The following is a 54,939-nucleotide window of genomic DNA, read 5'->3' on the forward strand; positions in this document are numbered from 1 at the left end:
GACACCCTCTTCCGCACCCCCCGCCGCCCCTGGACCCCGGACGGCTTCTGACCGCCGGGCCCCGCGGGGGCGGCCTACTGCGCCATCAGGATCGCGATCCCGGTGAGCGCGATGCAGGTGTAGGTGGTGCCCCGGTCCTTGCGGTCAAGGGCGATCAGTCCGAAGACGACAGCCCAGGCGGCGCCGTACCTCCACTGGACGAACTGCTCGAAAGCGAATCCGAGAACGGGCATGGCAGGTCCCTCCTTCGTGGCGCTGAGCGGTGGCAGAAGGCGGGTGGTGGCGGTATGTCCCGTACGCCGTTGGACGGTTGATGACGCTGACCCCCGTTGCGTCAACTTCGACAACTCATCTGCAAGTCGGAAGTCGACTGAGCTACTACTTCGTGTTTTCCCCAGTTGACTGAGATCCACAAACTCGAGTCAGTCAACTCCCATAAGTTGATGGAGAGTTGTAGCCTGGAATGCATGAGTCCGACAAGCTCGGGGCATGATGGCGCGGTGCCGCCCTTTCGGCGCATCGCGAATGAACTACGTGCCGAGATGGACAGCGGGGTGCTGGCCGCCGGCGATCAGATCCCGACCCAGGACGCCCTGAGCAGGCGGTTCAAGGTGTCCCGGGCCACCGTTCAACGGGCCCTGGACGAGCTCCGCAAGGGCGACTACATCGACTCCCAGCGCGGCCGGGGGTCGTACGTCCTGCGCGGTGGGACCTCGTCCCGGCCGGACCACGAGGGGCGGTCGCATTCGGGGCCCGGTCCGGCGGGGGTCGAGCTGGCCGAGCATCTCGAAGCCGCGTTCCGCGAGCCCCGGGTCACCCTGGACTCCTTCTCGCTCACCGCGGAGACGCTGAACTCGGCGTTGCAGGGCCCGATCCGGAGCATCCAGGCAGCTGAGATCGACCCTCCGCAGTCCGTGGCGGTGCGGCTGCTGCTGCCGGAGCCGGGCGCCCAGCTGGCCGTTCCGCGGCTCGTCGGCGACCCGGGGGACGGGCGCCCGCTGGAGCGGCTGCGGCGGCTGGCGCAGAGCCACGCAACCGGCCTGCAGAGCTCCGTCGGCCGGCTGAAGGACCTGGGCCTGGTGACCGAGGTGTCCGTCGAGATCAGATCCGTGAAGGTCAGCCCGGTGAACAAGCTCTACCTGCTCAACGGGACGGAAGCGCTCTTCGGCTACTACAAGGTTGTCGAGCGCACCGTGTCCTACCGCGGGGAGGACATGGAGATCTATGACTTCCTGGGGCTCGGGGCCACCCTCTTCCACTACTCCGCGGCCGGGGCGGGACCCGACCCGTACAGCGCCGAATACGTGAGGCGGTCGCAGGATTGGTTCGATTCCATCTGGTCAACCATTGCCGAGCCGTTGAGACTCTTCGAGTGACCTTCCGCCCGTCCTCCGCCGTTGGCCGGCGGGCCCGTCGAGAACTCATAGCCGCCGCTGGATGTGTGCTGTTCGATTTCGACGGTCCGCTGGCCAGCCTCTTCGGCAACCACAAGGCGCACGAGGTGGCCCGCGTCCTGCGGCGCAGTATCGACAGCTGGGGGCTGGCACCACCGTTGAGCGACCCGGACAACCCGCTCCAGGTGCTGCGGGACACGGCGCGGGCCTACGAGGGCACTCCTTCGGCCCATCGGGTCGCCGAACTGGACCGGCTCCTCACCACGGAGGAGATCCGGGCCGCCGGCTCCGCCGTGCCGACCGAACACGCGCACGAACTGGTCGTGTGGCTTGTCGGACACGGCAAGAAGGTCGCGGTGACGACCAACAACTCCGCCGCCGCGGCTAATCTGTATCTGAGGCGCATGGGGCTGGCCGAGTTCTTCGGCGCTCATGTGCACGGGCGGCTCGGAGACACCCTCCTGATGAAGCCCGATCCGTCCTGCCTTAAAGAGGCGATGCGGACTACGGGTGCACGGGCTCGCGACTGCCTGATGATCGGCGACTCCGCCGACGACTGCAGCGCGGCTCAAGGAGCCGGTGTCACCTTCCTTGGCTATGCGAACGACGCCAGGAAGCAGCGGGAGCTGGAGGACGCCGGAGCCAGGCACATCACCGACGCGCTCGTGCACCTCTTCGAAGAGCGTCGGCAAGAAGAGCGCCGGCAACCGTAACCGTGGTTCGTTAAGTGCGTACGGGGTCCGTTAAGGGTGACGTGGGACGGTGCTCGGCCACTACTGTCGACGCCACACACGCCGCGTGGGGCGGACGGTTCTCATCAGTATTTCTCATGAGCAGTTCTCCGACACCGTCAGACACAGCCTAGGAATCCGGTGACCACGACGACAGTGGCGAGGCTCCGTCCCCCAGCGGGAACGGACCGGGTGGAGGGCCCCTTTCCGGGCTACCACAATGTGACCTACGCGGTCAGCCCGGACGCCGTGTCCCGGCCCGGCCTGCAGTTCCACCGGCTGAAGCTGCGTGAACCGAGGCCCGGGGTCTTCTGGTTCGACCTGCGGCTGTTCCCCTCGGAGGACCAGCTGATCTCCGCGCTCCAGGGCTGCATCCCGCATATCCCGCCGGTCGCCGTCATCGACGACCACATGTCCACCACGGTCTTCATCGAGGGCCGGACACTGGGCAGTCTGCGGAGCGCGAGCGGCGGCAGAACGGTGGCTGCGGGATTCCTCGACCAGATCGAGGAGCTGTTCCAGCACCTCGTGGCGTGCGACACCGCCCGGCTTCCGAAGGAACGGCTCCGCCTCTGCACCTGTGACGACCTGCCCCGTGCGGAGAGCTCCACCGGATTCCTGCGCCGGGTCGTGCACTTCACCCTCGAACACGTCTACGCGCCCCACCGCGAGAGGTTCTCCGGCCTGCTGGCCGACCTCGACGTGCGCGAGGACGCGCTGAGCGCCTTCGAGGGCCGTCTGCCGGAACTGACCCCGCGCTCGTTCCGTCTGCTCCACGGCGACCTGCACTGCGAGAATTTCATCGTGGACAGCGCCGACGCGCTGTGGACCATCGACTGGGAACTCGCCCTGATCGGCGATCCGCTGTACGACCTCGCCACGCATCTGCACCTCATGCGCTATCCGAGTGCGCAGCGGCGCGAGATGATCGCGCGCTGGCTGCGGGCGGTGGGGGAGGAGGCCGGGCGGGGGGCCGGTGAGGATCTGCCGCACTACCTGGCCTACAAGCGCGTCCAATCCGTCATCACGGACGTCATCCGTGGGGCGACAGGTCTGGACGCCGCACTCGACTACGCGCAGCTGGGGCAGGTGGCCGCCGTCGTCGTGCGCGCGCTGCGGGACGCGCAGGAGCCACTGGGCCTGGACAAGGTCCCCTCCCGGGTGGCCGTGGAGGCCGCCTTCGAGGCGTGGCACAGCCGGCACGCCTCGCCCGTCACTGCAGGCCGAGGGCCATCCACTTGGCCGGGTCGGTGAGCGGTTCGAAGCCGATCTTCGCGTAGACGCCGTGGGCGTCGGCGGTGGCGAGGAGGATGCGGCGCAGGCCGGAGGGGGCGAGGTGGTCGCGGACGGCGGTCACCAGGGCGACGCCGAGGCCTTTGCCGCGGGTGGCCGGGTCGACGTAGACGTCGCAGAGCCAGGCGAAGGTGGTGTGGTCGGTGACGACACGGGCGTAGGCGAGCTGGGCGCCGGAGACGGTGTCGTAGAGGCCGAAGTTGAGTGAGTTCGCGATGGCGCTGTCCTGCTTCTCGCGGCTCCGGCCCAGCGCCCAGTAGGCGTCGGTGGAGAGCCAGTGGTGGATGCGGGCGGCATCCAGCCGGGCGGGGTCCGTCGAGATCTCATAGGTGTCGTCGTCCATGGCGGCGAGGCTGCCAGGCGGGGGCGGTGGCGTCGACCCGATATCCGCGTCATCCGGGTCGGTGCCGCACATCGGTGCAGCGTTGCTTACCTATGCAGCGGAGAACTATTAACTGGACCTTTACTGTCGTTGTGCGTCACGCTCGACGGATGGACCTAGACCGGCCGCTCGGCGGCATCCACGTGCCCTTGATCACGCCCTTCGACGCCGACGGGACGGTGGCCGCCGCCGCGCTGGAAGGTCTCGCGCACAGCGCCCTCGACGGGGGCGCGGCCGGACTCGTCGCGCTCGGCACCACGGCCGAGGCCGCGACGCTCGACGCGGAGGAGCGCGGCACGGTCACCGCGATCGTCGGCAGGGTGTGCCGGGAGCGAGGGGCCTGGCTGACGGTTGGCGCCGGATCGAACGACACCCGGCGCTCCGGCGCGGAGCTGCGCGCGCTCGCGGGCACCGAGGCGGCGGCCGCGCTCGTTCCTGTGCCGTACTTCACCCGGCCCTCCGAGGCCGGGGTGGTCGCGCACGTCGAGGCGTTGGCGGCGGACAGCCCGGTGCCGTTGATCATCTACAACATTCCGTACCGCACCGGGCAGACGCTCGGCATCGAGGCGCTGCTGCGGCTGGCCGCGATCCCCGGCGTCGTCGGGGTGAAGCACGCGGTCGGCGGGATCGACCAGGACACGGTGGCGCTGCTCGGCGCCGAGCTGCCCGGCTTCGCCGTCCTCGCGGGCGACGACGTCTTCGCCCCCGCGCTGCTCGCCCTCGGCGCGGCCGGTGCCGTGCTCGCCTCCGCGCATCTGCTGACCGAGCGCTGGGTGGAGCTGGCCAGGACCGGCGACCGGGCGCTGGGGCACCGGCTGGCGGCCCTCGCGGCGGCGGTGTTCGCCGAGCCGAATCCCACCGTCATCAAGGCCGTGCTGCACGCCCACGGCCGCATCCCGGGACCCGGCGTACGGCTGCCGCTGCTGCCGGCCGGCGGCCCATCGCTTGAGACGGCTCTCCGGGCATGGGACGCGGCGGGGGATACTCGGGTCCGTACGCACGCATTGATCGGAGAGGCGTCATGAGGATCGGAATCGTCGGAGCGACCGGCCAGGTGGGCGGAGTCATGCGCAAGGTGCTCGCCGAGCGCGCCTTCCCGGTGAAGGAGCTGAGGCTGTTCGCCTCGGCCCGTTCGGCCGGGAGCACACTGCCATGGCAGGACGGCGAGATCGTCATCGAGGACGCCGCCACGGCCGACTACTCCGGGCTGGACATCGTCCTGTTCTCGGCGGGCGGCGCCGCTTCGCGGGCGCTGGCGCCGAAGGTCGCCGCGGCCGGTGCGGTCGTCATCGACAACTCCTCCGCCTGGCGGCTGGACCCCGAGGTGCCGCTGGTCGTGTCCGAGGTCAACCCGCACGCGATCGCGGACCGCCCCAAGGGCATCATCGCCAACCCGAACTGCACGACGATGGCCGTCATGCCGGTCCTGCGCCCGCTGCACGACGAGGCCGGCCTGACCGCGCTGATCGCCACCACCTACCAGGCCGTCTCCGGCTCCGGGGTGGCCGGCGTCGCCGAGCTCGACGGCCAGATCTGCAAGATCGCCGACCAGGCCGCCGCGCTCGCCTTCGGCGGCGAGAACGTCGAGCTGCCGGAGCCGGGCGTCTACGCCCGCCCGATCGCGTTCAACGTGCTGCCGCTGGCCGGCTCGATCGTCGACGACGGCAGTTTCGAGACCGACGAGGAGCAGAAGCTCCGCAACGAGAGCCGCAAGATCCTGGAGATCCCGGAGCTGAAGGTCTCGGGCACCTGTGTGCGCGTGCCGGTCTTCACCGGGCACTCGCTGCAGGTCAACGTGCGCTTCGAGCGGCCGATCAGCGTCGAGCGCGCCTACGAGCTGCTGGCCGCCGCCCCCGGCGTCGAGCGCTCCGAGATCCCCACCCCGCTGCAGGCGGCCGGCCAGGACCCGACCTTCGTCGGCCGGATCCGCCGGGACGAGACCGTGGAGAACGGCCTCGCCCTCTTCTGCTCCAGCGACAACCTCCGCAAGGGCGCGGCCCTCAACGCCGTCCAGGTCGCGGAGCTGGTCGCGGCGGAACTGACCGCCGCGCGCTGAGCCCGGCGCGGAAGGGTCCCTGAGCCCGGCACGGAAGGGTCCCCGAGCCCCACCGCGCACCCGAAGCGTCACCGCGCCGACGCCCGTACGTGCTGACCGCCGTCAGAACGCCTTGCCGGTCTCCTCGGCGATCAGCACGTACGACGTCTTCCCGTCCAGCGACTCGCGGATGATGTCCGCGTGTCCGGCGTGCCGGGCCGCCTCCTCGATGAGGTGCAGCAGCACCCAGCGGGCGTTGACCCGCATCCCGGCCGGGAACCACGGCGCCTCCGGCAGCGGGACGCTGCCCTCCAGGTCCGGCAGGCTGAGGATGGTCTCCTCGGTCTGCCGCGCCACGGCCTCGTACTCCTCCAGCACCCCGGCCACGGTCTCCTCGCCGACCAGTTGGAAGTCCTCGTGCCAGTTCGACTCGTCGCGCTTGCGGGCGGGCGGCCGCCCCATCAGCGTGGTCTGGACCCAGTTGTCCTCGCAGCCCAGCGCGTGCTTGATCAACCCGCTCAGCGACAGCTCGCTCGCGCTCGGCCGGGACGCGGCCTGCTCGTCGGTCAGGCCGAGGACGGCCCGGCGCAGGGCGCCGCGCTGTGCCTCCAGGAAGGCCAGCAGGGCGTCCCGCTCGCTCTGCTCGCCGGTCTTTCCCGTGTGCACCAGTGTCGGCATGACGGCCACCTCTCGCTCGGTCTCGATACCTCGACTCTAGAGATCCATGCGGTCAGATTCTGTCCGCATCCGCACATGGGCAGCGGGAAGGTGTCAGGCGCCGAGCAGCCGGCGCGGCCCCGGCCCCTGCTCGCCGAGCGCGTCGTGCGGATTGGCCAGATGGCACTTGTCGATCGACAGACAGCCGCAGCCGATGCAGTCGGTGAGATGGTCCCGCAGTTGCTCCAGCTGGGCGATGCGGCTGTTGAGGTCGTCGCGCCAGCACTCCGAGACGTTCGCCCAGTCCGCGCGGTTCGGCGTCCGTCCCTCCGGCAGCAGACCGAGGACCTCGCGGATCCGCGCCAGCGGGATGCCGACCCGCTGCGAGACCCGGATGAACGCGACCCGGCGCAGCGTGTCGCGGCTGTAGCGGCGCTGGTTCCCCGAGGTGCGCCGGCTGCGGATGAGCCCCTCGCGCTCGTAGAAGCGCAGCGCGGACGGGGGGACGCCGCTGCGGTCGGACAGTTCACCGACAGTGGCTTCCTTGGCGTTCCAGGGGAGTTGGGTCATGGCCGCCACAGTAGCGCCGGATATGAACCAACGTTGAGGTATTGGCCCGCGGACCCCTGTCGGGAGGAGTCCGCGGACCCCTCCCGACAGCACCCGGAAAAAACTTTCGCGGACGTGTCGATCCGGACGTCTCCCGTTCGACGCATCAGTAGGAGCAGGGTTCGCACGACGGAAAACGTACGAGAAGGAGCCACCGCGATGCGCTACATGATGATGCTGAGGATCGAAGAGAACACCGACATGGTCCCCAGCGAGCAGCTGATGGAGGACATGGGCAAGCTCATCGAGGAGATGACGAAGGCCGGGGTGCTCCTCGACACCGGCGGTCTGCGGCCGACCGCGGAGGGCACCCGCATCAAGCTCTCCGGCGGCAAGCTGACCGTGATCGACGGGCCCTTCACCGAGGCGAAGGAAGTCATCGGCGGTTACGCGATGATCGAGACGAAGAGCAAGGAGGAGGCGCTGGAATGGGCCTCGCGCTTCCTGCGGATCCACGGTGACGGCTGGGAGATCGTGTCGGAGATCCGGCAGATCGAGGGGCCGAACGACTGACCGCCTCCGGCGGCCCGCCGCACTCCTCCCGCGGAAGGTTGCCGTCGCGCTGACGAGGGTGCTCTGATGGGTCGCCATGACGGAACCCAGCGCCCACCCCGACGCCCACCGCGCGATCGAGGCGGTGTGGAGGATCGAGTCGGCGCGGCTCATCGCCGGTCTCGTACGGCTGGTGCGCGACATCGGCCTCGCCGAGGAGCTGGCGCAGGACGCCCTCGTCGCGGCGCTGGAGCAGTGGCCCGGGTCGGGCGTCCCGGACAACCCGGGCGCCTGGCTCATGGCCACCGCGAAGCACCGCGCGATCGACCTCCTGCGCCGCAAGGAACGGCTCGCCCGCAGGATCGACGTGCTCGGGCACGAGCTGGAGACCGCGGGGCACGGCGCGCCGGCCGACGTCGAGGCCGTTCTCGACGGTGACATCGAGGACGATCTGCTGCGGCTGGTCTTCACCGCCTGCCATCCGGTGCTCTCCACCGAGGCGCGCGTCGCCCTCACGCTGCGGCTGCTGGGCGGGCTGAGGACCGAGGAGATCGCGCGCGCGTTCCTCGTCCCGGAGTCGACGGTCGCCCAGCGGATCGTACGGGCCAAGAAGACGCTCGCCGAGGCCCGCGTCCCCTACGAGGTGCCGGCCGGGCCGGAGCTGGCCGACCGGCTGTCGTCCGTCCTCGAGGTCATCTACCTGGTGTTCAACGAGGGGTACGCGGCGACCGCCGGCGACGACCTGATGCGTCCCGCGCTCTGCGCGGAGGCGCTGCGGCTGGGCCGCGTGCTGGCCGGGCTCATGCCGAAGGAGCCCGAGGTGCACGGCCTCGTCGCGCTGATGGAGATCCAGACCTCACGGTCGGCGGCCAGGACGGGACCGGAGGGCGAGCCGGTCCTGCTGCTCGACCAGGACCGTTCGCGCTGGGACCTGCTGCTCATCCGCCGCGGGTTCGCCGCGCTGGAGCGGGCCGCAGTGCTCGGGGGCCCGCCCGGCCCGTACGCGCTGCAGGCGGCGATCGCCGCCAGCCACGCCCGCGCCCGCACCCCGGAGGAGACCGACTGGCGGGCGATCGCCGGGCTCTACGAACAGCTCGCCGCGCGCGCCCCGTCGCCCGTCGTGGAGCTGAACCGCGCGGTCGCCCTCGCCATGGCGTACGGGCCCGCCACCGGGCTGGAGCTCGTCGACACGCTGACCTCCGAGCCGTCCCTGGCCGGCTACCACCTGCTGCCGACCGTCCGCGGCGATCTCCTCGCCCGGCTCGGCCGCTACGAGGAGGCGGGGCAGGAGTTCACCCGTGCCGCCGCCCTCACCCGCAACGCCCGCGAGCGCACCCTGCTGGAACAGCGGGTGGCGGACTGCGCACGCCGCAGGGCCGGAACCGCCCCGACGGGGTGAGGCGTTAGGCCGTGACGGCTCTCACACGGCGCAATCGAGCCTTTTGCAAGCGATGTGCTTGCAATAGTTAGCAACGATGGTGCAGCATCGGGACATGGCTTCACTGAACGTCGGCAACGTCGGCGAGTACCTGCGGGAGCAGCGGCGCAGCGCGCAGCTGTCGCTGCGGCAGCTCGCGGACGCCGCCGGGGTCTCGAACCCCTACCTCAGCCAGATCGAGCGCGGGCTGCGCAAGCCCAGCGCCGAGATCCTGCAGCAGCTCGCCAAGGCGCTGCGGATCTCCGCGGAGACCCTGTACGTCCAGGCCGGAATGCTCGAGGAGCGCGACCGGGACGAGCTGGAGGTCCACGCGGCGATCCTGGCCGATCCGACGATCAACGAACGGCAGAAGCAGGTACTGATCCAGATCTACGAGTCGTTCCGCAAGGAGAACGCCGTGGTGGAGGAGCCGGTGCCCGCGGACCCGCTGCCGGCGGACCCGTTCCCGGCGGACCCGGTGCAGCCGAAGACCGCTTGACCGGCGCGCATGGCAGCGCGCCCAGCAGACCGTACGCATGACCACGCGCCGACAACCCCCGTCCGGGAGGACCCTCATGGCGATCACCGATGACATTGTGAAGACGCTCAAGGACCCGACTCCGCTCTACGCGGTGGCCGGTACCGCCGACCTCGCCGCCGAGAAGCTGCAGCGGGTGCCCGCGCTGATCGAGAAGATCCGCGCCGAGGCCCCCGAGCGGTTCGAGAAGATCCGCAACACCGACACGAAGGTGTTCCAGGACCGCGTCACCGCGCAGGCCAAGGAAGCCCAGACGAAGGTGACCGAGGCCTTCGGCTCCGTCGAGCTGGACCTGAAGAAGATCGGCGAGTCCGTCCAGGACTTCGCGCTCCAGGGCGTCGGCCGGGCCGCCGAGGCCGCCGTGAAGGTCCAGGAGACCTACGGCACGCTGGCCGAGCGCGGCAAGGGCGCCGTGGCGACCTGGCGCGGCGAGGTGGCCGACGAGATCGAGGAGATCGCCGTAGCGGTCGAGCCCGACCCGCGGCCGGCCGCCCAGCCCGTCGCGGCCGAGGCTTCGGTGCCCGCGCCGGCGAAGAAGCCCGTCGCGAAGAAGGCCCCCGCCAAGAAGCCGGCGGCCAAGCCGGCCGAGTAGTGGACGCTTCTCAGCAGGACGCCTCTCAGCGGGACGGGCCGGGCACGCAGCGCGTGCCCGGCCCGTTGTCCCTGCAGGACCGGTACGGTGGCGGCGACGGTTTCCCGGGCGTACGGACGAGCTCGGCCATACGGACAAGGCGGTGGACGGCGTGCTGATCACGGGGTTCTTCGGGGTTCTGGCCCTGTTGTCATGGGGGCTGTTCCTCTTCGCGCTGTTCGCGTTCATCGATTCCGCGATCCGCCGCGAGGACACCTACCGCGCGGCGGACAAGAAGACCAAGCCGTTCTGGCTGATCGTTCTCGGGCTCGCCGCCGTGGTGATGAAGTTCTTCTCGATCTTCTCGTTCCTGCCGGTCATCGGCCTGATCGCGGTGATCGTCTACATGGTCGACGTCCGCCCGGCCCTGAAGCAGGTCTCCGGCGGCGGCCGCGGCGGCCGGCGCGGTGGCGGCAGCAGCAGTGACGGCCCCTACGGACCGTTCAGCCGCTGAAACCCGCGGGGACCGCGTTCAGCCGCTGGACCGCTGGATCTGGGCCGGCAGGCCGAGGATCCGGGCCGGGGCGACGCGGTCGAGCAGCACGACGGCCACATCGTCCGTCAGCTCCCCGCCGTTCAGCTCACGTGCCTCGGTGACGGCCGCGTCCAGCAGGTCCTCGCCGCGCAGTCCGCCGGCCAGCTGACGGGTGATCATCCCGACCATCCCGTCCTGGCCGAGCCGCTGTGTGCCCTGGCCGATCCGGCCCTCGATCAGCCCGTCGGTGTAGAGCATCAGGCTCCAGGACGCGCCCAGTTCGACCTCGATCCGGCTCCACGCGGCCTGCGGCAGCAGCCCGAGCGCCGGGCCGCCCGCCTCGTACGGCAGCAGTCGCGGCACCCCGTCGGCGCCGGTCAGCAGCGGGGCCGGGTGCCCGGCCAGATACAGATCGGCGCGCCCGCCGTCCGGTGCGATGTCCAGCGTGCAGAGCGTCGCGAAGATCTCGTCGTCGGCGCGCTCGTTCTCCAGCACCTTCTGCAGGGTGCTCAGCAGCAGGTCGCCACTGAGCCCGGCGAACGTCAACGCCCGCCAGGCGATCCGCAGTTCGACACCGAGCGCGGCCGCGTCCGGGCCGTGCCCGCAGACATCGCCGATCATCGCGTGCACGGTGCCGTCCGATGTGCGCACCGTGTCGTAGAAGTCGCCGCCGAGCAGCGCGCGGCTGCGGCCCGGCCGGTACCTGGCCGCGAAGCGCAGATCCGCGCCCTCCAGCAGGGGGGTGGGGAGCAGTCCGCGTTCCAGCCGGGAGTTCTCCTGGGCGAGCAGCCGGGTCTCGGTGAGCTGGCGCTGCGCGAGGTCGGCGCGCTTGCGCTCGACGGCGTAGCGGATCGCCCGGGTCAGATGGGAGCCGTCGAGCTCGTCGCGGGAGAGATGGTCCTGCGCGCCGATCCGTACCGCCTCACCGGGCTCGCCCACTTCACCCGCATCCTCCCCGGTCAGCACGAGGACGGCCGTGGTGGGCGCGAGGCGCAGCAGCCGGCGCAGGCTCTCCAGCCCGTCGCCGTCGAGGACCAGCAGGACGCAGTGCACGTCGTCGGTGAGCAGCCGCTCGGCCTCGGTGAGATTGCGGGCCCGGCGGATGCGTACCCGGGTCCCGCCGCCGTCGAACAGCTCGGGCGCGGTGAAGGTGCCCGCCGGATCGTCACCGATGACCAGCAGCGTCAGCGCCGGCACGGAGGCGTCCTGGCGCTGCCGGGGTACGGGCAGCACGGCGAAGCCGTCCGCCTCACCGGCGCGCGGTACCTCTGTTGCGGTCATCGGACTGATCCTTCCCTCCCCCCGAGGGTCATTGACAGGCGACCATAGCGGCAGCGCGCGGTGTGGCGGGAGGCCACGAGGTAAACCGCCTGTGTCATATGCAGCGGTCAGGAGGGGATTTCAGCTCCGATACGACGATCCGGGCATGACAAACGTCACCCGGCCTCCGTACTTCATTCACAACATGTGCAACATCGGTCACCCGGGACGGACCACACCCAGGATCCGCATGGAGCCCGCCCCCGCCATGGTGACGTTCCTGCCGGGCCGCGGGGCGTGCACGATCGCGCCGTCCCCGACGTAGATCCCCACATGGCTGGCGTCGTCGAAGTAGATGATCAGGTCCCCGGGACGCATCAGGTCGACCGGCACGTGCGGCAGCAGCCGCCACTGCTCCTGCGACGTCCGCGGAATGTTCCGGCCCGCCGCCGCCCACGCCTGCTGCGTCAGCCCGGAGCAGTCGTACGAGGACGGCCCGTCCGCGCCCCACTCGTACGGCCTGCCGATCTGCGCCGCCGCGAACGCCACCGCACGCCTGCCCTGCGCGCTCGCGTCGCCCGCCGCCTTGGGCAGTTGTGCCAGCTTCTTCGCCGCGTCGCTCCGCGTCCACGCCAACTGCGCCTGGTACGCGGTCTCGTCCTCCAGCCGCCGCAGCCGCAGGCGCTCCTGCTCCTTCAACGAGGCCAGCAGCGCCTTCGCCTGCGCGAGCCGTGACTCGACCTGGGCCTTGGCGGCCGCGGACTTCTTCCGGGTCTCGACCAGGGCCTCCCATTCGGCGGTGGCCGCGTGCGCGTAGCCGTCCAGCGCCGCTTTGGTGGACTTGAGGTCGCTGATGGTGGTGTTCGCGGCCCGCGCGCCGCGTTCCGCCAGGCCCGCGTCGTCCAGGAACGTGTCGGGGTCGGAGGACAGCGCGAGCTGTATCCCGTCCGGCATCCCACCGCTGCGGTACTGCGCCCGCGCCATCGCGCCCACCTGGTCGTTCAGCGTGCCGAGCCGCGTCTGGGCGTTGTCCAGCGAGATGGCGAGCGCGACCAGGTTCTTCTGCTGGACGAGCACCTTCTCCTCGGCCGCGTTGAACGACTCCGTGGCCGCTTCCGCCTGACGGTAGAGGGTGTTCACCTCGGCCTGCACCTGGGCGAGCGTCCTGGGCCGGTCGGCGTGCGCCGCCCCGGGCACCGCCAGCGTCGCTGCCGCGCAGAGCAGGGCCGTACACACGACGGTCGCGCCGCGCGATGGTTTCGCCACCATCGTCACCACCTCGTATCTGACGGGTCGTCAGGATCGTCACATGGGTGGGGATGGTGCCACGAGGTGCCGCAATGCGACAGGGGCAGAAGGGAATTGGCGGCGGGTCGCGCTCGTCAGACCTGCGCTCCGCGCGGCGCCAGCGCCTCCCAGCGCACCGTGACCTCGCCCTGCCGCCAGCGGTCCGCGCGATCCGTGACGGGCCAGCCGCTCTCCGCCAGGAGGCGCACACTGCGGATCCAGCGCTGCCGCGCGCCGAGTGACGCGAACGGCGCCGCCGTCGCCCACGCCCGGTCGAACTCCGTCAGGAACGCGTGCACCGGCTCGCCCGGGACGTTCCGGTGGATCAGCGCCTTCGGCAGCCGCTCCGCCAGATCGGACGGCCGGTCCAGCGATCCCAGTCGGGTCGCGAACGTCACCGTGCGCGGCCCCTCAGGCCCGATCGCCACCCACACATGCCGGCGGCCGATCTCGTCGCAGGTGCCCTCGACGAGCAGCCCGCCGGGCGCCAGCCGGGCGCGCAGCCGGTCCCAGACGGCCGGCACCCCGGCCTCGTCGTACTGCCGCAGCACGTTCGCCGCCCGGATCAGGGCCGGCCGTCGCCGGTCCGGAAGAGGCACTTCGAACCCGCCGTGCGCGAACGTCAGCCCGTCCCGCCGGTACGGCTCCGCCGCGGCGACCCGGGCGGGGTCGATCTCCAGCCCGACCACTTCGGCATCGGGCCGGACGGTACGCAGCCGCCCCAGCAGCTCGACCGCCGTCCACGGCGCCGCCCCGTACCCGAGGTCCACCGCCACCGGATCGGCCGCCCGCCGCAGCTCGGCCCCGAGCGCGCACGCGATCCACCGGTCCATCCGGCGCAGCCGGTTCGGATTCGTGGTGCCACGGGTGATGGTGCCGACGGGTCTCGCCATGGTTCGACTGTAGGTGCTGGCACCACGGGCGCAGGCGCGGGTGCATCGGCCCCGGCCCCCGCACCCCACGGAAAAAGTTCGGCAAAGCGGAAATGGGAACGGTCGGTTCCGGCGTTCCACGGTTGAACGGACCCGTCCGGCCGAATGGAGAGCGGCGTGACCCAGCACATGGCACGGCTCGGTGCCCTGCGCGGCTACGCGCAATCGCGCGGTCACGCGCAGTCGCGCCGACTGCGCTGGCCCGCCCACGGCCGCAACGCTCCACGCCGCGTGGCGATGCTCAGCGTGCACACCTCGCCCCTCGACCAGCCCGGCACCGGCGACGCCGGCGGGATGAACGTCTACATCGTGGAGCTCGCGAAGCGCCTCGCCGAGATCAACATCGAGGTCGAGATCTTCACCCGCGCCACTACCGGCGCCCTCCCGCCCACCGTGGAGCTCGCTCCCGGCGTCCTCGTCCGGCACATCGACGCCGGCCCCTACGAGGGACTGGCCAAGGAGGAGCTGCCCGCCCAGCTCTGCGCCTTCACTCACGGGGTGATGCAGGCCGAGGCCGGCCACCGCCCCGGACACTACGACCTCGTGCACTCGCACTACTGGCTGTCCGGCCATGTCGGCTGGCTCGCGGCCGAGCGCTGGGGCGTCCCCCTCGTACACGCCATGCACACCATGGCGAAGGTCAAGAACGCCGCGCTCGCCGAGGGCGACACCCCCGAGCCGGCCGCCCGCGTCATCGGCGAGACCCAGATCGTGGAGGCCGCCGACCGGCTGATCGCGAACACCGACGAAGAGGCGGACGAACTGGTCCGGCACTACGGCGCGCAGCCCGCCAAGGTGGCCGTCGTCCATCCGGGGGTGAACCTGGACCGGTTCCGCCCGGCCGACGGCCGCGCCGCCGCCCGGGGCCGCCTCGGTCTGCCGCAGGACGCCGTGATCCCGCTGTTCGCGGGCCGCATCCAGCCGCTCAAGGCCCCTGACGTGCTGCTCCGCGCCGTCGCGGTCCTCCTGGACGAGGACCCGTCGCTGCGCGAGCGGCTGGTCGTCCCGGTGGTCGGCGGTCCCAGCGGCAGCGGCCTCAGCAAGCCGGAGCGGCTGCACAAGCTGGCCGCGCGGCTCGGCGTGAGCGACGTCGTACGGTTCCAGCCGCCGGTCGACCAGCAGCGGCTCGCGGACTGGTACCGGGCCGCGACCGTGCTGGTGATGCCCTCGTACAGCGAGTCCTTCGGGCTGGTCGCCATAGAGGCGCAGGCCTGCGGCACACCGGTGATCGCCGCGGCCGTCGGCGGGCTGTCGGTGGCGGTCAGGGACGGCGAGACCGGTTTCCTGGTCCCCGGCCACGACCCGGCCGACTACGCGCGGGCGCTGCGCCGCTTCATCGACCAGCCGCACCTCGGCGAGCAGCTGGGGGAGGCCGCCGCCCGGCACGCCCGGGCGTTCGGCTGGGGGAGGGCGGCGGCGTCGACCGCCGACGTCTACACCGACGCGATGCAGGAACACCGCCGTCACCTACGATCGGCTCATGGCTGAGCAGGGGCAGACAGCACGAGCGGGACAGGCCGAGCAGGCCGCCCGCGACACCGTCGAGCAGGCGCTCAAGGAGGCCGGGCTGGAGTGGGAGAGCCCGCAGCCCGGCACCTTCGTCGCCAAGATCCCCGGCACGCGCAAGCTGTCCACCACCTGCTCGCTGATCGTCGGCAAGCACACGCTCTCCCTCAACGCGTTCGTCGTCCGGCACCCCGACGAGAACCAGGAAGCGGTCTACCGCTGGCTGCTGGAGCGCAACCTCCGGCTGTACGGGGTGAGTTACGCGATCGACCGGCTCGGCGACGTCTATCTCACCGGCCGGATCCCGCTCGCCGCCGTGACCGCCGACGAGGTCGACCGGCTGCTCGGCGCGGTCCTGGAGAACGCGGACGGCTCGTTCAACACGCTTCTCGAACTCGGATTCGCGGCCTCGATCCGCAAGGAGTACGCCTGGCGCGTGTCGCGCGGTGAGTCGACGCGCAACCTGGACGCGTTCACGCATCTGACCGGCGCGGACAAGCCGGCGGCGACCGACGACTGACCGCACAGCGGCGAACAAGCTGCAGCTCCACCACCTAATACGGTCCGACCCCTTCCCGCCGCCAGCCGGGACATGGCACCCTCATGCCGTCGCACATCTGAATGGCGTTCAGATACGTGAAAGGCGGGGTCATGGCGATCAGTCGCAGGAGACTGCTCACGGGAGCAATTCAGGTCAGCACGGCGGCGGTGGCCGCCGGCGCGCTCGGCAGCCGCACCGCCTTCGCGGCCGCACCGGCCGCACCGCCGTCGAACAGCGTGCCGTCCCCCCTCTGGGCGGAGTTCAAGGCCGCGCCTTACACCCACCCGCAGATCCCGAACGTCGCCCGCGCGGGCTACAACGGCGGCGAGCGGAACTTCCCCCGCCGCCCCGTCCGCGCCAACGTCCTGCACTACGGCGCCAAGCCGGACGGCTCCGCCGACGCCGCGCCCGCCATCAACCGGGCCATCGCCGAGGTCGGCAATCGCGGCGGCGGCACGGTCCTGCTGCCGCGCGGCACCTACCGGATCGACGACGTCATCCAACTCGGCTGGAGCAACGTCACCCTGCGCGGTGAAGGCAGCGGCACCACCAAGCTCTTCGCGACGCGCTCGCTCACCGAGATCATCGGCGCCTACGGCAGCCGCTACGGCGGCAACAAGTCGTCCTGGTCCTGGGCCGGCGGCCTGGTCTGGGTCTGCCCGCGCGAGCGTTACCGCACCCTCACCGACGCGATCAAGGCCAAGGCCTGGCCGTTCGAGGGCTGGACCGGCAACAAGCGCGACGAATGGCAGACCTTGGCCGCCATCACGGCCGTCGCGAAGCAGGGCGACTTCACCGTCACCGTCGACGACCCGTCCCGCCTCCGGCGCGGCGACCGCGTCCTGCTCCAGCTCGCGGACGACGCCGGACACACCCTGCTCGACCACATGGCGGGCGACGTGGACGGCGCCGCCACCTACGACTGGTCCGACAAGACCAAGGTGCTCTCGTACGTCCCCTACGAGTGGCCGGCCCGCGTCACCGGCATCCGCGGCCACCGCGTCACCCTCGACCGGCCGCTGCCGCTCGACACGCGCCTCGGCTGGGCGCCGAAGCTGACGACGCTCATCGACCCCGTGGTCAACTCCGGTGTCGAGGGCCTCACCATCGAGATGGTGGAGACCCCGCAGGCCCAGCATCTGCTCGACACGGGCTACAACGGCCTGGTCCTGCAGTGCGCGTGGGACTGCTGGGCGGACGACGTGCACGCCGTCAACGTCGACAACGGCTTTCTGCTCGTCGCCGCGAAGGGCTCCACACTCCGCCGCACCCGCGTCTCCGGGCGCGGCAGCCACCACCCGTACTGCTGCCGCGAGGGGTCCCACGACAACCTGATCGAGGACTTCGCCATCGACCAGCGCACCGTCATCCCCGCCCCGGCGGGCACCCAACTGCACGGCATCAACGTCGAGGGCCTGTCCAGCTACAACGTCTGGTCGCGCGGGCGGATGGACATGGGGACGTTCGACACCCACCGCGGACTGCCGTTCGCCAACGTCCGCACCGAGATCACCGTTTTCAACGACGGCTCGCACGGCGGCGACGCCAGCGCCGGGCCGCTCTACGGCGCCCGCTTCACCCACTGGAACATCACCGTCGCCAACGGCCGCGCGGGCTGCGTCAGGATCGACGACATCGCCCCGTACAGCGCCACGGTGGGCATCTCCGAGGTCACCCCGTTCGGCCAGATCGACGTCCCGGACTTCACCGGCCCGCTCCACTCCCGCCTGGAGTCCTACGGCACCCCGGCGGTCACCCCGCCGAACCTCTACGAGGCCCAGCGCCACCTCAACGGCTGCTCCTGACGGCAGCAGCGGATGCCGGTGCCGGCCCGGAGGCCGGCACCGGCCCCTCCATCTCCACCGCTTCCACCAGTACTTCCGCGCTCTGCACCGTTCCCCGCGTCCGCAGCAGCGTCCAGTACCCGGCGGCGGCGACCGTGCCGACGACCGCGCAGGCTCCCCACGCCGCGCTGCCGCCCCAGTGGTCGAGGGCGAAGCCGCCGGCCAGCGGGCCGACGAAGGAGGCGGCGGACCAGGAGAGCGAGAACATGCCCTGGTAGCGGCCGCGGGCCCGTGCCGGCGCGAGGTCGGCGACGACCGACATCGAGGCGGGGGCGTGCACGATCTCGCCGAGCGTCCACACCGTGACGGTGAGGGCGTAGAAACCGACGGAGCCGGCGAACGCGGTCAGGCCGAAGCCCCAGCCCATCAGCAGGGTGCCGGCCGCGAGCAGCGCGGCCGGGCTGCGGCCGGTCATCATGCGGGTGACCGGGATCTGGAGCAGTACGACCAGCAGTCCGTTGAGGCCGATGACCAGCCCGTACTGGCTCGCGGTGAACCCGGAACGGCCCATGTCGACCGACAGGGTGGTGGCCCCCTGCTGGCCCACGGTCCCGAGCAGGAAGGTCAGCCCGACCAGAGCCATGAACCGCCGGTCGCGCAGTACCTGGCCGAGCCCGGCGGGCTCCTCGTCCACGGTCGCCGAGGCCTCGACGGCCGGCAGCGTCTCCTTGACCTTCCAGAAGACGACGACCGCGCACAGCAGGGTCATCAGCGCGTCGCCCAGGAAGAGCCAGACATAGCCCTGGGCGGCGATGAGCCCGGCGACGCCCGCCGAGACCCCGAAGCCGATGTTGATCGCCCAGTAGTTGAGGGCGAAGGCCCGCACCCGGTCCTTGGGCGGCACGAGGTCGGCCAGCATCGCCTGGAGGGCCGGCCGGGAGGCGTTGCTGGTGACGCCCACGAGCCCGGCGACCGCCGCGATCGCCACGGGGTGGGTGACGAAGCCGAGCAGGGCGGTGACCGCGGCCGTGCCGAGCTGGGCGACGAGCATGGTGGCGCGCCGCCCGACGCGGTCCGCGAGAACGCCGCCGACGACGGACGCGACCGATCCGCCGAGCCCGTAGAGGGAGGCGACGAGACCGGCGTAGGAGGCGGAGAAGCCCCGGTCGACGGTCAGGTAGAGCGCGAGGAAGGTGACGACGAATCCGCCGAGCCGGCTGACCAGTGTGCTGGTCCACAGCCACCAGAACTGGCGCGGAAGCCCCGACATGGTCTCGCGCACAGCCCGTCTGACGTCCGGCACTCAGGCCCCCCTGTGTAATGGTCACTTGCGACCGGAGGAGGTTACCGTGGACAGGTGGGGAGGCGCCAGAGGATTTCCATTAGGCTCGGGCCATGGCTGCTGCGTACAAGCTGATCCTCCTCCGCCACGGCGAGAGCGAATGGAACGCTAAGAACCTGTTCACCGGCTGGGTGGACGTCAATCTGAACGAGAAGGGCGAGAAGGAGGCGGTCCGGGGCGGCGAGCTGCTCAAGGACGCCGGCCTGCTCCCCGACGTCGTCCACACCTCGCTGCAGAAGCGTGCGATCCGCACCGCGCAGCTCTCCCTCGAAGCCGCGGACCGGCACTGGATCCCGGTGCACCGCTCCTGGCGGCTCAACGAGCGGCACTACGGTGCGCTCCAGGGCAAGGACAAGGCGCAGACCCTCGCGGAGTTCGGCGAGGAGCAGTTCATGCTCTGGCGCCGGTCCTACGACACCCCGCCGCCGCCCCTCGAGGACGGCACGGAGTTCTCGCAGAGCGACGACCCGCGCTACGCGTCGATCCCGAGCGAGATCCGTCCGCGCACCGAGTGCCTCAAGGACGTCGTTGAGCGCATGCTGCCGTACTGGTACGACGGCATCGTCCCGGACCTGCTGGCCGGCCGCACCGTCCTGGTCGCCGCGCACGGCAACAGCCTGCGCGGTCTGGTAAAGCACCTCGACGGCATCTCCGACGCCGACATCTCCGGTCTGAACATCCCGACCGGCATCCCGCTCTCCTACGAGCTCGACGCCGACTTCCGCCCGCTGAACCCGGGCGGCACCTACCTCGACCCGGACGCCGCGAAGGCCGCCATCGAGGCCGTCAAGAACCAGGGCAAAAAGAAGTAGCGAAGGACGCAGGACGCGCGAAGGGCCCCACCCGGATCCGGGTGGGGCCCTTCGTCCCGCAAGGGGTGGTCGTCAGGGTCTCAGGAGGTGCAGCCGCCGCATTGGCAGGCGCCGCCGGACTGGCATCCGCACCCGCAGCTCGCACCGCAGCCGCACGCTCCGAGCACGGGCAGCTGTACCCGCACGAGCTGCGGGGGACGGTCGAGTGACGGCTGGTCCCGGATGGTCGACGGGGTGGGGGAATCCTGCATAAGTACCCTCCTCGGCTGGGCTACCGCACGCAGTCGAAGCCGCCACGTGCGGGCGCATCAGCACCCATTGAACGCGCCCGGAGGCAGGCGCATCAACGGCGCGCGGAGGCACGACAGGGCGCGGGCCGGGACCGTTCGGGCCCCCCGCCCGACAGATCCCGAACCCTGACCCCGTTGGCTGCCGGACTCCGTCAGACCCCGTCCACCTGCGTCGCGGGCGGCGTCAGCTCGTCGGCGTGCTCGCCGGTGACCAGGTAGACGACGCGCTTGGCGACCGATACGGCGTGGTCGGCGAACCGCTCGTAGTACCGGCCGCACAGCGTCACGTCGACCGCCGTCTCGATGCCGTGCTTCCAGCGGTCGTCCAGCAGGTGCTGGAAGAGCGTGCGGTGCAGCTCGTCCATGCGGTCGTCGTCCGCCTCCAGCTGCAGCGCGTCGTCGACGTCCTTGGTGACGATGACCTCGGCGGCCTTCGCCATGAGGCGCTGGGCGAGCTGGCCCATCTCCAGGATGGTGCTGTGCAGGTCGTTCGGTACGGCCGACTCGGGGAAGCGCAGCCGGGCCACCTTCGCGATGTGCCGGGCGAGGTCGCCCGACCGCTCGATGTCCGCGCTCATCCGCAGGCTGGTGACGACGATGCGCAGGTCGGTGGCGACCGGCTGCTGCCGGGCCAGCAGGGTGATCGCCCGTGCTTCCAGGTCGCGCTGCAGGGCGTCGACCTTCTCATCGGCCGCGATCACGCTCTCGGCGATGTTCAGGTCCGCGTCCAGCAACGCGGTGGTGGCCCGGCCGATGGCGGATCCGACGAGCCGGGCCATCTCGACCAGCCCTTCACCGATCGAGTCGAGCTCCTCGTGATATGCGTCCCGCATCGCTGTCCTTCCGTCCAAACAGAGGCGTCTCCTCCACGCTCCCACGCTGATGGGCGTACGCGTACCGCTCGAGCATCCCGAGTGAATCAGCGCCTACGTCAAGGTGAACTCTTGGCAACGGGCGTTCGAGAGGTAGCTCTCAAGGCTGTGGAGCACCCCTTATGGCCGCCTAACCTGGGGGTATGGACGTGAACGCGGCTCTTGCCGCAGCCAGTGCGATAGCCGGTCTGTGTACCGGTGTGATCGCTGTGCTCGCGTTCCGCTGGAGTGAGCGGGAACAAGCCCGCCCCACCCGCACGGCCCTGCGACCCGATGGCGCCGGCGTACTGCCGCCCGGAGTGGACACCGTCCTCTCCGTACTGCGTTCCTCGGCCGTCGTCCTCGATGAGGGCGACACGGTGGTCAAGGCCAGCTCGGCGGCGTATGCCCTCGGACTGGTCCGCGGCGGCCGCCTGGCCGTCGACCAGATGCTGCAGATGGCCCGTGAGACCCGGCGGGACGGCGAGATACGCCAGGTCGAACTGGATCTGCCACGAAGAGGAGCCGGCCGCGGCGAGGGCCTGGCGGTCTCCGCCAGAGTCGCACCGCTCGGCTCCCGGCTGGTCCTCCTCCTCGTGGAAGACCTGACCGAGGCCCGCAAGATCGAGGCCGTACGCCGTGACTTCGTCGCGAACGTCAGCCATGAGCTCAAGACCCCGGTCGGCGCGCTGTCACTGCTCTCCGAAGCCGTGATGGACGCTTCCGACGACCCTGAGGCCGTCATCCGCTTCGCAGGGCGGATGCAGATCGAGGCGACCCGCCTCACCAGCCTCGTCCAGGAGATCATCGATCTCTCCCGGGTCCAGAACGACGACCCGCTGGACGACGCGGAACCGGTCGACGTCGACGATCTCGTCGCCGAGGCCATAGACCGCTGCCGCCACCAGGCGAACGCCAAACAGATCACCATGGCCACCGGATCAGCCCCTGACCTGCACATCTGGGGCAACCGCGGCCAGCTCGCGGCAGCTCTCGGCAACCTCGTCGAGAACGCCGTCAACTACAGCCCGGCCCGCACCCGCGTAGGGATAGCCGGCCGCCGGATCCCCTCCCCGGGCGGCGACCTCATCGAGATCTCGGTCACCGACGCCGGCATCGGCATCTCGGAGAAGGACCGGGACCGGATCTTCGAGCGGTTCTACCGCGTCGACCCGGCGCGCTCCCGCGCCACCGGCGGCACGGGTCTGGGCCTGTCCATCGTCAAGCACGTGGCCGCCTCGCACGGCGGGGAAGTCACCGTGTGGAGCGCAGAAGGACAGGGCTCCACCTTCACCCTGCGGCTGCCCGAGGCCGGCATGGCACGCGATCACGCCCTGCTCGGCACCGAACCGGAGGACGACGAGTCCCCCGGTGGCGGGGGCGGCCCCGCCGGAGACCAGCAGTTCTACGAGAACTATTCCGATCACATCCCTGCCCCGGAGGTCCTTCCGTGACCCGTGTACTCGTCGTAGAGGACGAAGAGTCCTTCAGCGACGCGCTGTCGTACATGCTCCGCAAGGAGGGCTTCGAGGTCGCCATAGCAGCGACCGGGCCCGACGCGCTGGACGAGTTCGAACGCAACGGCGCCGACCTGGTACTGCTCGACCTCATGCTGCCGGGCCTGCCCGGCACCGAGGTCTGCCGCCAGCTCAGGCTCAAGTCCAATGTCCCGGTCATCATGGTGACGGCCAAGGACAGCGAGATCGACAAGGTCGTCGGCCTGGAAATAGGCGCAGACGACTACGTGACCAAGCCCTTCTCCTCCCGCGAGCTGGTGGCCCGTATCCGGGCCGTCCTGCGCCGCCGCGGGGAGCCCGAGGAGCTGTCCCCGGCCGCCCTGGAGGCCGGCCCGGTACGGATGGACGTCGACCGCCACGTGGTCACCGTCTCCGGCGGAAAGGTCGACCTCCCGCTCAAGGAGTTCGACCTGCTGGAGATGCTGCTGCGCAACGCGGGCCGCGTGCTGACCCGTATGCAGCTCATCGACCGGGTGTGGGGCGCCGACTACGTGGGCGACACCAAGACGCTCGACGTCCACGTCAAGCGGCTGCGCGCCAAGATCGAGCCGGACCCGGGCGCGCCGCGCTACCTGGTCACGGTGCGCGGCCTGGGCTACAAGTTCGAGCCGTAACCCCGCCGGCGGGCCGTTCCGCGGACCCGCCCGCTTCCCCGCACAGCACGACGGGCCCGGCAGCACACGCTGCCGGGCCCGTCGTCGTGCGCGGATCGCGCGGTCAGCTCTTCTTGGTCGGCGTGGCCGTACCGGTCGGCGTGCCCGTCCCGCTGGGGGTGGCCGTGTCGGTCGGGGTGGCCTTCCCGCCGTTCTCCGGGGTCCCGGTGGCCGTCGGAGTGGTCTTGGCGGGCGGCTCGGCGGCCGGCGACGGGGCGCTGCTGGGGCCGTACTTCTCGTAGTAGCCCGCGGCGGGCAGCACGTTCGCCTCGAGGGCGACCTCACCGGTCGCGCTGAACGTCAGCGCGATGCGCTGGAAGTCGCCGTCCTTGAACGCCTCGTTGCTGTTCGGGATCGTCGCGGCGGCGTTGCCCTCCCCGCCGAGCAGCACCGAACCGTGCGCCGGGACGGTGACGGTCTTGCTGCCGGCGGTGCCGGACAGGGTCGCCGTCAGGGCGTCGCCGACCTTCAGCGACTGGAGCGTCTGGTCACCGTTTCCGTTGTTGTAGATGCGGGCCGAGACCGACGCGGGGCCGGAACCGGCCTTCTCCGTCAGGATCACGGCGTTCTGCACCTGGATGTCGCCGACGGTGGTCGCGGCATTGTCGGGGCGGACCTCGTGCGTCTGCGCGTTGTTGCCGGCGCCGCAGGCGGCGAGCGGGGCAATCGAGAGCGCGAGGGCGGCGGCGAGGGCACCGCGTCGAAGGCTGCTGCTCACGGCGGCGGCATCTCCTAGACAGGTAGGGAAGATCTTCCAGCGGGCTTACATTACTCAGCCTTCGTCCCGCCTCCGCACCGGGCCGCCCCTCGGCGGGGCGGTCTCACCCGACCGGGGTGGCCGGGATTGCATTCCGGCATTCCGCCACGGGATTCCGGCGGACCGGGCAAGATCCATTTATCGTGCACCGATCGCCTCCGTTCCGCGACTTCGGAAAATTGGATCATCGCGTCAACGAGGTCCGAACGGAGTAGCGAAGATCCACTCTTCGGAGATCGACAAATGGGGACGTAACACCCCTTCCGCTGGCGCGCCGTTGGGTGTAACGGGCGCGTTTCACCTCTGTCGTATACCGGCTCCGACCTGCGAATACCCCTGCTCGGTACGCCCCTCCAGCACGTTCCGGTAGGGGTTGTCAAGCCCTGAGATATGCCCTGACCTGCGAAAACACCATTCAGAAGAGGCCGTTCACGTGTTACCCTGGATAGCCACGGAAGGGGTACCTGTCACATGACGTTCAAGGTTGGCGACACCGTGGTCTATCCCCATCACGGGGCCGCGCTGATCGAGGCTATCGAAATTCGCCAGATCAAAGGCGTGGACAAGACCTACTTGGTGCTCAAGGTCGCCCAGGGCGACTTGACGGTACGCGTACCCGCGGACAATGCGGAGTTCGTCGGCGTGCGCGACGTGGTTGGTCAGGAGGGGCTGGACCGGGTCTTCGAGGTGCTTCGCGCGCCGTACACCGAAGAGCCGACCAACTGGTCCCGCCGCTACAAGGCAAATCTGGAAAAGCTCGCCTCCGGCGATGTCATCAAGGTCGCAGAGGTGGTCCGCGACCTGTGGCGTCGTGAGCGTGAGCGCGGGCTGTCCGCCGGCGAGAAGCGCATGCTCGCCAAGGCGCGGCAGATCCTGGTCAGCGAGCTCGCGCTCGCTGAGAACACCAACGAGGACAAGGCCGAGGCTCTGCTCGACGAGGTCCTCGCGTCCTGACGCGAGTTCTGCCGCGGTACCCGGTTCCGGCCGGGTGCTGCGGCATGCTTGTGTCCTGACGCAGATCGTTGATCGTTCTGTTCTGCTGTTACCGCTGTTTACCGTCTTCTGCTTTTGTTCTGCTCCGACGTCTCGGCGTGCACAACCCTGCGGACTTCTCACGGAAGGGGTCCGCAGCGTCACACGTTGAGCCGATACCCACCTCGGCCAAGGACACAAACCTCTGAGTACCGCAGCTGTCATCCCCGCCGCCGGACGAGGCGTCCGGCTCGGCCCCGGCACCCCCAAGGCGCTGCGCTCCCTCGGCGGCATCCCGATGCTGGTGCACGCCGTGCGCGCCATGACCCGCTCCCGGGCCGTCTCCCTCGTCGTCGTGGTCGCGCCGTCCGACGGTGTGGCCGAGGTCCAGGCCATGCTCGACAGCCACGGGCTGCCCGAGGGCAAGGACATCAGGGTCGTCGCCGGCGGCGGGACCCGCCAGGAGTCGGTCCGGCTCGGTCTGGCCGCGCTCCCCGAGGACGTCGACATCGTCCTCGTCCATGACGCCGCCCGCCCGCTGGTGCCCGTCGAGATCGTCGACGCGGTCGTCGCGGCCGTACGGGACGGGGCCCCGGCCGTCGTCCCCGGCCTGCCGCTGGCCGACACCGTCAAGCAGATCGACCCCGGCACGAACATCGTCACCGGCACGCCCGAGCGCGCCCTGCTGCGCGCCGTGCAGACCCCGCAGGGCTTCCGGCGGGACGTGCTGGCCACGGCGCACGCGACGGTGCCGGGCGACGGCGAGGGCGCCACCGACGACGCGGGCATGGTCGAGCGGACCGGCGTCCAGGTCGTGGTGGTACCCGGCCACGAAGAGGCCTTCAAGGTGACCAGGCCGCTGGACCTGGTGCTCGCCGAGGCCGTACTCGCCCGCAGGAGGGCCACCGATGGCTTCTGACGCTTCTCCGTCCTCGTCCATGCGTCTGCCGCTCGTCGGCATCGGCACGGACGTGCACGCCTTCGAGGCCGGCCGCGAGCTGTGGTGCGCGGGCCTGCACTGGCCGGACGCCGGTGACGGCCTGGCCGGCGACTCGGACGCCGACGTCGCCGCGCACGCGGCCTGCGACGCGCTTTTCTCCGCGGCCGGGGTCGGCGACCTCGGCGCGCACTTCGGCACCGGACGGCCCGAGTGGGCCGGAGCGTCCGGCGTCACGCTGCTCGCCGAGGCGGCCCGCATCGTCCGCGAGGCCGGCTTCGAGATCGGCAACGTGGCGATCCAGGTGATCGGCGTCCGCCCGAAGATCGGCAAGCGCCGCGACGAGGCCCAGAAGGTTCTCTCCGAGGCCATCGGCGCCCGCGTCTCGGTCTCCGGCACGACGACCGACGGGCTCGGCCTCACCGGCCGCGGCGAGGGACTGGCGGCCATCGCCACCGCGCTCGTGCTGCCGGCGGCTCCGGCCCCGGCTGCCTGAACCCGCCCTCCACCAGCCTTCCCCGGGGCCGATTCCGGACCGGATCCATGGCTGATTCGGTGCCGATCCGGAGCCGATTCGGGCCCGATCCGGAGCCGATTCGGGCCCGATTCGGAGCCGGATTCCGAGTCCGACCGGGGCTTGAGGGGGTTACCCCCGCAGGCAGGAGCCACGCCCGGAAGATCGTCCGGCCCGCTCCCCCCTGCAACCCGAGCGGAGCGCACTTGGCACGGCGTTTCGCCCACTACCCTTGTTGGCGTGACTATTCGCCTGTACGACACCAGCGCTCGGCAGATCCGTGATTTCACCCCGCTCACGCCGGGCTGTGTCTCGATCTACCTCTGCGGTGCCACCGTGCAGGCGGCCCCGCACATCGGGCACATCCGGTCGGGCCTGAACTTCGACATCATGCAGCGGTGGTTCGCCTACCGCGGCTACGACGTCACCTTCATCCGGAACGTCACCGACATCGACGACAAGATCATCACGAAGTCGGCCGAGCAAGGCCGCCCGTGGTGGGCGATCGGCTACGAGAACGAGCGGGCCTTCAACAACGGCTACGACGTGCTCGGCTGCCTGCCGCCCACCTACGAGCCGCGGGCGACCGGCCACATCCCCGAGATGGTCGAGATGATGCGCGAGCTCATCGACCGGGGCCACGCCTACGTCGCCGACGGCAACGTCTACTTCGACGTGCGCTCGTTCCCCGGCTACCTGGAGCTGTCCAACCAGGAGCTCGACAACCTGCGCCAGCCCAGCGGCGAGGGCGAGACGGGCAAGCGCGACCAGCGGGACTTCGCCATGTGGAAGTCGGTCAAGCCCGGCGAGCCGTCCTGGGAGACCCCCTGGGGCCGCGGCCGCCCCGGCTGGCACCTGGAGTGCTCGGCGATGGCCCACAAGTACCTGGGCTCCGCCTTCGACATCCACGGCGGCGGCATCGACCTGATCTTCCCGCACCACGAGAACGAGATCGCCCAGGCGAAGGCGTTCGGCGACGACTTCGCCGGCTACTGGGTGCACAACGCCTGGGTCACCATGAGCGGCGAGAAGATGAGCAAGTCGCTCGGCAACTCGGTGCTCGTCTCCGAGATGGTCCAGCGCTGGCGCCCCATCGTGCTGCGCTACTACCTCGGCACCCCGCACTACCGCTCGATGATCGAGTACAGCGAGGAAGCACTGCGCGAGGCGGAGTCCGCGTTCGCGCGCATCGAGGGCTTCGCGCAGCGGGTCGTCGAGAAGTGCGGTCCTGTCGCGCCGGCCGCCGAGGTGCCGATCTCCTTCGCCGAGGCGATGGACGACGACCTCGGCGTCCCGCAGGCGCTGGCCATCGTCCACACCTCCGTCCGGCAGGGCAATTCGGCCCTCACGGCGGACGACAAGGAAACCGCGATCGCGCGTCTCGCCGAGGTCCGTGCGATGCTCGGTGTACTGGGACTGGACCCGCTCGACGAGCAGTGGGCCGGCGGCGGGCACGGTGACGACCTGCACGGCGTCGTGGACTCACTCGTCCGGCTGGTGCTGGAACAGCGGCAGGCGGCCCGGGAGCGTAAGGACTACGCGACCGCCGACGCCATCCGCGACCAGCTCCAGCAGTCGGGGCTGGACATCGAGGACACCGCGTCCGGACCCCGGTGGTCGCTCGGCTCGCGCTGAGCGCGTCACCGTGCCGTCCGCCGGCGTACCAGACCCGTCCGCCGTACCAGCTCCGCCCGAACAGCCCAGTCCCCCTATACGTCAGTACATTTTCAGCAGCGAAGAAGTGAGAGTGCCCCATGGCCGGGAACAGCCAGCGCAGGAACCGCCGTACCTCCAACAAGAAGGGCATGAAGGTCGGCACCGGCGGTCACCGGCGTAAGGCTCTGGAGGGCAAGGGCCCGACCCCGCCCGCCTCGGACCGCAAGGGCCACAAGAAGAACCGCGTCGCGAAGGCCGTGGCCAAGCGGACCGTCTCCTCGCAGTCGCGCCGCCCGTCGGGCCGCGGCGCGAAGTCCACGGCCGAGCTGGTCGTCGGCCGTAACTCGGTGGTCGAGGCGCTGCGCGCGGAGATCCCGTCGACCGCGGTCTACGTCCAGCAGTACATCGACACCGACGACCGGGTGCGCGAGGCGATCAAGCTCGCGACCGACCGCGGTGTCCCGCTCATGGAGGCCGCGCGCCCCGAGCTGGACCGGATGACGAACGGCCTGAACCATCAGGGCATGGTCCTGCAGATCCCGCCGTACGAGTACGCGCACCCGGAAGACCTGCTGGAGACCGCCGCCAACAGCCACGAGGCCCCGCTGATCATGGCGCTCGACGGCATCACCGACTCGCGCAACCTCGGTGCGGTCGTCCGCTCCATGGCCGCGTTCGCCGGTCACGGCGTCGTCGTCCCCGAGCGCCGCGCGGCGGGTATGACCGCCGGTGCGTGGAAGACCTCGTCGGGCGCCGCCGCCCGCGTCCAGGTCGCCCGCGCCACCAACCTGACCCGGACGCTGGAGGCCTACCAGAAGGCCGGTCTGGTCGTCGTCGGCCTCGCCGCCGACGGTGCGACGGACCTGCACGAGCTGGACGCGCTCGCCGGCCCCGTCGTGATCGTCGCGGGTTCCGAGGGCAAGGGGCTGTCCCGCCTCGTCGGCGAGACCTGTGACTTCCTGGTGCGCATCCCGATGCCGGGTGGCGCGGAGTCCCTCAACGCGGGCGTCGCCGCCGGCATCGTCCTGTACGAGGCGGCCCGCCGCCGCGCGTGACCCCTTGGCGGCCGCGCGCCACCCCTTGTGCGTGACGCCTTGCGCGTGACTTCTTGTGGGTGACGTCGGGTGCGCGGTTGTTCGTGTGTGACCGACCTCCGTGGACGCTGACGAGGACCCGGACCGGATCACTTCCGGTTCGGGTCCCGATCCTTTCGGAGTCGGCCCCGCATCGTTCCCGGCCAGCGCCCCGATGCTGTTGATCTTGACGGGTCTCGGACATCCATCGGTGCGTCGGCAGTGTCCTAAACGTCTGTCACTCGGTTAGTGGAGTGTGGACACCAGAACACCCCGCACTCCTACGGGGGGTGGGACGCCCGGGTTCGACGAACCTGCCCTGAGCATGCTCAAGGTCCCGAGCGACCCGGCCCAGGTCATCGTCAACCACGCGAGTTTCCGCGTCCGGCTCGGCGTGACCTCGGCCCGTGCCCTGAGCCTCGACGAGACCGCGCGGATCCCCGTCATTCCCAGCTCCGTCAGGCGACGGGCCGCACCAGTGGTGTGGTCCGGCCGGACCGAGCCCGGCGACCCGGCTGCCGGCCGGCTCCTGCAGGCGGTCCGCCACGCGGGCCACGCGGGCGCGGAATCCGGCTCCGGACGCTCCGGCCCCGACACGCCCGCCGGCTCGACGCAGCTGCTGCCGCGGATCGACATCGACGAGGCGGCGACGCCCGGCGTCGTCGGCCCGCGCATGCCGGAACCCGAGCTGCTGCGCGGCGTCCGGCCCGCCCGTGGCGCCTTCGACGACGACTACGACGGCTACGACGACGAGTTCGGTGACGGGCGCGGTGACCGCCGCGGCAAGGGCCTCGCGGCCGGACCGGGCGAGAAGAACGGGATCCGGCGCGGCCGCAACGCCGAACCGATCCGGCACGCCTGGTACCCCGGGCACCGGATGAACCTCGGCGTCGTCCTGCTCCCGCTGCGCGTCTTCCTCGGCTTCATCTCGGTCTACGCCGGCATGAGCAAGCTGTGCGACCCCGTGTACTTCGACGGCGGCGAGCGCGGCTCGATGGTCAAGTGGCTCACGTCACTGCACCCGTGGGCCGCCGCGGCGCCGCTGCGCGATCTCGCGCTCACGCACCCCGTGGGCGCCGGGCTGACCATCGCCTTCCTCCAGGTCATCGTCGGCGTGCTGACGATCTGCGGGCTGTGGCAGCGGGTCGCCGCGTCCCTCGCCGCCGCGCTCTCCGTGGCGCTGCTGGTGACGGTGACCTGGCGCACGGTCCCGGTCTACGACGCCCCGGACTTCATCTACCTCGCCGCCTGGAGCCCGCTGATCATCGCGGGCGCCCCCGTCTACTCCGTGGACGGCCGCCTCGCGGGCGAGGCGTGGCGGCGGCTCGGGCCGCGCGCCGAACTGTGGGACCTGCGCAGGCGGGTGCTGCGCCGGGGTGTGGTGCTGGCCACGATCTTCGTCGGCCTGACGCTGCTGTGCGGATCGGTGCTGGGTGCCGCGGTGCGGTCCTCCAGCACCCACACGGACGTGCCGACCCCGGCGCGCATCCCCGTCAACAACCTGCCGGGCACCCCGCTGCCCGAGGTGTCGGGGACGGCCACACCCGGCAAGCCCAAGCCCACCCCGAAGCCGTCGAAGTCCGCCGGCGCCAAGAAGAAGCCGACCAAGTCGCCCTCGGCGTCGCCGAGCGGCACCCACAAGAGCGGCAGCACGGGCAGCGGCAGCAGCAGCAGCAAGCCCCGCGAGTCCTCCTCGCAGCCGACGCAGCCCAGTTCCCCGCACCAGTCGCACCGTCCGACGACGTCCCCGACGACCAGCAGCGGCACCGTGCACGACCCGATCGGCGGCCTCCTGGGCAGCGGATCGCCCGCCGGCCTGCTGCTCGGCCGGTCGGGACCGTCCGGCGACACCGGAGGCACCGGCGGGTCGGCCTGACGGGTCGGGTCGGGTCGGCAGGATGACATGGCGGTGGCCCGCACCCTTCGGGGGTGCGGGCCACCGCCATGTGCGTACGGGGGCCGTGGGCGCCGTGGAGGGACCGTAGGCGACCCGGAGGCGGTGGAACGCGTGAGAGGGGCTCAGCGGCCCGCTCAGCGCCACGGCGGGCGGACGGGGGTCCGTCTTCAGCGGTTGCTCAACGGCTGAGAGCGGCCAGCTCCTTGGCGGCCTCGGTGAGGTCCTTCGCCGTGTCGATGGCCCGCCAGTACGCGCCCTGCGGGATCGGGAAGCCGGCGAGGCGGCGTTCGCGCGCGAGCCGGGGGAACGTGGTGCGTTCATGGTCGCCGAGGTCCGGCAGCAGCCCGGTGAACTCCGGGTCGAAGACGTACACGCCCGCGTTGATCAGGAACGGGGAGGGCGGCGCCTCGATGAAGTCCAGGATCTGCCCGAACTCGTTGGTCTCCACGGCGCCCCACGGGATCCGGGGGCGGGCCAGCGCCAGCGTGGCGACCGCGGCGCGCTCGTGATGGAACGCGGCCATCTCGCGCAGCGAGAAGCGGGTCCAGATGTCGCCGTTGGTGGCGTACCAGGGCTCGTCGGGGCGCGGGAGCGACGCGGCGGCGTACTTGAGCCCGCCGCCGCGACCCAGCGGTTCCTTCTCGACGACGGTGGTGACGTTCAGCGGCAACCGGGCCGCGTCCAGCCACTCCTGGAGCACTTCGGCGAGGTGGCCGCACGAGACGACGGCGTCGGTGACGCCCTCGGCGGCCAGCCAGTCGAGCTGGTGGCCGATGATCGGTGTCCCGGTGCCCGGGATCTCGACCATCGGCTTGGGACGGTCGTCGGTGTAGGGCCGCAGTCGCGACCCCTGCCCTCCGGCGAGGAGGACGGCCTGGGTCACGGTAGGAGCGCCGTTCGTCATGCTGGGCACCCTACGGGACCTCGAACGCGTGATGACGGCGTCCCCGGGCGGCAGGGGACGCCCGTCATGGTCAGTAGACGGAGGCGACGCCGGTCGCGAACGAGGTGTCGCACACCGGACGCGAGAAGGACTGGGCGCGCACCGGACCGTACTTGGCGACGGCGGCGCGGCCGAGCGACCGGGCGATCGACGTGCAGTACTTTGCCAGTGACGGCCTGGTGGCCATCTCCGCCTGCAGGTCGGTCAGTACAGTGCTCGCGGACTTGTCCTGGAGCTCGTCCAGCAGTCGGGTGCGCAGCACCTCCTGCGGCTCCTTCGAGGACGGCACGATCTCCGGTTTGTCGTGCGAGGCCGTGAGCACCTGGGCCTCGGAGGCCGAGGTCGCCCACGGGACGCGGGTGACGGCGAGGGTCCCGGACAGCACGAGGACGACCGGGAGTACGAGCGCGAATGTCTTGCCGATGCGGCGAGCTACCTGGTTCACGCTCGCGATCGTAGCGATGGGTGATGATTTGGCGACATTTAGTCACCCTGCCGGGTGAGGGGAATCGCTGATACGGGTGCGGCCGGTTGACGAACGGGATCGAAAAGCCCGGTGTGTGTAGGTATTTGTCGACACCGGAATGATCAACGGGGACGCAACGCGGAACGGCCGCCCGCGGGTTGCGCGAACGGCCGTTCCGTACTGCTTATATGCCCGTTGGCCCGTTGGCCACGTTGGCCCTTCGGGTTGAGCGTCAGCGGGTGAGGCGCTCACCGGTGGAGGTCGAGAACACGTGGGCCTCGCCACCGCGCGGCACGACGTGCAGCACGGAGCCCTTCTCCGGGATCTCGCGGCCGCCGACCCGGATGACCAGGTCCTGGTGCTCGCCGCTGACCTCGGCGCTGCCGTAGACGAAGCCGTCCGCGCCCAGCTCCTCGACGACGTTGACCGTGACGGCCAGACCGGCCGGCTCGTCCTTCGACAGCGACTTGGCCTCGCCGTTTACGATGTCGAAGTGCTCGGGGCGGACGCCGACGGTGACCGTGCGGTCGCCCTTGTCGGAGGCGGCCGCGATGGCGTCGCGCTCGACGGCGACGATCGAGTTGCCGAACTTCACGCCGCCGTCGGTGATCGGGACCTCGACGAGGTTCATGGCCGGCGAGCCGATGAAGCCGGCGACGAACAGGTTCGCCGGGCGGTCGTACATGTTGCGGGGGGTGTCGACCTGCTGCAGCAGCCCGTCCTTGAGGACGGCCACGCGGTCGCCCATCGTCATGGCCTCGACCTGGTCGTGGGTGACGTAGACCGTGGTGACGCCCAGCCGGCGCTGCAGGCTGGCGATCTGCGTACGGGTCTGCACACGCAGCTTCGCGTCGAGGTTCGACAGCGGCTCGTCCATGAGGAACACCTGCGGCTCACGCACGATCGCGCGGCCCATCGCGACACGCTGGCGCTGACCACCGGAGAGCGCCTTCGGCTTGCGCGCCAGGTAGTCGCTCAGGTCCAGGATCTTCGCGGCTTCCTCGACCCGCTTGCGGATCTCCGCCTTGTTCACGCCGGCGATCTTGAGCGCGAAGCCCATGTTGTCCGCGACGGTCATGTGCGGGTACAGCGCGTAGTTCTGGAACACCATCGCGATGTCCCGGTCCTTCGGCGGCAGGTGGGTGACGTCGCGCTCACCGATGCGGATCGCTCCGCCGTTGACGTCCTCGAGACCCGCGAGCATGCGCAGGGAGGTCGACTTCCCACAGCCGGACGGACCGACCAGAACCAGGAACTCGCCGTCCCCGACCTCGATCTCCAGGCCGTCCACCGCGGGCTTCTCCGAGCCCGGGTAGATACGGGTCGCCTTGTCGAACGTGACAGTAGCCATAGCTGTTGCACCCCTCACCGGCAGGAACGTGCCGGACGATCCGAGTAAAGGAAGGATTGGTCTAGTCCGCCATATGCGAACTGACCGTGACGCTACCCGCCGCCTGCCCCTTTGTCAGTAGCCCCCGGTCACCGACTTTCCCCACACCCGGCACCCCCCGCCTTGAGTACACTTCTCCTGGCCCCGCACCCGCACCACCCACCCGCGGACCCATGCCCCCTTAGCTCAGCTGGCCAGAGCACCGCTCTTGTAAAGCGAAGGTCGTCGGTTCGAATCCGACAGGGGGCTCCCCGCACCACCCGCCCGAGCCGCACCAGCGGCCCGAGCGAGCACCACATCGTGACCACCACAGACGGCCCCGGACACCGCGTCCGGGGCCGTCTGCGTGAGCGCTGCGTGAGCGGCCGGCCCGGCCGGAGGCGGCGTCGATGGCGGCGGCCGCGACGAATCTGCGGAACGCGACGCACAAGCTGCCCAGGCGCTGAGCGCCTACCGCCACGCGTCCGGAACCAACGGCCCGTACCACTTCAAGGCCACCGTCACCTGGAAGATCGGCTGGACGGGCACTGGCAACCCCAAGCCGGTCGATCTCCCCGACGGGACCTTCGGTACCACCACGGACCTGACCGTCCGCGAGATCCAGGCCGTCGTCCGCTGACCTAAGTCGGCGACCGCTTGGCTGGGTCAGGCGCGGGGGATGGGGCTGAACCCCCGTTGTTGAACGCCCTCGTGGCCCCTCTCGCGTTCACCCGGGCCGCCCGTGAGCCGGTCAGCGGGTGAGGAGGGTGGCCAGTTGGGTGGCGAAGGCCGGGGCGTGGGGGAGGTAGCCGGCGTGGTTGCCTGGGAAGTCGGTGATGGGGATGCCGAGGCGGGTGGCCAGGACGGTGTTGGGGCGGTAGGGGAGGAAGCCGCGGGAGTCGCGGCCGCCGGCCAGGGCCAGTTGGGGGGTCACGGTGGCCAGGGCGGTCAGGTCCGGGAGGTGGTTCGTGACCGGCAGGAGCTCGTGGGCCAGGAAGCGGTCGGTGTTGGCGGCCATCCGGGTGACGAGGTCGCGGATCTGTGGGGGGAGCTCCGTGTGGGGCAGGGGACCTTCGGTGTCCAGGCCCATGCGGGCGCCGAAGACCTCCATCGCGGGTCCGACGCCGTCGCGGAGGTAGATGGCGTGGACGTTCCTGAGGAAGGCGATGTGCTCGTCGGCGTCGGGGAGCACGCCGAACAACGGGGGTTCGTGGGGGACGGCGATGCGGACGCGGTCCGGGTGCCGGGTGAGCAGGTCGAGGGCGACGATGGCGCCCGAGCTGCTGCCGAACACGTGGGCGGGCTCGTCGGTGAGGGCGGCGAGGAGGAGGCGGGCGTCCTCGCTGTCGGTCGCGACGCTCATGTCCTGCGGCGGGCCCTCCACCGGGCTGCGGGAGTTGCCGCGCCGGTCGTAGGTGACGACGGTGTAGCGGTCGGCCAGGGCGCCGGCGACACCCTCGAAGACACCGGCGTCGCCGGAGCCGCCGTGGATCATGAGCAGGACGGGACCGGAGCCGCGGATCTCGTAGTGGAGGGTGGCTCCGGGCACTTTGAGCGTGTCGGTCCTGGGCGCGTTCGTCGACGGCGCGTTCATCGGTCCTCCTGGGGCGTTCCGGGGTCCTGGCCGGCGCTGCCCGGATCCGTCAGGTCTTGGTGGCCCTGGCGGATCCGGGCAACGACTCCACTGTGGACCGCGTCACCGACAGGGCGCTGATACGCGGCCGACGCGGGCGTCCTGGACGGCGAAGGTCCTGTCCAGGCCGGTGAGGTGGAGGAGTTTGCGGAGGTGCGGGCGGACGCCGGTGAGGTGCAGCCGGCCGTGCCGTGCGCTGATGAGGTTGTGGGCGTGGACGAGCACGGAGAGCCCACGGCAGTCCATGAACGTGACGCCGGTGACGTCGATGACGAGGTCGGGAGGGCGGCCCCCGTGCTCCCGGCGGGCGAGTCCGTCCAGCCGTCGGCTGATGTACGGCGTGGCCATGAGGTCGATCTCGCCGTGGAGTTCGACGACCGGCACGGTGCCGCGGGTGCTGACACGGACGGTGAAGGCGGGGCTCGGGTGGTCTGGTGGGACGAGGGGCACGGGGGCTTCCTTCCGGAGAGGTTCCACGGAGGTTCCACGGGAGGCGTACGGGCTCGGCCGGACCGGCCCTACGCGGCGTGCAGCGCCAGGGTCGGCGACAGGCGGGCCGCGCGGACCGCCGGATAGAGGCCGGCGACGGTGCCGATGATCAGCGTGGCGCCGAAGCCGCCGCTGACGGCCCACGGCGGTACCACCCACGGGAGGCGGCCGGTGGTGGCGTAGACGAAGGTGGCGAGGGAGCCGAGGGCGATGCCCGCCAGGCCGCCGAGTCCGGAGAGCATGAGGGACTCGGTGACGAACTGGATGCGGATCTGGCCCCTGGTCGCGCCCAGGGAGCGGCGCAGCCCGATCTCGTGGCGGCGTTCCAGCACCGAGATGATCATGGTGTTGGCGACGCCGACACCGCCGACCAGCAGGGCGACCCCGCCGAGACCGAGCAGCAGATTGGTGAACGCGCCGTCCGTGGCGGCCTTCGCCTGCAGTGCCGCCGAAGGATCCGTGACCTTCACGACCTGCGGGTTCTGCGGGTTGGCCGTGCGCGGGACCAGGTCGCGTACGGCGGCGACCGCGGCATCGGTGGAGCGTTCGTAGACGGACGTGGGATGGCCGTCGAAGCCCAGCAGCCGTTCCGCCGCGTCCCACCCGACGAGGGCGGAGCGCTCGATCTCGGGGGCGAGCGGCAGCGGGTCGAGGATGCCGGTGACGGTGAAGTACCGGCCGCCGATGAACACCTGCTGCCCGGGGGCGGTGATGCCGAGGCGGTCGGCGGCGACGCTGCCGAGCACGACGGACGGGTACCTGCCGGTGGCCTTGTTGAGCCAGCTGCCGCTGCGCACCGAGCCGCGCAGGGTCTTCAGCAGCTCCTCGGTGGTCGCCTTGACGGCGATGCCGCCGGTGTCGCCCTCGGGGATCTTCTCGGAACGGCGTACCGACTGCTTGATGTCGCCGGTGGCGCCCACCTGCTCGACGCCCGGGATCCGGCCGATCATGCCCGGGGCCTCCTTCGGCAGCCGGGCGTCCTGGCCGGTGAACAGCGCGTCGCCCGGGGTCACCACGAGCATGTTGGTGCCCAACCGGTCCAATTCCCGTATGAGTTGGGCCTTGCTGGAGGACGAGATGCCGACCACCGCGATCATCGTCGCGATGCCGAGCGCGATGCCCAGCGCGGACAGGACGACGCGCAGGGGGCGGCCGCGCAGCCCGGCGGATCCGACGTGGAACACATCGCGGGCGCTGAGCCGGGCGGGGGAGAGTGCGGTGCGCCTCATACGGCGACCGCTCCGGCGTCGGTCCCGGTGCCGGGTGCGGAGTCAGGTGCCGCGTCCGTCCTGGCATCAGCACCCGTCCCGCCACTCGTGCGGGCCTGTCTGGTGTCCGCCACCACCCGGCCGTCGCGGATCCGCACCTGGCGGGGCAGCCGGTCGGCGATCTCGCTGTCGTGGGTGATCACGGCGATGGTCGCGCCTTCCTTGTTGAGATCGTGCAGCAGCTCCATGACCGCCTCGCCCGAGGCGGAGTCCAGGGCGCCGGTGGGCTCGTCGGCGAGCAGCAGGTCGGGTTCGCCGACGACGGCGCGCGCGATGGCGACGCGCTGCTTCTGCCCGCCGGACAGCTGGTGCGGCTTGTGGTCCATCCGGTCCGCGAGGCCGACGCGCTCCAGCGCGGCGGCGGCCCGGCGGCGGCGTTCGGCGCGCGGCAGCCCCGAGTAGAGGAGCCCCTCGGCCACGTTGTCCTGGGCGCTGATGCCGGGCACGAGATGGAACGCCTGGAAGACGAATCCGACGTGCTGGGCGCGCAGCGCGGAGAGCCTGCCGTCGGACAGCGCGGCGACGTCGTGGCCCGCGATGGCGACCGAGCCGGAGGACGGCCGGTCCAGGGTGCCGACGATGTGCAGCAGGGTGGACTTGCCGGAGCCGGACGGGCCGACGATGGCGAGCAGTTCGCCGTCGTCGATCGTCAGGTCCACGCCACGCAGCGCCGTGACGCCGCCCGGGTACTGCTTCCCGACGCCCACGAGTTCGACGACGGTGTTCGGGGCGGTACCGGTGGAACTCACAGCGACGGCACCCCGACCTTCATGCCCTCGCGCAGCCCGCCGCCGCTGATCTCGACCCGCCCCTGCCCGAACATGCCGAGCTCGACCGCGACGTCGCGCGCCTTGCCGTTCTCCACGACCTGGACGCCGAAGCCGCCGCTGGGCAGCGCCAGCAGGGCGTTGACGGGTACGGACAGCACGCCCTGGTGGGTCTGGCCGGTCAGGTTCACCGTCACCGGGGACTTGTCGAGGCCGCCGACCTTGGACGGGTCGTCGAAGGTGACCGTGACGGAGATCCTGGGTGTCTTGTCCTGCGGGTCCTCGCCCTCCTCGACGGTCTTGCCGATGGAGGAGACCTTGCCCTGCGCGGTCCCGCCGCCCGGCAGATCGACGGTGACTTTGGTGCCGGTCCGCGCCAGCTGACCGTCGGCGACCTCCAGCTTGAACTCGACGATCCGCTCGGAACTGGTCGTGGTCAGCACCGGCTTGCCGGGACCGGCCTGGTCGCCGACGGTGGAGTCCGCCGACTTGATCCGTACCGGGCCGGCGGAGAAGGCGATCTGGTCGGGGCCGGTCGTGCCGGTCCTCGGCAGGTCGTGGTCCTTCTGCCAGCGCTTCACGGCATCGGCGGTGCCGGCGGTGAACGTGCCGTCGGCGGCCAGGCCGGAGCCGAAGCCGAGGGCGCGCAGATTCTCCTTCAACTGCCGGACGTCGTCGCCCTTGTCGCCGGTCTTCAGCGTCCGGTACATGGGGGTCGTGCCGTACATCAGCCGTACGGGCTTGCCGTCGACCCCGTACAGCCTGCCGTCGCGCGCGACGGAGGAGCCGGCGCCGGCGACCCAGGTGATGGTGCCCATGGCGCCCGCGTTGATCTTGCGCTCCTTGGAGTACCCGAGCGTGCCCTGCTTCTGGGTGCTGTCGCTGAGATCGCCGCGCTCGATCGGGGCGGTCGCCGGCGGGAGGCCGGAATTCTGCTGGGTCACCCCCTTGTCGGGGGCGGCCAGCGCGGTGACGGCCACGCCGCCCCCGGCGACGACCACGACCACCGCCACGGCGGCCAGAACGATTCTCTTGCGCTTCATCGACGTATTCCCGTCCGTCCCCTGCGTGCTCGGCCGCGTGCTCTGCGTTTCGTGCCTTGCCTGCGTTCGGCGTGTTCCGTGCGTTCCCTGCGTGCTCTTGCGCATGCCGTCGGTCACGCCGGTCGTCAGTCGACGGAGCAGAGCTTGTTGGCCTTGTCGAACTTCTCCTTCTCCGCGCCCTGCGGCATCGGCATGGCCTTCTGCATCCCGCCACTGCCGCCATGGTTCGGATCGGGCATGTCGACGCCGTTCTTACGCATGCACTGCGCGAACTTGAGAGCCTTGTCCTTGTCCGCCTGGGATATTTCTCCCGACGGATTCGCGCTGAACTGCTTGCAGGCGTCCATCGCCTTCTTCATCGACGCCTCACTGCCGTTCCTGCCGATCGTCATGCCCCGCGGGTCCTCGCCCGGCTTGGGTTCCTGCACGTCCATGCCGTTGTCCCGAAGGCACTTGCGGAACTTGAGCGCCTTGTCGGCGGCGGTGTCGGCCGAGCTCTTCCCGGGCGATCCCTTCGCGTCGGAGTCCGTATCGGAGCCCGAACAGGCGGAGGCGAAGAGGGCGAGAGCGGCCAGTGCCGCGGCGCCGGCGGAAACGCGGTTGCGATTTCTCATGGGATTCTCACTTTGCGGCTGTTCCGGATAGTGACGGGAGGAGATTGACAGCCGCAGAGCTCTCGTTTCTCTAAGCGAGGTCCTTTACAACGCCGAAAGGTCCCCATCGGGTAAACAGGGGCACATGCGTGTTTTGCTGGTGGAGGACGAGGAATTCCTGGCCGAAATGGTGGCCGACGGGCTGCGCCGTGACGCCATCGCGGTGGACGTGGCGTCGGACGGCGCCGAAGGGCTGCGCAAGCTCCGGTTCGGCGCCTACGACGTGCTCGTCCTGGACCGCGATCTGCCCGGGGTCCACGGCGACGAGGTCTGCCGCCGGGTCGTGGAGCAGCGGCTGCTCACCCGGGTGCTGATGCTCACCGCCGCCGGCACCGTCCGCGACCGGGTGGCGGGGCTCGGCCTGGGCGCCGACGACTACCTCACCAAGCCGTTCGCCTACGACGAGTTGCTCGCCCGGGTCCTGGCACTGGGCCGCCGGGTGCACCCCGCGCTGCCCCCGGTGATCGAACGCGCCGGCCTCGTCATGGACGGCGCGCGCCGCCAGGCGAGCCGCGACGGCCGGTATCTGAGCCTGTCCCGGAAGGAGTTCGCGGTGTTGGAGGTACTGATGCGCGCGGACGGCGCGGTCGTCAGCGGCGAGGACCTGATCGAGCAGGTGTGGGAGGAGGACACCAGCTACCGCACGAACGCGGTCCGGGTGACGCTCAGCAAGCTGCGCACCAAGCTCGGCGAGCCGCAGGTGGTGGAGACGGTGCCGGGCGTCGGCTACCGGATCGCCGACGTTCCGGGGGACCGGTCGCCGTACGCAGCCGCCGGGGACCAGGCCCTGAACTCAACCGCCGGGGAGCGGACCCCGAACTCCGCCTCCGGGGACCAGGCCCCGAACTCCGCCTCCCGGGACCGGTCATGAGCCGGTTCCGTCTGCGGCTCTGGCGGCTGAGCAGTGAACGGGCCCGGCTGACGAGTCTGTACGGCGGGCTGCTGGTGCTGGCCGGCGGCGTGCTGATAGCCCTCGTGTACTCGCTGGTGCGCAGCGGTCTCTACTCCACCATCAGCCTCGCCGTCACCACCGCCGTCCCCATCGGCGGCGGCCCCCGCTCCCCGTACGCCCTGCCGACCCGGCAGTTCGCCGAGGCCCAGCCGGCGCTTCCCCTGCAGGGGCAGACGTTCGACGCCGCCAAGGCGCACGCGGCGACGAAGATGATCACGACGGCGGCGGAGAGCGCGGCCCTCAGCAAACTGCTGACGGTCTCGCTCATCTCGCTCGCCGTCTTCGCCGTGCTGTCCGTGGCGCTGGCCTGGTGGATGGCGGGACGGGTGCTGCGTCCGGTGGGCGTCATCACGTCCACCGCCCGCCGGCTGTCCGGTGAGAACCTGCACGAGCGCATCAAGCTGAAGGCGCCGCCCGGCGAGCTGAAGCAGCTCGCCGACACGTTCGACACCATGCTCGACCGGATAGAGCAGCTGGTCTCCGCCCAGCAGCGGTTCGTCGCCAACGCCGCCCATGAGCTGCGGACGCCGCTGGCCGTGCAGCGTGCCGCGGCCGAGATCGGGCTGGCGGACCCGGACCTGGATCCGGAACGGCTCGCGCGCCTGCGCGGCAAGCTCATCGACGTCGCCGATGACAGCGAGAAGCTGATCGACGGACTGCTGCTGCTCTCGGCCAGCGACCAGGGGCTGGAGCGCGTCGGGCCGATCGCGCTCGACGCGACCGCGGCGAGCGTTGCGACGGCGCTCGCGGACCAGGCGGGCGAGCACGGGGTCACCGTCGGGACCGAACTGCGGCCGCTGACCGTGCAGGGCGAGGCCGTGCTGCTCGGGCATCTGGTGCACAACCTGGTGAGCAACGCGATCCGCTACAACCACCCGGGCGGGCAGGTGCGGGTCAGGGTCGGCGCGGACGGCCTGGAGGTCGTCAACACCGGCCCTGAGGTGCCGGCCGCCGAGGTGCCGGAGCTCTTCGAGCCCTTCCGGCGGATGCAGGCCCGCCGCCACGGGCCGGGGGAGGGGGCGGGACTCGGGCTCTCCATCGTCGCCTCGATCGCCCGCGCGCACGGGGCCGTGGCCACCGCCGCAGCGAATCCGGGCGGCGGCCTGACGGTCCGCGTGGCCGGCTTCCAGCCGGCCGGCTCCAGGAAGCCGGTTTCTCAGCGGTCCTAGAGGTCCTGGCCCTGGAGGCCCTGGAGGCCCTAGCGGTCCTAGCGGTTCTGGCCCTAGCGGTCCTGGCCTTAGAGGTCGAACTCCTTGGGGTCGATGCCCACCGCGAAGCACGCCTCGCGGACGACACCCTGCTCGGTCTTGTCGAAGTCACCGTCGGCGCCGCCGATGACGATGCCGATCTGGATGACGGCGCGGGCCTCGGTCGGCTTCTTCTGGACCTTGCCGATCTCCTGCAGGATCCCGACCTTGCCGAAGTCGAAGTCGGCGGTCAGCTTGCCGAGGTAGGCGTCGAACCGGCGCTGCAGGTCATCGGCCGGGAAGTTCTGCAATACGTCGTTGCCCGCGATCAGCGACGCCACGCGCTGGCGCTCGGACGGGTCGATCTGACCGTCGGCGGCGGCGACCAGTGCGCACATCGCCATGCTCGCGTCGCGGAACGCCCCGCTCTTGAGGTCGTTCTTCTTCGCGGTGAGCTGGGTCTGCATGGTCTGCGCGGACTCCTTGAAGCGATTCCACAGGGCCATGGTGGTGTTCTCCTCGACGCATTGGCTTTCGATCTCGCCCAGGGAACTCCCCGGAGGCCCCATGGAGTTCCCTGGCGCCCCCGGGCCGGGCACCGCCCGGGGGCGCGCGGGACGGCACGCGACCGGCGGCCAAGGATGCGGCGGCTACGGGACCAGCACGACCTTGCCCATCGTGGCGCGGGTCTCCAGCGCCCGGTGCGCGGCGGCGGCCTCCGCCAGCGGGAAGCGCTGCACCGCAGGTACGAGACGGCCGGCGGCGGCCTCCGCGAGGGCCGCCTCCTCCAGGGCGCGCAGGCCCTCGGGGCCGCCGATCGCCTTCATCATCGGCGGGCCGATCACGGTCTGCGAGGTGATCCCACGAGTGGCCAGTTCCTCCTCGCCGAGCTCCAGCGGTCCGCCGGCGGACCAGCCGTAGACGAGGTGCCGGCCGCCCTTGCCGAGCAGGTCGACGGCGGCGCGGCCGAGCGGGCCGCTGACGGCGTCGAAGACGACGGTCGCGGACCGGCCGCCGAGGGCGGTGCGCACCTGGTCGGTCCAGCCGGGGGTGTTGTAGTCGACGGCCACGTCCGCGCCCAGGCCGCGGATCCGTTCGACCTTGGCCGGGCCGCCCGCCGCTCCGACGACGGTCGCGCCGAGGTTCTTGGCGTGCTGGACGAGCAGGGTGCCGATGCCGCCGGCCGCGGCGGTGACGATCACCACGTCCTGGTCGGTCAGGTCCGCGAACCGCAGGATGCCGAGGGTGGTGCGGCCGGTGCCGATCATGGCGATGCCCTCGGCGAAGTCCAGGTTCTCCGGCAGCTCGTGCAGTTTGCCGGTGTCGGTGACCGCGGTCTCGGCGTAGCCGCCGGGGACCATGCCGAGGTGGGCGGCGACGCGCCGGCCGAGCCAGCGCGCGTCGGTGCCCTCGCCGAGCGCGTCGACGGTGCCGGCGACCTCGCGGCCGGGGATCGTCGGCAGCTCGGGCAGCGGGTACGGGCTCTTCGGGTCGCCCTGGCGGAAGACGGTGTCGATCACGTGGACCCCGGCCGCGCCGACGGCGATCCGCACCTGCCCGGGACCCGGAACCGGGGTCTCGGTCTGCTCGTACGTCAGGTTCTCGGCGGGGCCGAAGGCGTGCAGACGGGCGGCGCGCATGGCGTTTCTCCGGATCTTCGGGCGGTGCGGGCGCCTGGTGGCGCCCGCACCGCTCATCCTTCGACGTGAACCTAGGTTCACGTCAAGGCCGGAGGTCCGGAGGAAGCCGGGAGGTCCGAAGGCGTCCGGGAGACCCGGGGCCTGCGCTACCGCGTTACGACGACCGGGCCAGGAGCTTCTGCTTGGCCTGGGCGTACTCCTCCTCGGTGAGGTCGCCGCGGCTCTTCAGCTCGGACAGCTTGTGGAGCTGGTCCACGCTGTCGTCCTGCGTGCCCGCCGCTTCGCGCACGTACTGCTTGAAGGCCGTCTGCTGAGCCTCCACCTGCTTGACGTCGCGCTGGCTCATGCCCTTGCCGCGCACGATGACATAGGCCAGCACGCCGACGAAGGGCAGCAGGATGACCAGGATCATCCAGCCCGCCTTGGCCCAGCCGCCGAGCTCGCGGTCGCGGAACAGGTCGCCGATGATCCGGAACAGCAGGAAGAACCAGAGCACCCAGAAGAACAGCAGAAGCATCGTCCAGAAGAGGTCGAGCATCGGGTAGTTTTCCATGACTCAAGGAGAAGCTCTGGTCAGAACCGGCGCATCCGGGGTTGACCCGAATGGGTCACACGCGCGGGAAGCGGGCCCGCAGGTCCCAGATCGCCGGGTTGTCGCCGAGGCCGTCGTGCATGTCGGTCAGGTCCGCGATCAGGTCGTGCAGGAAGTCGCGTGCCTCGCGGCGGAACGTCGTGTGGTGCAGGGAGAGCGGCGGCTCGTCCTCGGCCCAGTCGGCGACGACGTCCACGTAGCCGAAGCGCCGCGCGAAGCGGAGCCGGTCCGTGGACTCGGTGAAGTCGAACTCGGCGTACTGCGAGCGCGAGGCGCGGCTGCCGCGCGGGTCCTGGTCCAGCCGCTCGACGATGTCGCACATCGCCCACGCGAAGTCGAGCACCGGGACCCATCCCCAGGCTGTGGACAGTTCGCGCTCGCCCTTCGCGAGGTACACATCGCCGCAGAACAGGTCGTGACGCAGGGAGTGGACGGTCGCGGTGCGGTAGTCCGTCTGCGGGGGGTCGGGAAAGCGGCGGGAGAGGGCGTAGCCGAGGTCGATCACACTGTCGATCGTCGCACGCGGTACGACTGCGGAATGACGCGGCGGAACGACGCGTGGGCGCGACCCGGTCCGCGTCGGTGCAACAGCCGCCGGCGGGTCCGGGTCGGCGCAGCAGCCGCCGGCCGGCCGCGTGGTCAGCGCAGCAGCCGCTGCTCCTTGGCCACGGACACCGCTCCGGCCCGGGTGTCGACGCCGAGCTTGTCGTAGATCCGGCCCAGGTGCGTCTTGACGGTCGCCTCGCTGATGAACAGGGCGCGGGCGATGTCGCGGTTGCCGAGGCCCTGCGCGAGCTGGGCGAGGATGTCCAGCTCGCGTTCGGTGAGGTTCGGGCGCGGGGCGCGCATCCGGGCCAAGACGCGGCTGGCGACCGGCGGCGAGAGGGTGGTGCGGCCCTGGGCCGCCGCGTGGATCGCGGCGAACAGCTCCTCGGGCCGCTCCGCCTTGAGCAGATAGCCGGTCGCGCCGGCCTCGATGGCGCGGGTGATGTCGGCGTCGGTGTCGTACGTGGTCAGCACCAGGACGTGCGGGGCCGCGTCGGGCGCCTCGACGGCCGAGGTGATCCGCCGGGTGGCCTCGACGCCGTCGATCCCGTTCCCCAGCTGGAGATCCATCAGGACGACCTGCGGACGCAGCCGGGCGGCCATGACGACCGCCTCCTCGCCCGTCCCGGCCTCGCCGATCACGTCGATGTCGCCCGCGCTGGCGAGCAGCGCGAGGAGCCCGGCGCGTACGACGGCGTGGTCGTCGCAGACCAGCAGCCGCACGGGGGCGGGCGTGGGCGTGGGTTCCGGTACGGCGGCGGAGGCGGTCACTGGTGCTCCAGGGGGATCGTGGCGGTGACGACGGTGCCTTCGCCCGCGCCGCTCTCGACGGTCAGGGTGCCGCCGAACTGGCGGAGCCGGGCGCGCATCGCCGGCAGGCCGTGGCCGCGGGCCGCCCCTTCGGCGGCGGCGCCGGAGCCGGGGGCCGCGCGGTCGGCCGGGTCGAAGCCGCGGCCGTCGTCCGCGATGTCCAGGACGGCCTGGTCGCCGAGGTACGACAGGGTGATCACGGCGGCCGAGGCGCCGGCGTGCTCGCGCACATTGGCCAGCGCGCCCTGCGCGATCCGCATCAGCGCGGCCTGCGCGGCGGCCGGCAGCCCGCCCGATGCCGTGCCGCTCGGGGTGGTTCCGATCGGCGTTCCGCCAGGGCTTCCGTCCAGGTGGAAGCGGACCGGCAGGCCGCTCTCCGCCGACTCGCGTTCGGCCAGCGCCCGCAACGCGTCGTGCAGGGTGCCGCCGTCGGCGAGGTCGGCGGGCGCGAGGTTGTGCACGAAGGCGCGCGCCTCGGCGAGGTTGCGCGCGACGATCGAGGTCGCGGTGGTGACGTGCGTCCTGGCGGTGCCGGGGTCGCTGTCCCAGGTGCGGGCCGCGGCCTGCAGCAGCATCTGCTGGCTGGACAGGCCCTGCGCCAGGCTGTCGTGGATCTCCATGGCCAGCCGCTGCCGCTCGGCCAGCGCGCCCGCGCGCCGCTCGGTCGCCGCGAGCTCGCGCTGGGTCCTGACGAGGTCGTCGATGAGTGCGTGCTGACGGGCGGCCTGCCGCTGCATGTGCAGGAAGACGGCGGTGGCGAGGCCCGCGACGGCGGGCGGCAGCAGGAGGAGGTTGGGGTCGAAGCCGTCGGCCAGCCGGAGCTGGGAGATGACGACCAGGACGGTGAGGGCCGCCACGAGGATGATCGCGGCACGTGCCGGCAGGGTCCGCAGCCCGCTGTAGAAGAGCGGGATCGCGCACCAGGCGAAGCTCGGCGCGAGCAGCACGATCACCACCCAGGCGACGACGACGGCCGCCAGCCACAGACGGTGGGCCGAGGGCCCAGCCCTTCCGGCGGCCGGACCGAGCGCGTACAGGACGGCGAGCGCGACGCTCAGGCCGATCACCCACGGCACCCTGGCGGCGCCCGGATGGTGCACCACGAAGCGGGTCAGCGAGGCACCCAGCAGCAGGACGAACGCGGTGTGCATGACGAGGGTGAGCCAGCCCGCATCGGGGTCGGCGGTCTCCGCCGCCGGTCGCGGGGTGGTGCTCACGTGGATCTCCTCGTCGTCGGCCGCTCCTGCCCCCGTATCCCTTTATCGCCCGGCCCCGCCGGCCCCGCATCATCCGATCGGTTGACGGCCCCGTCATCCATCATGCCCGCGGGGAGGGGCCGGCTCGCCGACCCTGATCGGCCCGGTCCGGGCCGAGGATCGAAGGGCAGGCCCGGTGCGGGCCGCACCGATTCTCTGAGGAGTGACCGTGAAGATTTCCGCTCGTGTTCTGGCCGGGTCCCTCGCTGCAGCCGCTCTCGGCGCCGGCGTCTTCGGCAGTGTGTCGGCGTCCGCCGCCCCGGCGCCCGCCGCGAAGACCGCCGACATCCGGCCGTCGCAGACCGTCCGGACGGCGCATCTGACGATCGACGCCGCCGCCAAGGGCGCCCAGGCCGCGCTCGACGCCGCCGAGAAGGCCGACCAGCACGTCACCGTCGCGGTCGTCGACCGCAACGGGAACACCGTCGTCACCCTGCGCGGCGACGGCGCGGGCCCGCAGTCCTACGAGTCCGCCGAGCGCAAGGCGTACACCGCGGTCTCCTGGAACGCCCCCACCTCGGAGTTGGCCGAGCGGCTGGCCCAGGCCCCGAACCTCAAGGACATCCCCGGCACCCTCTTCCTGGCCGGCGCCGCCCCCGTCACCGACGGCGGTGCGCCCATCGCGGCCATCGGTGTCGCCGGCGCCCCCAGCGGTGACCTGGACGAGCAGTTCGCGCGCGTCGGTGTGGCGGCTCTCGGGAAGTGACCGCTCTCGGGAAGTGACCGCCGCACGAACGCCGACGGCCTCCGGATCAGGGTGCGATCCGGAGGCCGTCGGGAGGTGGAGCCGGTGTCAGAGGTTGACGCCGAAGTCCGTGGCGATACCCACGAGGCCGGAGGCGTAGCCCTGGCCCACCGCGCGGAACTTCCACTCCGCGCCGTTGCGGTACAGCTCGCCGAAGACCATCGCGGTCTCGGTGGCCGAGTCCTCGCTCAGGTCGTAGCGGGCGATCTCCGCCTCGCCGGCCTGGTTGACGATGCGGATGTAGGCGTTGCGGACCTGGCCGAAGTTCTGGCTCCGGGTCTCGGCGTCGTAGATCGAGACCGGGAAGACGATCTTGTCGATGTCGGCCGGGAGCGCCGCCAGGTTGACCTTGATCTGCTCGTCGTCGCCCTCGCCCTCACCGGTCTTGTTGTCGCCGGTGTGCACGATGGACTGGTCGGGCGTCGCCTTGTTGTTGAAGAAGACGAAGTGGCCGTCCGAGTAGACCTTGCCGGTGGTGTTCACAGCGATGGCGCTCGCGTCGAGGTCGAAGTCGGTACCGGTGGTGGTACGGACGTCCCAGCCGAGACCGACCGTGACCGCCGTCAGGCCAGGCGCCTCTTTGGTCAGCGAGACGTTGCCGCCCTTGGACAGGCTTACAGCCATTGGGAGTCCCCTCCATGGAGATGGGTTGTTGCCGACGAAGCTACCGTCACCCGTCACAACGCCGTCAGAGGACTGTCTGGTTCCCTTCGAAGGATTCACGATTGGCCACAGCGGCCGAAACCACCGTGGAAAACCCTGTGACGGGAGCCGTCGGAACACGGGATCATAGGACGCATGTCCGGTCCCCTTGTCATTCGCGGCTCCGTCTCCGTCCCGGAGGCCGAGCTCCTGTGGCGTTTCTCCAGGTCGTCGGGGCCGGGCGGGCAGCATGTGAACACCAGTGACAGCCAGGTCGAGCTGCGCTTCGACCTCGCCGGTACGGAATCCCTGCCGCCGGTCTGGAAGGACCGGGCGCTGGAGCGCCTCGCGGGCAAGCTCGTCTCCGGCGTTCTGACGGTCAAGGCCTCCGAGCACCGCTCGCAGTGGCGCAACCGGGAGACGGCGCTCGCCCGGCTGGCGTCGGTGCTGGCGACGGCCACCGCCCCGCCGCCGAAGCCGCGCCGTCCGACGAAGATCCCGCGCGGGATCAACGAGCGCCGGCTGCGGCACAAGAAGCAGCGCGGCGAGACCAAGCGCGGCCGCGATCAGCGTTCCTGGGACTGACGCCGGGCTTTCGCAACACGCCCTAGCCGAGCTGCCGGTAGCGGCCCTTGAAGTAGACGAGCGGTGAGCCGTCGGCGCTCGGCGTCTGCGCGGCGAGCACCCGTCCGATGACGAGGGTGTGGTCCCCGGCCGTGACCCGCTGTTCCGTCTCGCACTCCAGCACCGAGAGCGCCCCGCCGAGTATCGGCGCCCCGGATCGGGCGCCGCGGTAGTAGGCGACGTCCTCGAAGAGCAGCCGGTCGCTGATCCGCCCGCGCATCGCGAAGCGCCCCGCGATGTGCCGCTGGCTCTCGCTGAGCACGGACGCCGCCCACAGCGGCTGCCGCTCCAGCAGATCGTCCATTCGCGAGTCCGCCCGAACGCTCACCAGTACCATCGGCGGTTCGAGCGAGACGGACAGGAACGCGGTGGCCGTCATGCCGACGTCCTCGCCCCTGGGCCCGTCCTCCGGGTCATGAGCGGTGACGAGAACGACGCCGGCCGCGAGGCGGGCCATCGCGGCGCGGAAGTCGTCGGGGTGGGCCATGATCCCAGGATGGGGGACAGCGGTTGTCTGCAGCACACCAAGGACGGTACGTCCCCGTTCTGGCCCCGCGCATCGGGCTTCAGGACCAGGACCGGTCCGGGCCCGGCTTAGGCCGGTACTAGCCGGGTCCTAGGCCCAAAGCCATACGCTCCGTGGTCAAGCCCGGACAAACTCCTGTGACTTGAGTCACAAGAAGCAGGAATTGTTGACCCTGTGTACCGGCCGAACTGCTCGCTGTGATTCAGTTGCCGTGGCAATCGGACGACAAGAAATCCCAGGAGTTGCTGTCGAGGGCTCGGAGAGAGGCATGGACACCGAGTCGGAGCCGTATGTCCGTCTCGCGACCCTGCGTCAGCTGCACCAGGTCGTAGCAGACCTCAATACGGCACGAAGTCTCGCCGACACCCTGCAGGCCGTGGCCGACGGGGTGGTCAACGGGCTGGGCTATGAACTCTGCGCCGTGAACCTGGTGCGCCCGGACGGCGACCTGGTCGTCGCCGCCTTCGCCGGAAGTGCCGCCGCCGAGTCACTGCTCGCCGGCCGCGTCGGATCCCGCGCCTCGTGGGAGCGCCGGCTGAACATGGGTGAGCGCTGGGGGATGTTGCGGTTCATACCGCACACCGAGGGCTGGGTCCTGGTCGACGACGACGTCCCGCAGTGGCACACCGACGGCCCGCCGCCCCGCTTCCCGGACGAGTGGCACCCCAACGACCGGCTCTACGCCCCGATGTACGCCTCCGCGAACATCGGCGGGGAGCTGATCGGCGTCATCTCCGTCGACAAGCCCACCAACGGCCGGCACCCGGGACCGTGGGGGTGCGAGGCGCTCCAGATGTACGCCTTCCAGGCCGCCATCGCCATCAGCAACGCCCGGCTGCGGGCCAACATGCAGCGGGCGCTGGTCCGGCTGGAGCGCGACCAGCAGGCGCTGCGCGCCAGCGAGGAGAGCTTCCGGCAGGCGTTCGAGTACGCGCCCAGCGGTATGGCCATCGCCGAGATGGGCGGCGACCAGCACGGCAAGCTGCTGCGTGCCAACGACGCGCTGTGCCGGCTGCTGGGCCGGCCCGCCTCCGTGATGCGCCGTTACTCGTTCTCCGACCTCGTCCACCCCGAGGACGTCGGCCTGCTGCTGCGGACCTCCGCCGAGGGCGGCCGGGCCGAGCTGCGTCTGGCCCGCCGCGACGGCACCTATGTGTGGGTCTCGCTGCGCAACTCCGTCGTCGCGGACACGGCGGACGGCCCGCGCTTCCTGCTGACCCACGTCGAGGACATCGAGGAGCGCAAGGGTCGCGAGATGCAGCTCGCCCACCGCGCCAGCCACGACTCGCTGACCGGGCTGCCGAACAGCGCTGAGCTGCGCGCCCGGCTCTCCAGCCGGCTCTGTCAACGGCCGGACGACGCGGTGTCCGACGCCGCACCCGACGAGTTCGCGTTCAGCTACGGCTTCGGCCCCGACGAGATGGCCAGCCCCATGGGGGCGGTCAGCGGCTACGACCTGCACACCCACACCATCGCGCCGGACGAGAGCGTGGACTCGGGCAGCAAGGGGCTGGCCGTGCTCTTCTGCGACCTGGACGGCTTCAAGTCGATCAACGACCGGTTCGGTCACCACACGGGCGACGCCGTTCTGATCGAGGTCGCCCGCCGGCTGGCGAGCGTGGTCCGTGACGGCGACACTGTGGCCCGGCTCGGCGGCGACGAGTTCGTGGTCCTCGCCGACGGTCTGGGCCCGGCCGACGCGCAGGACCTCTCGGTGCGGCTGCGCAACGCGATCATCCCGCCCATCCGGGTCGACGGCCGGGCGGTACGCGTCGGTGCCAGCTTCGGCATCGGCTGGGCCGGCTGCGGTATGACCGCCGACGAGATCCTGCACTCCGCGGACCAGCGCATGTACATCGAGAAGCGCTCCCGCTCGCGCAACCACCGCCGCGCGGGCTGACCGCCGGGGACGCGCGGGCTGACCGCCGGGTCGGGGCGAGGCCGGTCCGCAGGTCCGCAGGGGTGGGATCGGACGGCCCCCCTGTGATCGGGTCGTGACCCCCTGAGTCCACTGAGGGGCGATATCGGGGCGGAACGGGACCAATGCGGGACCACAACGGGACCAATGCCGGGTTCAAGGGGGTTCCCTCCACCTTGCGGAGTACCCGAGATCGATCTGGCGGTTGACCCCGGACCGCCATTCCCCTGCATACGCTGGGTAATGTGCAGCGCCTCTACTCCTTCCTCCGCAGACACCCGACATGGGTCGACAGCTTCTGGGCTCTCGTCCTGCTCGGGTTCAGCGCGCTGTGGGTGATGGAGAACAGCCAGGCATCGCAGTTCTCCCGGCTGGCCGCGATCCCGATCGCGTTCGGGCTGAGCGCCGTCGTCGCGCTGCGCCGCCGGTCGCCGGAGAACACGCTGCTGCTGGTCATCGCCCTCGGGATCGCCCAGCTCCTGCTGGACGTCCGGGTCAATCCCGGCGACTTCGCGATGCTGGTCGCCGTCTACACCGCCGCTGCCAACGGCGCCCGCTGGTCCTCGCGGCTCGCCCTCGTCGGCGGTCTGAGCGCCTCGCCGATCTCGACCCTGCGCTGGCCGGAGGACAACCCGTACTCCAGCACCTGGGTCGGCATCGCCCAGGTGATCTTCGTGTCCGTCCCCTTCGCGCTCGCCTGGGTCATCGGCGACAGCCTCCGCACCCGCCGCGCCTACTACCTCCAGCTGGAGGAGCGCGCCGCCCGGCTCCAGCGGGAGCGCGAGGCGCAGTCCAAGGCCGCGGTCGCCGCCGAGCGGGCCCGTATCGCCCGTGAGTTGCACGACGTGGTGGCGCACAACGTGTCGGTGATGGTGGTGCAGGCGGACGGCGCCGCCTATGTGCTGGACGCGTCGCCCGAGCAGGCCAAGCAGGCGCTGTCGACGATCTCCAGCACCGGCCGCCAGGCGCTCGCCGAGATGCGCCGGCTGCTCGGTCTGCTGCGGGCGGGCGACGACAGCGGCGGCGAGTACGTGCCGCAGCCCGGTGTCGACCAGCTCGCCGAGCTCGTCGAGCAGGTGCGCGGCGCCGGCCTGCCGGTCCGCTTCGAGGTGACCGGCGAGGCCCGTCCGCTCTCCAGCGGCGTGGAGCTGACCGCGTACCGCATCGTCCAGGAGGCACTGACCAACACCCGCAAGCACGGCGGCATCGACGCGACCGCCACCGTCCAGCTCGTCTTCGCGGACGCCGAACTGGACCTGCTCATCGAGGACGACGGGCGGGGCTCCCAGCACGAGCTGTACGAGGACGGCGGTCAGGACGGCCTCGGGCAGGGCCTGATCGGGATGCGCGAGCGCATCGCCATGATCGGCGGCACGCTGGAGGCCGGGCCACGGCCCGGCGGCGGCTTCCGGATCAGCGCCGTGCTGCCCCTCAAGACGGGACGCTGACGCCCCCGGCGCCCCCCGCCGTCCCGCCCCGCCCGGTCATCCCCGCCGACCCCCAGAAGCCGATTTCCAGCAGAAGAGGACCAGAACACGATGGCGATCCGCGTAATGCTCGTCGACGACCAGGTGCTGTTGCGCACCGGTTTCCGCATGGTGCTGCAGGCCCAGCCCGACATGGAGGTCGTCGCGGAGGCGGGCGACGGCGCGGAGGCGATCGAGGTGCTGCGCTCCACCAAGGTGGACGTGGTGCTGATGGACGTCCGCATGCCGCGCCTCGACGGCGTCGAGGCGACCCGCCAGATCTGCGGCGGCCCGGACCGCAAGCCGGACGACGGCGGCCCGCGGGTGCTCATCCTCACCACCTTCGACCTGGACGAGTACGCCTTCTCGGCGCTCAAGGCGGGCGCCAGCGGCTTCATGCTCAAGGACGTCCCGCCGGACGAGCTGCTGGGCGCGATCCGTTCCGTGCACAGCGGGGACGCGGTCGTCGCCCCGAGCACCACCCGCCGCCTGCTGGACCGCTTCACACCGATGCTGCCCAGCTCCGGCGCCCCGGACAACACGGCGGTGAACCGGCTGACCGAGCGCGAGCGCGAGGTGCTGCTGCTCGTCGCCCAGGGGCTGTCGAACGGTGAGATCGCGCGGAAGCTGGTGCTGTCCGAGGCGACGGTGAAGACCCACGTCGGCCGGATCCTCACCAAGCTCGACCTGCGCGACCGCGTCCAGGCGGTGGTACTGGCCTACGAGACGGGCCTGGTACGCGCCGGCACCGGCGGCCACTAGGCTCCGGCTCCAGGCTTCAGAGTTCGCTTTTCATCGAACAGTTGGCGAGGGGTGGCTGTCATGCGTGCAATCGAATTCGGAGAGTTCGGCGGACCCGAGGTCCTGCGGGTGACCGAGGTTCCGGTGCCGGAGCCAGGACCCGGTGAGGTGACCGTCGACGTGGCCTACGTCGGGGTGAACTTCGCCGACACCAAGGCCCGTGCCGACGGGTACCGGGTGCCGGCGCTGCCGTTCCGTCCCGGTCTCGAGGTGTCCGGCCGGATCCGTGCCGTCGGCGCCGGCGTCGAAGGTCTGGCCGTCGGGCAGCAGGTCGCCGCCCTGACGCCGCACAGCGGCTACGCGGAGGTCGTCACGGCCCCCGCCGTCACCGTCTTCGCGCTGCCCGGTGGCGTGTCCCTGCGGGTCGGTGCCTCCCTGCCGACCGTTCTGCCGACCGTTCAGGGCCTGGTGCACGAGGTCGGCCGGCTGCGCGCCGGAGAGACCGTACTGGTCCAGGGCGCGGCCGGCGGGGTCGGCACGGTCGCCGGGCAGGTGGCCCGGCTCGGTGGGGCGGGTGCCGTCTACGGGGTCGTGTCGCGGCCGGAGAAGGTCGCGGAAGCGCTCAAGTACGGCTACGACGAGGTGTTCGTCGGCGACGACTTCGCCGCGGAGGTCCGGCGGGCCACCGGCGGCCGTGGCGTCGATCTCGCGCTCGACCCGGTCGGCGGCGACACACTCCGCCGCAGCCTGGACTCCCTCGCGCTGTTCGGCCGGCTCGTCTCCTTCGGCAACGCCGGCGGCGGCGCCCCCTGGCAGCTCGGCCAGCCCGAGCTGTACCCGCGCGGCCTGTCGGTGGCCGGTTTCTCGATCCTCACCATCGCCGAGAACGAGCCGGAGCGGCTGCGCGCGATCGCCGACAGGTCGTTCCAGCTCGTCGCCGGCGGCAAGGTCGAGCTGCCGGTCACCGCCGAATTCCCGCTGGAGGAGGCCGCCGAGGCACACCGCCTCATGGACACCCGCACCACCACCGGCAAGCTGCTGCTGCGGGTCGCGGGCGAGTGACGCGGGAGGTGCGGCGCGTTCGCTCCCGGGCCCGGGTCAGTCCTGCTGCAGGCGCTCCACGAACGCCCGCACCGCCTCCGCGACATCGTCGACCGTCCACTCCAGCGCCGACGCGGCAACCGTCACCTCGGTCACCGCCATCCCCGGCACCTCGCTGTCGAACCACTTGCCGAACACGACGGACTTCGTCTCCAGGGCCTGTCGCAGCCCGGCCGCGTCCAGGACCGAGGCCGGGTACGGCAGCCACACCTGGAACTGGTGGGTGAAGGGCACCGGGGGGTTGATCCGGAAGAACGGCACCGCGCCCTCGAGGCCGTCCCGGAGCCCCTCCACGACGTTCTTGGCGTGCGCCACGTACGAGGGCAG

Annotated in this window: 58 protein-coding genes, 1 tRNA gene and 1 pseudogene (2 of these 60 only partly in view); 32 read left to right on the forward strand and 28 right to left on the reverse strand. The window is 71.1% G+C overall.

The window, feature by feature from the left end; translation table 11 throughout:
- Nucleotides 1-51, forward strand: partial view of a GNAT family N-acetyltransferase gene (locus C6N31_RS19685; RefSeq protein ID WP_138354062.1) — the final stretch only. The gene continues 1,194 nt to the left of window position 1, outside the view; 51 of the gene's 1,245 nt are visible here — the last part of the coding sequence; the start codon falls outside the window, past its left edge; its stop codon occupies nt 49-51.
- A 23-nt stretch (nt 52-74) separates the two neighbouring features.
- Here the strand turns inward: C6N31_RS19685 and C6N31_RS19690 are convergent, their stop codons facing one another.
- Complete coding sequence (locus tag C6N31_RS19690; RefSeq protein ID WP_187144965.1) at nt 75-233, reverse strand: hypothetical protein; 159 nt, start codon at nt 231-233, stop codon at nt 75-77.
- A gap of 267 nt (nt 234-500) precedes the next feature.
- Between C6N31_RS19690 and C6N31_RS19695 the strand changes: the two genes are divergently transcribed.
- From C6N31_RS19695 to C6N31_RS19705, 3 genes are all read left to right on the forward strand, one after another.
- Entirely contained in the window at nt 501-1,376 is an 876-nt protein-coding gene (locus tag C6N31_RS19695) for a GntR family transcriptional regulator (RefSeq protein ID WP_187144966.1), read from the forward strand.
- A 65-nt stretch (nt 1,377-1,441) separates the two neighbouring features.
- Nucleotides 1,442-2,107: an HAD family hydrolase gene (locus C6N31_RS19700; RefSeq protein WP_187144967.1), complete on the forward strand. Its 666-nt coding sequence runs from the start codon at nt 1,442-1,444 to the stop codon at nt 2,105-2,107.
- A gap of 210 nt (nt 2,108-2,317) precedes the next feature.
- Entirely contained in the window at nt 2,318-3,379 is a 1,062-nt protein-coding gene (locus tag C6N31_RS19705; RefSeq protein WP_138354065.1) for a phosphotransferase, read from the forward strand.
- Here the strand turns inward: C6N31_RS19705 and C6N31_RS19710 are convergent.
- Nucleotides 3,339-3,761 (reverse strand): GNAT family N-acetyltransferase, encoded by a 423-nt coding sequence (locus C6N31_RS19710; RefSeq protein WP_138354066.1) that lies wholly within the window; start codon nt 3,759-3,761, stop codon nt 3,339-3,341. The two genes, C6N31_RS19705 and C6N31_RS19710, sit on opposite strands and share 41 nt — an antisense overlap.
- Before the next feature lie 149 nt (nt 3,762-3,910).
- Between C6N31_RS19710 and C6N31_RS19715 the strand changes: the two genes are divergently transcribed.
- Both C6N31_RS19715 and C6N31_RS19720 read left to right on the forward strand, forming a co-directional pair.
- The gene (locus C6N31_RS19715) at nt 3,911-4,825 is read left to right on the forward strand and encodes a dihydrodipicolinate synthase family protein (protein WP_138354067.1); all 915 of its coding nucleotides are present in this window, start codon (nt 3,911-3,913) and stop codon (nt 4,823-4,825) included.
- Nucleotides 4,822-5,856: an aspartate-semialdehyde dehydrogenase gene (locus tag C6N31_RS19720; RefSeq protein ID WP_138354068.1), complete on the forward strand. Its 1,035-nt coding sequence runs from the start codon at nt 4,822-4,824 to the stop codon at nt 5,854-5,856. Before C6N31_RS19715 ends, C6N31_RS19720 begins: the two co-directional genes overlap by 4 nt.
- Before the next feature lie 102 nt (nt 5,857-5,958).
- Here the strand turns inward: C6N31_RS19720 and C6N31_RS19725 are convergent, their stop codons facing one another.
- A complete protein-coding gene (locus tag C6N31_RS19725) occupies nt 5,959-6,513 on the reverse strand; it encodes a DinB family protein (RefSeq protein WP_138354069.1) in 555 nt (184 codons plus the stop codon).
- Nucleotides 6,514-6,606: 93 nt separating this feature from the next.
- Nucleotides 6,607-7,062: a redox-sensitive transcriptional activator SoxR gene (gene soxR, locus C6N31_RS19730; protein WP_138354070.1), complete on the reverse strand. Its 456-nt coding sequence runs from the start codon at nt 7,060-7,062 to the stop codon at nt 6,607-6,609.
- 198 nt (nt 7,063-7,260) lie between these two features.
- Here soxR and C6N31_RS19735 point away from each other — a divergent pair, with 198 nt between their 5' ends.
- From C6N31_RS19735 to C6N31_RS19755, 5 genes are all read left to right on the forward strand, one after another.
- A complete protein-coding gene (locus C6N31_RS19735; RefSeq protein ID WP_138354071.1) occupies nt 7,261-7,614 on the forward strand; it encodes a YciI family protein in 354 nt (117 codons plus the stop codon).
- 76 nt (nt 7,615-7,690) lie between these two features.
- Complete coding sequence (locus C6N31_RS19740) at nt 7,691-8,992, forward strand: RNA polymerase sigma factor (protein ID WP_138354072.1); 1,302 nt, start codon at nt 7,691-7,693, stop codon at nt 8,990-8,992.
- Nucleotides 8,993-9,086: 94 nt separating this feature from the next.
- Nucleotides 9,087-9,509, forward strand: a complete 423-nt coding sequence (locus C6N31_RS19745; RefSeq protein ID WP_232485410.1) for a helix-turn-helix domain-containing protein — start codon at nt 9,087-9,089, stop codon at nt 9,507-9,509.
- A 76-nt stretch (nt 9,510-9,585) separates the two neighbouring features.
- Nucleotides 9,586-10,140 (forward strand): hypothetical protein, encoded by a 555-nt coding sequence (locus C6N31_RS19750; protein ID WP_138354073.1) that lies wholly within the window; start codon nt 9,586-9,588, stop codon nt 10,138-10,140.
- 151 nt (nt 10,141-10,291) lie between these two features.
- Entirely contained in the window at nt 10,292-10,633 is a 342-nt protein-coding gene (locus C6N31_RS19755; protein WP_198357937.1) for a DUF2516 family protein, read from the forward strand.
- Between the two features lie 18 nt (nt 10,634-10,651).
- On the opposite strand, the gene C6N31_RS19760 is transcribed toward C6N31_RS19755, so the two are convergent.
- The 3 genes from C6N31_RS19760 to C6N31_RS19770 all read right to left on the reverse strand — a co-directional run bounded on the left by C6N31_RS19760 (nt 10,652) and on the right by C6N31_RS19770 (nt 14,094).
- The gene (locus C6N31_RS19760) at nt 10,652-11,935 is read right to left on the reverse strand and encodes a PP2C family protein-serine/threonine phosphatase (protein WP_138354074.1); all 1,284 of its coding nucleotides are present in this window, start codon (nt 11,933-11,935) and stop codon (nt 10,652-10,654) included.
- Nucleotides 11,936-12,133: 198 nt separating this feature from the next.
- A complete protein-coding gene (locus C6N31_RS19765; RefSeq protein ID WP_198357924.1) occupies nt 12,134-13,183 on the reverse strand; it encodes a C40 family peptidase in 1,050 nt (349 codons plus the stop codon).
- Between the two features lie 113 nt (nt 13,184-13,296).
- Nucleotides 13,297-14,094, reverse strand: coding sequence for a class I SAM-dependent methyltransferase (locus C6N31_RS19770; protein ID WP_138354076.1), 798 nt, complete (start codon nt 14,092-14,094; stop codon nt 13,297-13,299).
- A 156-nt stretch (nt 14,095-14,250) separates the two neighbouring features.
- Between C6N31_RS19770 and mshA the strand changes: the two genes are divergently transcribed.
- The 3 genes from mshA (at nt 14,251) to C6N31_RS19785 (ending at nt 17,985) form a co-directional block, all read left to right on the forward strand.
- Nucleotides 14,251-15,621 carry a D-inositol-3-phosphate glycosyltransferase gene (mshA, locus tag C6N31_RS19775; protein WP_381587288.1) on the forward strand — a complete coding sequence of 457 codons (1,371 nt, stop codon included), beginning with the start codon at nt 14,251-14,253 and terminating at the stop codon, nt 15,619-15,621.
- Nucleotides 15,614-16,159, forward strand: coding sequence for a type III secretion system chaperone family protein (locus tag C6N31_RS19780; RefSeq protein ID WP_138354077.1), 546 nt, complete (start codon nt 15,614-15,616; stop codon nt 16,157-16,159). The genes mshA and C6N31_RS19780 overlap by 8 nt, the downstream gene beginning before the upstream one ends.
- A gap of 131 nt (nt 16,160-16,290) precedes the next feature.
- Entirely contained in the window at nt 16,291-17,985 is a 1,695-nt protein-coding gene (locus C6N31_RS19785; protein ID WP_138354078.1) for a glycosyl hydrolase family 28-related protein, read from the forward strand.
- Here C6N31_RS19785 and C6N31_RS19790 read toward each other — a convergent pair.
- Nucleotides 17,969-19,234: an MDR family MFS transporter gene (locus C6N31_RS19790; RefSeq protein WP_138354149.1), complete on the reverse strand. Its 1,266-nt coding sequence runs from the start codon at nt 19,232-19,234 to the stop codon at nt 17,969-17,971. The genes C6N31_RS19785 and C6N31_RS19790 overlap by 17 nt on opposite strands.
- A gap of 125 nt (nt 19,235-19,359) precedes the next feature.
- Here C6N31_RS19790 and C6N31_RS19795 point away from each other — a divergent pair, with 125 nt between their 5' ends.
- Complete coding sequence (locus tag C6N31_RS19795) at nt 19,360-20,118, forward strand: phosphoglyceromutase (protein WP_138354079.1); 759 nt, start codon at nt 19,360-19,362, stop codon at nt 20,116-20,118.
- 442 nt (nt 20,119-20,560) lie between these two features.
- Here C6N31_RS19795 and phoU read toward each other — a convergent pair whose 3' ends face one another.
- Nucleotides 20,561-21,241 (reverse strand): phosphate signaling complex protein PhoU, encoded by a 681-nt coding sequence (gene phoU, locus C6N31_RS19800; RefSeq protein WP_138354080.1) that lies wholly within the window; start codon nt 21,239-21,241, stop codon nt 20,561-20,563.
- 182 nt (nt 21,242-21,423) lie between these two features.
- Here phoU and phoR point away from each other — a divergent pair, with 182 nt between their 5' ends.
- A complete protein-coding gene (gene phoR, locus C6N31_RS19805; RefSeq protein WP_138354081.1) occupies nt 21,424-22,713 on the forward strand; it encodes a two-component system sensor histidine kinase PhoR in 1,290 nt (429 codons plus the stop codon).
- Nucleotides 22,710-23,390 (forward strand): two-component system response regulator PhoP, encoded by a 681-nt coding sequence (gene phoP / locus C6N31_RS19810; protein ID WP_138354082.1) that lies wholly within the window; start codon nt 22,710-22,712, stop codon nt 23,388-23,390. The genes phoR and phoP overlap by 4 nt, the downstream gene beginning before the upstream one ends.
- A gap of 103 nt (nt 23,391-23,493) precedes the next feature.
- Here the strand turns inward: phoP and C6N31_RS19815 are convergent, their stop codons facing one another.
- Nucleotides 23,494-24,147 (reverse strand): DUF461 domain-containing protein, encoded by a 654-nt coding sequence (locus C6N31_RS19815; RefSeq protein ID WP_138354083.1) that lies wholly within the window; start codon nt 24,145-24,147, stop codon nt 23,494-23,496.
- Between the two features lie 510 nt (nt 24,148-24,657).
- On the opposite strand from C6N31_RS19815, the gene C6N31_RS19820 reads away from it, so the two are divergent.
- The 6 genes from C6N31_RS19820 (at nt 24,658) to C6N31_RS19845 (ending at nt 31,214) form a co-directional block, all read left to right on the forward strand.
- Nucleotides 24,658-25,140: a CarD family transcriptional regulator gene (locus C6N31_RS19820; RefSeq protein ID WP_033174074.1), complete on the forward strand. Its 483-nt coding sequence runs from the start codon at nt 24,658-24,660 to the stop codon at nt 25,138-25,140.
- Nucleotides 25,141-25,363: 223 nt separating this feature from the next.
- Nucleotides 25,364-26,077: a 2-C-methyl-D-erythritol 4-phosphate cytidylyltransferase gene (gene ispD / locus C6N31_RS19825; protein ID WP_138354084.1), complete on the forward strand. Its 714-nt coding sequence runs from the start codon at nt 25,364-25,366 to the stop codon at nt 26,075-26,077.
- On the forward strand, nt 26,067-26,591 hold the full coding sequence (ispF, locus tag C6N31_RS19830; protein WP_138354085.1) for a 2-C-methyl-D-erythritol 2,4-cyclodiphosphate synthase: 525 nt from the start codon (nt 26,067-26,069) through the stop codon (nt 26,589-26,591). The genes ispD and ispF overlap by 11 nt, the downstream gene beginning before the upstream one ends.
- 258 nt (nt 26,592-26,849) lie before the next feature.
- On the forward strand, nt 26,850-28,244 hold the full coding sequence (cysS, locus tag C6N31_RS19835) for a cysteine--tRNA ligase (protein ID WP_138354086.1): 1,395 nt from the start codon (nt 26,850-26,852) through the stop codon (nt 28,242-28,244).
- A gap of 119 nt (nt 28,245-28,363) precedes the next feature.
- On the forward strand, nt 28,364-29,320 hold the full coding sequence (gene rlmB, locus C6N31_RS19840) for a 23S rRNA (guanosine(2251)-2'-O)-methyltransferase RlmB (RefSeq protein WP_138354087.1): 957 nt from the start codon (nt 28,364-28,366) through the stop codon (nt 29,318-29,320).
- Between the two features lie 343 nt (nt 29,321-29,663).
- Complete coding sequence (locus tag C6N31_RS19845) at nt 29,664-31,214, forward strand: DoxX family membrane protein (protein ID WP_198357925.1); 1,551 nt, start codon at nt 29,664-29,666, stop codon at nt 31,212-31,214.
- A 199-nt stretch (nt 31,215-31,413) separates the two neighbouring features.
- Here the strand turns inward: C6N31_RS19845 and C6N31_RS19850 are convergent, their stop codons facing one another.
- From C6N31_RS19850 to C6N31_RS19860, 3 genes are all read right to left on the reverse strand, one after another.
- Nucleotides 31,414-32,139: a nucleotidyltransferase family protein gene (locus tag C6N31_RS19850; protein WP_138354089.1), complete on the reverse strand. Its 726-nt coding sequence runs from the start codon at nt 32,137-32,139 to the stop codon at nt 31,414-31,416.
- A gap of 70 nt (nt 32,140-32,209) precedes the next feature.
- The gene (locus C6N31_RS19855) at nt 32,210-32,623 is read right to left on the reverse strand and encodes a hypothetical protein (protein ID WP_138354090.1); all 414 of its coding nucleotides are present in this window, start codon (nt 32,621-32,623) and stop codon (nt 32,210-32,212) included.
- A 253-nt stretch (nt 32,624-32,876) separates the two neighbouring features.
- Nucleotides 32,877-33,995 carry an ABC transporter ATP-binding protein gene (locus C6N31_RS19860; protein ID WP_164295044.1) on the reverse strand — a complete coding sequence of 373 codons (1,119 nt, stop codon included), beginning with the start codon at nt 33,993-33,995 and terminating at the stop codon, nt 32,877-32,879.
- A 214-nt stretch (nt 33,996-34,209) separates the two neighbouring features.
- On the opposite strand from C6N31_RS19860, the gene C6N31_RS19865 reads away from it, so the two are divergent.
- A tRNA-Thr gene (locus tag C6N31_RS19865) sits at nt 34,210-34,283 on the forward strand.
- Nucleotides 34,284-34,764: 481 nt separating this feature from the next.
- Here the strand turns inward: C6N31_RS19865 and C6N31_RS19870 are convergent.
- The 6 genes from C6N31_RS19870 to C6N31_RS19895 form a co-directional block, all read right to left on the reverse strand.
- Entirely contained in the window at nt 34,765-35,607 is an 843-nt protein-coding gene (locus C6N31_RS19870; protein WP_138354092.1) for an alpha/beta fold hydrolase, read from the reverse strand.
- Nucleotides 35,608-35,709: 102 nt separating this feature from the next.
- Entirely contained in the window at nt 35,710-36,096 is a 387-nt protein-coding gene (locus C6N31_RS19875; protein ID WP_198357926.1) for an STAS domain-containing protein, read from the reverse strand.
- 68 nt (nt 36,097-36,164) lie between these two features.
- A complete protein-coding gene (locus C6N31_RS19880) occupies nt 36,165-37,364 on the reverse strand; it encodes an ABC transporter permease (RefSeq protein ID WP_198357927.1) in 1,200 nt (399 codons plus the stop codon).
- Nucleotides 37,361-38,152 (reverse strand): ABC transporter ATP-binding protein, encoded by a 792-nt coding sequence (locus tag C6N31_RS19885; RefSeq protein ID WP_138354095.1) that lies wholly within the window; start codon nt 38,150-38,152, stop codon nt 37,361-37,363. The genes C6N31_RS19880 and C6N31_RS19885 overlap by 4 nt, the downstream gene beginning before the upstream one ends.
- Nucleotides 38,149-39,213: a peptidoglycan-binding protein gene (locus C6N31_RS19890; RefSeq protein ID WP_198357928.1), complete on the reverse strand. Its 1,065-nt coding sequence runs from the start codon at nt 39,211-39,213 to the stop codon at nt 38,149-38,151. The genes C6N31_RS19885 and C6N31_RS19890 overlap by 4 nt, the downstream gene beginning before the upstream one ends.
- Before the next feature lie 125 nt (nt 39,214-39,338).
- The gene (locus tag C6N31_RS19895) at nt 39,339-39,827 is read right to left on the reverse strand and encodes a hypothetical protein (RefSeq protein WP_198357929.1); all 489 of its coding nucleotides are present in this window, start codon (nt 39,825-39,827) and stop codon (nt 39,339-39,341) included.
- 124 nt (nt 39,828-39,951) lie between these two features.
- Here C6N31_RS19895 and C6N31_RS19900 point away from each other — a divergent pair.
- Both C6N31_RS19900 and C6N31_RS19905 read left to right on the forward strand, forming a co-directional pair.
- Nucleotides 39,952-40,605: pseudogene (locus C6N31_RS19900) on the forward strand (response regulator transcription factor); the annotation flags it as partial.
- Nucleotides 40,606-40,733: 128 nt separating this feature from the next.
- The gene (locus C6N31_RS19905) at nt 40,734-41,987 is read left to right on the forward strand and encodes a sensor histidine kinase (RefSeq protein ID WP_232485411.1); all 1,254 of its coding nucleotides are present in this window, start codon (nt 40,734-40,736) and stop codon (nt 41,985-41,987) included.
- Between the two features lie 68 nt (nt 41,988-42,055).
- Here C6N31_RS19905 and C6N31_RS19910 read toward each other — a convergent pair whose 3' ends face one another.
- The 6 genes from C6N31_RS19910 to C6N31_RS19935 form a co-directional block, all read right to left on the reverse strand.
- Nucleotides 42,056-42,511 (reverse strand): tellurite resistance TerB family protein, encoded by a 456-nt coding sequence (locus C6N31_RS19910; protein WP_138354099.1) that lies wholly within the window; start codon nt 42,509-42,511, stop codon nt 42,056-42,058.
- Nucleotides 42,512-42,655: 144 nt separating this feature from the next.
- Nucleotides 42,656-43,645 carry a zinc-binding dehydrogenase gene (locus C6N31_RS19915; protein WP_138354100.1) on the reverse strand — a complete coding sequence of 330 codons (990 nt, stop codon included), beginning with the start codon at nt 43,643-43,645 and terminating at the stop codon, nt 42,656-42,658.
- A 154-nt stretch (nt 43,646-43,799) separates the two neighbouring features.
- The gene (locus tag C6N31_RS19920) at nt 43,800-44,198 is read right to left on the reverse strand and encodes an SHOCT domain-containing protein (protein WP_138354101.1); all 399 of its coding nucleotides are present in this window, start codon (nt 44,196-44,198) and stop codon (nt 43,800-43,802) included.
- A gap of 55 nt (nt 44,199-44,253) precedes the next feature.
- Nucleotides 44,254-44,742, reverse strand: a complete 489-nt coding sequence (locus tag C6N31_RS19925) for a hypothetical protein (RefSeq protein ID WP_138354102.1) — start codon at nt 44,740-44,742, stop codon at nt 44,254-44,256.
- 134 nt (nt 44,743-44,876) lie between these two features.
- The gene (locus tag C6N31_RS19930) at nt 44,877-45,554 is read right to left on the reverse strand and encodes a response regulator (protein ID WP_138354103.1); all 678 of its coding nucleotides are present in this window, start codon (nt 45,552-45,554) and stop codon (nt 44,877-44,879) included.
- On the reverse strand, nt 45,551-46,744 hold the full coding sequence (locus C6N31_RS19935) for a sensor histidine kinase (RefSeq protein ID WP_198357938.1): 1,194 nt from the start codon (nt 46,742-46,744) through the stop codon (nt 45,551-45,553). The genes C6N31_RS19930 and C6N31_RS19935 overlap by 4 nt, the downstream gene beginning before the upstream one ends.
- Before the next feature lie 274 nt (nt 46,745-47,018).
- On the opposite strand from C6N31_RS19935, the gene C6N31_RS19940 reads away from it, so the two are divergent.
- Nucleotides 47,019-47,555: a GlcG/HbpS family heme-binding protein gene (locus tag C6N31_RS19940; protein ID WP_198357931.1), complete on the forward strand. Its 537-nt coding sequence runs from the start codon at nt 47,019-47,021 to the stop codon at nt 47,553-47,555.
- An 87-nt stretch (nt 47,556-47,642) separates the two neighbouring features.
- On the opposite strand, the gene C6N31_RS19945 is transcribed toward C6N31_RS19940, so the two are convergent.
- On the reverse strand, nt 47,643-48,218 hold the full coding sequence (locus C6N31_RS19945; protein ID WP_138354105.1) for a TerD family protein: 576 nt from the start codon (nt 48,216-48,218) through the stop codon (nt 47,643-47,645).
- Between the two features lie 174 nt (nt 48,219-48,392).
- Here C6N31_RS19945 and arfB point away from each other — a divergent pair, with 174 nt between their 5' ends.
- Nucleotides 48,393-48,821 (forward strand): alternative ribosome rescue aminoacyl-tRNA hydrolase ArfB, encoded by a 429-nt coding sequence (gene arfB, locus C6N31_RS19950; protein ID WP_138354106.1) that lies wholly within the window; start codon nt 48,393-48,395, stop codon nt 48,819-48,821.
- Between the two features lie 22 nt (nt 48,822-48,843).
- On the opposite strand, the gene C6N31_RS19955 is transcribed toward arfB, so the two are convergent.
- The gene (locus C6N31_RS19955) at nt 48,844-49,347 is read right to left on the reverse strand and encodes a flavin reductase family protein (RefSeq protein WP_138354107.1); all 504 of its coding nucleotides are present in this window, start codon (nt 49,345-49,347) and stop codon (nt 48,844-48,846) included.
- Between the two features lie 307 nt (nt 49,348-49,654).
- Here C6N31_RS19955 and cdgB point away from each other — a divergent pair, with 307 nt between their 5' ends.
- From cdgB to C6N31_RS19975, 4 genes are all read left to right on the forward strand, one after another.
- The gene (cdgB, locus tag C6N31_RS19960; protein ID WP_138354108.1) at nt 49,655-51,286 is read left to right on the forward strand and encodes a diguanylate cyclase CdgB; all 1,632 of its coding nucleotides are present in this window, start codon (nt 49,655-49,657) and stop codon (nt 51,284-51,286) included.
- 263 nt (nt 51,287-51,549) lie between these two features.
- Nucleotides 51,550-52,752, forward strand: a complete 1,203-nt coding sequence (locus C6N31_RS19965) for a sensor histidine kinase (RefSeq protein WP_138354109.1) — start codon at nt 51,550-51,552, stop codon at nt 52,750-52,752.
- A 90-nt stretch (nt 52,753-52,842) separates the two neighbouring features.
- The gene (locus tag C6N31_RS19970; protein ID WP_138354110.1) at nt 52,843-53,532 is read left to right on the forward strand and encodes a response regulator; all 690 of its coding nucleotides are present in this window, start codon (nt 52,843-52,845) and stop codon (nt 53,530-53,532) included.
- Nucleotides 53,533-53,592: 60 nt separating this feature from the next.
- Nucleotides 53,593-54,573, forward strand: a complete 981-nt coding sequence (locus C6N31_RS19975; protein WP_138354111.1) for a quinone oxidoreductase family protein — start codon at nt 53,593-53,595, stop codon at nt 54,571-54,573.
- A 36-nt stretch (nt 54,574-54,609) separates the two neighbouring features.
- Here C6N31_RS19975 and C6N31_RS19980 read toward each other — a convergent pair whose 3' ends face one another.
- On the reverse strand, nt 54,610-54,939 hold the 3' portion of the coding sequence (locus tag C6N31_RS19980; protein ID WP_198357932.1) for a threonine aldolase family protein. Its footprint extends 807 nt past the window's final position; only the last 330 of its 1,137 coding nucleotides appear in the window; its start codon lies beyond the right edge, outside the window — the gene reads right to left on this strand; it ends in the stop codon at nt 54,610-54,612.

It is taken from the genome of Streptomyces fildesensis (genome assembly GCF_016107395.1).
Taxonomy (GTDB): Bacteria; Actinomycetota; Actinomycetes; order Streptomycetales; family Streptomycetaceae; genus Actinacidiphila; species Actinacidiphila fildesensis.

Coding starts and splice junctions, on each gene's coding strand:
- C6N31_RS19750 (WP_138354073.1), top strand. CDS start 9,586: ATGGCGATCACCGATGACATTGTGAAGACGCTCAAGGACCCGACTCCG.
- C6N31_RS19690 (WP_187144965.1), bottom strand. CDS start 233: ATGCCCGTTCTCGGATTCGCTTTCGAGCAGTTCGTCCAGTGGAGGTAC.
- C6N31_RS19975 (WP_138354111.1), top strand. CDS start 53,593: ATGCGTGCAATCGAATTCGGAGAGTTCGGCGGACCCGAGGTCCTGCGG.
- C6N31_RS19860 (WP_164295044.1), bottom strand. CDS start 33,995: ATGGCTACTGTCACGTTCGACAAGGCGACCCGTATCTACCCGGGCTCG.
- C6N31_RS19845 (WP_198357925.1), top strand. CDS start 29,664: ATGCTCAAGGTCCCGAGCGACCCGGCCCAGGTCATCGTCAACCACGCG.
- arfB (WP_138354106.1), top strand. CDS start 48,393: ATGTCCGGTCCCCTTGTCATTCGCGGCTCCGTCTCCGTCCCGGAGGCC.
- C6N31_RS19715 (WP_138354067.1), top strand. CDS start 3,911: ATGGACCTAGACCGGCCGCTCGGCGGCATCCACGTGCCCTTGATCACG.
- C6N31_RS19735 (WP_138354071.1), top strand. CDS start 7,261: ATGCGCTACATGATGATGCTGAGGATCGAAGAGAACACCGACATGGTC.
- soxR (WP_138354070.1), bottom strand. CDS start 7,062: ATGACCCAACTCCCCTGGAACGCCAAGGAAGCCACTGTCGGTGAACTG.
- C6N31_RS19915 (WP_138354100.1), bottom strand. CDS start 43,645: ATGCGCGCCGCCCGTCTGCACGCCTTCGGCCCCGCCGAGAACCTGACG.
- C6N31_RS19895 (WP_198357929.1), bottom strand. CDS start 39,827: ATGAGAAATCGCAACCGCGTTTCCGCCGGCGCCGCGGCACTGGCCGCT.
- C6N31_RS19740 (WP_138354072.1), top strand. CDS start 7,691: ATGACGGAACCCAGCGCCCACCCCGACGCCCACCGCGCGATCGAGGCG.
- C6N31_RS19880 (WP_198357927.1), bottom strand. CDS start 37,364: ATGAGGCGCACCGCACTCTCCCCCGCCCGGCTCAGCGCCCGCGATGTG.
- C6N31_RS19720 (WP_138354068.1), top strand. CDS start 4,822: ATGAGGATCGGAATCGTCGGAGCGACCGGCCAGGTGGGCGGAGTCATG.
- C6N31_RS19780 (WP_138354077.1), top strand. CDS start 15,614: ATGGCTGAGCAGGGGCAGACAGCACGAGCGGGACAGGCCGAGCAGGCC.
- C6N31_RS19745 (WP_232485410.1), top strand. CDS start 9,087: ATGGCTTCACTGAACGTCGGCAACGTCGGCGAGTACCTGCGGGAGCAG.
- C6N31_RS19945 (WP_138354105.1), bottom strand. CDS start 48,218: ATGGCTGTAAGCCTGTCCAAGGGCGGCAACGTCTCGCTGACCAAAGAG.
- C6N31_RS19970 (WP_138354110.1), top strand. CDS start 52,843: ATGGCGATCCGCGTAATGCTCGTCGACGACCAGGTGCTGTTGCGCACC.
- phoU (WP_138354080.1), bottom strand. CDS start 21,241: ATGCGGGACGCATATCACGAGGAGCTCGACTCGATCGGTGAAGGGCTG.
- C6N31_RS19910 (WP_138354099.1), bottom strand. CDS start 42,511: ATGGCCCTGTGGAATCGCTTCAAGGAGTCCGCGCAGACCATGCAGACC.
- C6N31_RS19785 (WP_138354078.1), top strand. CDS start 16,291: ATGGCGATCAGTCGCAGGAGACTGCTCACGGGAGCAATTCAGGTCAGC.
- C6N31_RS19760 (WP_138354074.1), bottom strand. CDS start 11,935: ATGACCGCAACAGAGGTACCGCGCGCCGGTGAGGCGGACGGCTTCGCC.
- rlmB (WP_138354087.1), top strand. CDS start 28,364: ATGGCCGGGAACAGCCAGCGCAGGAACCGCCGTACCTCCAACAAGAAG.
- C6N31_RS19955 (WP_138354107.1), bottom strand. CDS start 49,347: ATGGCCCACCCCGACGACTTCCGCGCCGCGATGGCCCGCCTCGCGGCC.
- C6N31_RS19710 (WP_138354066.1), bottom strand. CDS start 3,761: ATGGACGACGACACCTATGAGATCTCGACGGACCCCGCCCGGCTGGAT.
- C6N31_RS19850 (WP_138354089.1), bottom strand. CDS start 32,139: ATGACGAACGGCGCTCCTACCGTGACCCAGGCCGTCCTCCTCGCCGGA.
- C6N31_RS19795 (WP_138354079.1), top strand. CDS start 19,360: ATGGCTGCTGCGTACAAGCTGATCCTCCTCCGCCACGGCGAGAGCGAA.
- cdgB (WP_138354108.1), top strand. CDS start 49,655: ATGGACACCGAGTCGGAGCCGTATGTCCGTCTCGCGACCCTGCGTCAG.
- C6N31_RS19790 (WP_138354149.1), bottom strand. CDS start 19,234: ATGTCGGGGCTTCCGCGCCAGTTCTGGTGGCTGTGGACCAGCACACTG.
- C6N31_RS19935 (WP_198357938.1), bottom strand. CDS start 46,744: ATGCACACCGCGTTCGTCCTGCTGCTGGGTGCCTCGCTGACCCGCTTC.
- C6N31_RS19890 (WP_198357928.1), bottom strand. CDS start 39,213: ATGAAGCGCAAGAGAATCGTTCTGGCCGCCGTGGCGGTGGTCGTGGTC.
- C6N31_RS19725 (WP_138354069.1), bottom strand. CDS start 6,513: ATGCCGACACTGGTGCACACGGGAAAGACCGGCGAGCAGAGCGAGCGG.
- C6N31_RS19905 (WP_232485411.1), top strand. CDS start 40,734: ATGAGCCGGTTCCGTCTGCGGCTCTGGCGGCTGAGCAGTGAACGGGCC.
- phoR (WP_138354081.1), top strand. CDS start 21,424: ATGGACGTGAACGCGGCTCTTGCCGCAGCCAGTGCGATAGCCGGTCTG.
- C6N31_RS19770 (WP_138354076.1), bottom strand. CDS start 14,094: ATGGCGAGACCCGTCGGCACCATCACCCGTGGCACCACGAATCCGAAC.
- C6N31_RS19920 (WP_138354101.1), bottom strand. CDS start 44,198: ATGGAAAACTACCCGATGCTCGACCTCTTCTGGACGATGCTTCTGCTG.
- C6N31_RS19820 (WP_033174074.1), top strand. CDS start 24,658: ATGACGTTCAAGGTTGGCGACACCGTGGTCTATCCCCATCACGGGGCC.
- C6N31_RS19870 (WP_138354092.1), bottom strand. CDS start 35,607: ATGAACGCGCCGTCGACGAACGCGCCCAGGACCGACACGCTCAAAGTG.
- C6N31_RS19765 (WP_198357924.1), bottom strand. CDS start 13,183: ATGGTGGCGAAACCATCGCGCGGCGCGACCGTCGTGTGTACGGCCCTG.
- ispF (WP_138354085.1), top strand. CDS start 26,067: ATGGCTTCTGACGCTTCTCCGTCCTCGTCCATGCGTCTGCCGCTCGTC.